36 protein-coding genes and 1 pseudogene are annotated in these 47,147 nt (G+C 38.4%); 26 read left to right on the top strand and 11 right to left on the bottom strand.

Annotation, left to right across the window (positions count from 1 at the left end; all coding sequences use genetic code 11):
* The first annotated feature begins 102 nt into the window (after window positions 1–102).
* The 13 genes and pseudogenes from P20652_RS11390 to P20652_RS20830 all read left to right on the top strand — a co-directional run bounded on the left by P20652_RS11390 (window position 103) and on the right by P20652_RS20830 (window position 13,922).
* Window positions 103–1,572 (top strand): NarK family nitrate/nitrite MFS transporter, encoded by a 1,470-nt coding sequence (locus P20652_RS11390; protein WP_033017334.1) that lies wholly within the window; start codon window positions 103–105, stop codon window positions 1,570–1,572.
* Window positions 1,573–1,585: 13 nt separating this feature from the next.
* The gene (locus P20652_RS11395; protein ID WP_008167827.1) at window positions 1,586–3,328 is read left to right on the top strand and encodes a bifunctional protein-serine/threonine kinase/phosphatase; all 1,743 of its coding nucleotides are present in this window, start codon (window positions 1,586–1,588) and stop codon (window positions 3,326–3,328) included.
* Between the two features lie 9 nt (window positions 3,329–3,337).
* A complete protein-coding gene (locus P20652_RS11400; RefSeq protein WP_008167825.1) occupies window positions 3,338–4,531 on the top strand; it encodes an alginate export family protein in 1,194 nt (397 codons plus the stop codon).
* Between the two features lie 227 nt (window positions 4,532–4,758).
* The gene (locus P20652_RS11405) at window positions 4,759–6,282 is read left to right on the top strand and encodes an FAD-dependent oxidoreductase (protein ID WP_008167823.1); all 1,524 of its coding nucleotides are present in this window, start codon (window positions 4,759–4,761) and stop codon (window positions 6,280–6,282) included.
* A gap of 26 nt (window positions 6,283–6,308) precedes the next feature.
* Window positions 6,309–9,005 carry a nitrate reductase gene (locus P20652_RS11410; protein ID WP_008167821.1) on the top strand — a complete coding sequence of 899 codons (2,697 nt, stop codon included), beginning with the start codon at window positions 6,309–6,311 and terminating at the stop codon, window positions 9,003–9,005.
* 16 nt (window positions 9,006–9,021) lie between these two features.
* Complete coding sequence (gene moaA, locus P20652_RS11415; RefSeq protein WP_008167820.1) at window positions 9,022–9,993, top strand: GTP 3',8-cyclase MoaA; 972 nt, start codon at window positions 9,022–9,024, stop codon at window positions 9,991–9,993.
* Between the two features lies 1 nt (window position 9,994).
* Window positions 9,995–10,707: pseudogene (locus tag P20652_RS11420) on the top strand (molybdenum cofactor guanylyltransferase).
* Window positions 10,704–11,243, top strand: coding sequence for a molybdenum cofactor biosynthesis protein B (gene moaB / locus P20652_RS11425; RefSeq protein ID WP_008167816.1), 540 nt, complete (start codon window positions 10,704–10,706; stop codon window positions 11,241–11,243). Before P20652_RS11420 ends, moaB begins: the two are co-directional and overlap by 4 nt.
* Before the next feature lies 1 nt (window position 11,244).
* The gene (gene moaC / locus P20652_RS11430; RefSeq protein WP_008167814.1) at window positions 11,245–11,715 is read left to right on the top strand and encodes a cyclic pyranopterin monophosphate synthase MoaC; all 471 of its coding nucleotides are present in this window, start codon (window positions 11,245–11,247) and stop codon (window positions 11,713–11,715) included.
* Window positions 11,693–11,992: a MoaD/ThiS family protein gene (locus P20652_RS11435; RefSeq protein WP_008167813.1), complete on the top strand. Its 300-nt coding sequence runs from the start codon at window positions 11,693–11,695 to the stop codon at window positions 11,990–11,992. Before moaC ends, P20652_RS11435 begins: the two co-directional genes overlap by 23 nt.
* Window positions 11,992–12,450 (top strand): molybdopterin synthase catalytic subunit MoaE, encoded by a 459-nt coding sequence (gene moaE, locus P20652_RS11440; RefSeq protein WP_008167810.1) that lies wholly within the window; start codon window positions 11,992–11,994, stop codon window positions 12,448–12,450. The genes P20652_RS11435 and moaE overlap by 1 nt, the downstream gene beginning before the upstream one ends.
* A 151-nt stretch (window positions 12,451–12,601) precedes the next feature.
* Complete coding sequence (locus tag P20652_RS20835) at window positions 12,602–12,991, top strand: hypothetical protein (RefSeq protein WP_008167808.1); 390 nt, start codon at window positions 12,602–12,604, stop codon at window positions 12,989–12,991.
* A 79-nt stretch (window positions 12,992–13,070) separates the two neighbouring features.
* On the top strand, window positions 13,071–13,922 hold the full coding sequence (locus P20652_RS20830) for a hypothetical protein (protein ID WP_008167806.1): 852 nt from the start codon (window positions 13,071–13,073) through the stop codon (window positions 13,920–13,922).
* A 145-nt stretch (window positions 13,923–14,067) separates the two neighbouring features.
* Here P20652_RS20830 and P20652_RS11445 read toward each other — a convergent pair whose 3' ends face one another.
* Both P20652_RS11445 and P20652_RS11450 read right to left on the bottom strand, forming a co-directional pair.
* Window positions 14,068–15,237, bottom strand: coding sequence for a putative zinc-binding metallopeptidase (locus tag P20652_RS11445; RefSeq protein WP_008167804.1), 1,170 nt, complete (start codon window positions 15,235–15,237; stop codon window positions 14,068–14,070).
* A 70-nt stretch (window positions 15,238–15,307) separates the two neighbouring features.
* Window positions 15,308–16,075 carry an SHOCT domain-containing protein gene (locus P20652_RS11450; protein ID WP_008167803.1) on the bottom strand — a complete coding sequence of 256 codons (768 nt, stop codon included), beginning with the start codon at window positions 16,073–16,075 and terminating at the stop codon, window positions 15,308–15,310.
* A gap of 1,018 nt (window positions 16,076–17,093) precedes the next feature.
* On the opposite strand from P20652_RS11450, the gene P20652_RS11455 reads away from it, so the two are divergent.
* From P20652_RS11455 to P20652_RS20825, 9 genes are all read left to right on the top strand, one after another.
* Window positions 17,094–20,405 (top strand): DUF2126 domain-containing protein, encoded by a 3,312-nt coding sequence (locus P20652_RS11455; protein WP_083832853.1) that lies wholly within the window; start codon window positions 17,094–17,096, stop codon window positions 20,403–20,405.
* A 114-nt stretch (window positions 20,406–20,519) separates the two neighbouring features.
* A complete protein-coding gene (locus P20652_RS11460; RefSeq protein ID WP_008167800.1) occupies window positions 20,520–23,039 on the top strand; it encodes a circularly permuted type 2 ATP-grasp protein in 2,520 nt (839 codons plus the stop codon).
* Window positions 23,036–23,914 (top strand): transglutaminase family protein, encoded by an 879-nt coding sequence (locus P20652_RS11465; protein ID WP_008167798.1) that lies wholly within the window; start codon window positions 23,036–23,038, stop codon window positions 23,912–23,914. The genes P20652_RS11460 and P20652_RS11465 overlap by 4 nt, the downstream gene beginning before the upstream one ends.
* A 46-nt stretch (window positions 23,915–23,960) precedes the next feature.
* Window positions 23,961–25,415: a circularly permuted type 2 ATP-grasp protein gene (locus P20652_RS11470; RefSeq protein WP_008167795.1), complete on the top strand. Its 1,455-nt coding sequence runs from the start codon at window positions 23,961–23,963 to the stop codon at window positions 25,413–25,415.
* A gap of 1 nt (window position 25,416) precedes the next feature.
* Window positions 25,417–26,349, top strand: coding sequence for an alpha-E domain-containing protein (locus tag P20652_RS11475; RefSeq protein WP_008167794.1), 933 nt, complete (start codon window positions 25,417–25,419; stop codon window positions 26,347–26,349).
* A 293-nt stretch (window positions 26,350–26,642) separates the two neighbouring features.
* Entirely contained in the window at window positions 26,643–27,296 is a 654-nt protein-coding gene (locus P20652_RS11480; protein ID WP_008167792.1) for an MOSC domain-containing protein, read from the top strand.
* A 658-nt stretch (window positions 27,297–27,954) separates the two neighbouring features.
* Complete coding sequence (locus tag P20652_RS11485; RefSeq protein WP_008167788.1) at window positions 27,955–29,409, top strand: ATP-binding protein; 1,455 nt, start codon at window positions 27,955–27,957, stop codon at window positions 29,407–29,409.
* On the top strand, window positions 29,406–29,537 hold the full coding sequence (locus tag P20652_RS21325; RefSeq protein WP_008167786.1) for a hypothetical protein: 132 nt from the start codon (window positions 29,406–29,408) through the stop codon (window positions 29,535–29,537). The genes P20652_RS11485 and P20652_RS21325 overlap by 4 nt, the downstream gene beginning before the upstream one ends.
* An 80-nt stretch (window positions 29,538–29,617) precedes the next feature.
* Window positions 29,618–29,854, top strand: a complete 237-nt coding sequence (locus P20652_RS20825) for a hypothetical protein (protein WP_237707107.1) — start codon at window positions 29,618–29,620, stop codon at window positions 29,852–29,854.
* Window positions 29,855–30,030: 176 nt separating this feature from the next.
* Here the strand turns inward: P20652_RS20825 and P20652_RS11490 are convergent, their stop codons facing one another.
* Both P20652_RS11490 and P20652_RS11495 read right to left on the bottom strand, forming a co-directional pair.
* Window positions 30,031–31,749 (bottom strand): GGDEF domain-containing response regulator, encoded by a 1,719-nt coding sequence (locus P20652_RS11490; protein ID WP_008167781.1) that lies wholly within the window; start codon window positions 31,747–31,749, stop codon window positions 30,031–30,033.
* Between the two features lie 131 nt (window positions 31,750–31,880).
* Window positions 31,881–33,401, bottom strand: coding sequence for an ATP-binding protein (locus tag P20652_RS11495; protein ID WP_008167779.1), 1,521 nt, complete (start codon window positions 33,399–33,401; stop codon window positions 31,881–31,883).
* 613 nt (window positions 33,402–34,014) lie between these two features.
* On the opposite strand from P20652_RS11495, the gene katG reads away from it, so the two are divergent.
* Entirely contained in the window at window positions 34,015–36,168 is a 2,154-nt protein-coding gene (katG, locus tag P20652_RS11500; RefSeq protein ID WP_008167778.1) for a catalase/peroxidase HPI, read from the top strand.
* A 291-nt stretch (window positions 36,169–36,459) separates the two neighbouring features.
* Here katG and P20652_RS11505 read toward each other — a convergent pair whose 3' ends face one another.
* The 4 genes from P20652_RS11505 to nirB form a co-directional block, all read right to left on the bottom strand.
* Window positions 36,460–37,722: a nitrate- and nitrite sensing domain-containing protein gene (locus P20652_RS11505; protein ID WP_008167776.1), complete on the bottom strand. Its 1,263-nt coding sequence runs from the start codon at window positions 37,720–37,722 to the stop codon at window positions 36,460–36,462.
* Window positions 37,723–37,984: 262 nt separating this feature from the next.
* The gene (cobA, locus tag P20652_RS11510) at window positions 37,985–38,848 is read right to left on the bottom strand and encodes a uroporphyrinogen-III C-methyltransferase (RefSeq protein WP_008167774.1); all 864 of its coding nucleotides are present in this window, start codon (window positions 38,846–38,848) and stop codon (window positions 37,985–37,987) included.
* 9 nt (window positions 38,849–38,857) lie between these two features.
* A complete protein-coding gene (gene nirD / locus P20652_RS11515) occupies window positions 38,858–39,211 on the bottom strand; it encodes a nitrite reductase small subunit NirD (RefSeq protein WP_008167772.1) in 354 nt (117 codons plus the stop codon).
* Entirely contained in the window at window positions 39,198–41,771 is a 2,574-nt protein-coding gene (gene nirB, locus P20652_RS11520) for a nitrite reductase large subunit NirB (protein ID WP_008167769.1), read from the bottom strand. The genes nirD and nirB overlap by 14 nt, the downstream gene beginning before the upstream one ends.
* 396 nt (window positions 41,772–42,167) lie before the next feature.
* On the opposite strand from nirB, the gene P20652_RS20820 reads away from it, so the two are divergent.
* A complete protein-coding gene (locus tag P20652_RS20820) occupies window positions 42,168–42,935 on the top strand; it encodes a hypothetical protein (protein ID WP_008167767.1) in 768 nt (255 codons plus the stop codon).
* Window positions 42,922–44,307: a 2Fe-2S iron-sulfur cluster-binding protein gene (locus P20652_RS20815; protein ID WP_008167766.1), complete on the top strand. Its 1,386-nt coding sequence runs from the start codon at window positions 42,922–42,924 to the stop codon at window positions 44,305–44,307. The genes P20652_RS20820 and P20652_RS20815 overlap by 14 nt, the downstream gene beginning before the upstream one ends.
* 86 nt (window positions 44,308–44,393) lie before the next feature.
* On the opposite strand, the gene P20652_RS11525 is transcribed toward P20652_RS20815, so the two are convergent.
* From P20652_RS11525 to P20652_RS11535, 3 genes are all read right to left on the bottom strand, one after another.
* The gene (locus P20652_RS11525) at window positions 44,394–44,801 is read right to left on the bottom strand and encodes a type II toxin-antitoxin system death-on-curing family toxin (RefSeq protein ID WP_008167765.1); all 408 of its coding nucleotides are present in this window, start codon (window positions 44,799–44,801) and stop codon (window positions 44,394–44,396) included.
* Window positions 44,801–44,971 (bottom strand): hypothetical protein, encoded by a 171-nt coding sequence (locus P20652_RS11530; protein ID WP_007375222.1) that lies wholly within the window; start codon window positions 44,969–44,971, stop codon window positions 44,801–44,803. Before P20652_RS11530 ends, P20652_RS11525 begins: the two co-directional genes overlap by 1 nt.
* A gap of 533 nt (window positions 44,972–45,504) precedes the next feature.
* Window positions 45,505–46,128: a glutathione S-transferase gene (locus tag P20652_RS11535; protein WP_008167764.1), complete on the bottom strand. Its 624-nt coding sequence runs from the start codon at window positions 46,126–46,128 to the stop codon at window positions 45,505–45,507.
* Between the two features lie 116 nt (window positions 46,129–46,244).
* On the opposite strand from P20652_RS11535, the gene P20652_RS17860 reads away from it, so the two are divergent.
* On the top strand, window positions 46,245–47,147 hold a 903-nt coding region (locus P20652_RS17860; protein WP_050548200.1), incomplete at its 3' end, for a LysR family transcriptional regulator.

Raw genomic sequence — 47,147 nt, 5'->3', positions numbered from 1 at the left:
GCTATATTGAGTTAACTAAAATTTAACAAAAAACAGGCTACTACTCATATAAAAGGGTGGGGCTTTTAATAAAACAATAATGCGTTTACGAGGAAAATAAACATGCAACCGAGTTCTGGGTTTAATCTAATATCGTTTAGTGGAAAAATGAAAATATTACATCTGAGTTGGATGGTGTTTTTTGTGTCATTTTTTGTATGGTTTAATCATGCTCCATTATTAGGTGCTATAGCGGGTTCGCTTGGGATCACCATGGCACAAGTTAAAACATTACTAATTTTAAATGTAGCGTTAACTATTCCAGCGCGTGTCGTGGTGGGTATGCTAACCGATAAATTTGGTCCCCGTATTGTTTATGCAGCACTACTTATTAGCTGTAGTATTCCATGTTTTATGTTTGCTATGGCAACTACATTTGAGCAAGCTGCAATAGCGCGTTTTGCTTTAGGCTTTATTGGTGCTGGCTTTGTTGTGGGCATTCGTATGGTGAGTGAATGGTTTCCTGCTAATGAGTTGGGTATAGCCGAAGGTATTTATGGTGGCTGGGGTAACTTTGGTTCAGCAGCTGCGGCTATGTTACTGCCTATTATTGCACTTATGTTTGGTGGCGAAGATGGTTGGCGTTACGCAGTAGGTTTAACCGGTGTATTAAGCGTTATATTTGGTGTTATTTGGTATATCAATGTAACTGACACACCAAAAGGCGGTACATACTTTAAACCTAAAAAAGTAGGCGCAATGGAAGTAACAAGCAAAGGTGACTTTGTACTACTGCTTATTATGAAAATTCCAATGTACGGTGCATTAGCATTACTTACTTGGAAGCTTTCGCCAACCGGTGCTAACTTAATTTCTGCTAATTTTGTACTTGCCGTGTATGCTTTTTTAATTCTACTTTATGTTTACGAAGTATATAAAACCTATGACGTAAATGGTCATATTTTTAAAGAGCCTGTCCCTGAGTCGCACCGTTATGAGTTTAAGCAAGTGGCTGTTTTAAATATTTTATATTTTACAACCTTTGGTTCTGAGCTTGCGGTTGTTTCTATGTTACCGCTGTTTTTTATGGATGTATTTGCGCTTGATATGGTGTATGCGGGTATTTTAGCCTCTGCTTATGCGTTTATGAACTTGGCATCTCGCCCAGGTGGCGGTTGGATTTCAGATAAATTAGGTCGTCGTATAACACTTATTGTGCTTACTACAGGTCTTGCTGTTGGTTATTTTGTAATGGGCTTAGTTGATGCATCGTGGCCTTTATGGCTTGCAGTGGTTGCGGCTATGGCGTGTTCGTTTTTTGTGCAAGCCGGTGAAGGCGCTGTATTTGCTGCAGTACCGCTAATTAAACGTCGTTTAACTGGGCAGATTGCAGGTATGACAGGGGCTTACGGTAATGTTGGTGCGGTCGTTTACTTAACAGCGTTATCGCTTGTTGATTATCAAACTTTCTTTTTCATAATTGCGGGCAGTGCAATACTTGGTTTAGGCGCACTGTTTTTTATGAGAGAACCTGATGGGCATATTACCGAAGTAAATGAAGATGGCACCGTTGAACTTATTTCAGTGACGTAAGGCATTATTTACCATGTTTGATGAAACACGCAAAGCGAGCGCCGTAAATAATGAACTTAATGTTTCATTTGGCGGGCACAGCGCTAAAGGGTTAAAAGCAGAAAACCAAGATGCGTTTGCTGCCCTTAACACCAAAGCGCAAGAAAAAGAGTCTAAAGGCGTTATTGCCTGCTTAGCCGATGGGTGTTCATCAGCAAAAAATGCTAAACAAGCGTCTCAGATTTCGGTTACTCATTTTATTAATGAGTATTTAAATACCCCCGAAAGTTGGGCAGTTAAAAAGTCAGTGTCGAAGGTGCTTGCGAGTTTAAACCAGTGGTTGTATTCGCAATCGGTTAATTACAATCACCTTGGTCAGCGCCAAGCTGATTGGATGACCACGTTTACAGCACTTATTTTAAAGTCGGCAACGGGGTATATATTTCACTTAGGTGATACGCGTATTACCCGCCTGCGAGGCAGCAAAATAGAGGCGATAACACGGGATCACAAAGTAAACGATACGCTAACGCGTGCATTAGGGGCACAACTTCATCAAGAAATAGATGTATACGAAGTTGACCTAAAAGCAGACGATATTTACATATTAACCTGCGATGGCGTACACGATGTGCTCCCAAGTAGTGATATAGCTAAATTAATTAACGAGCACACTAATTTAGAAAATGCAGCTAAAGCAATTACCGAGCTTGCATTAGCACGAGGCAGTGACGACAACGTAAGTTGTTTACTGGTAAAAGTAGAAAATATTGCTGAGCAAAAGTTAGATGAGCTTTATCATTCGCTAACACGACGCAAAATTCCACCCGCGCTTAATGTTGGGCAAAAAATTGATGACTACACGGTTATTCGTAAATTGCATGCCAGTAGTCGCTCGCATATTTATTTAGTGCAACAAGCGCCCGATATACCACCCGTGGTTTTAAAAGCACCTTCGGTTAATTTTGAGGACGATGTGCACTACCTTCAAGGCTTTATAAGAGAAGGTTGGGTGGGGCAACGCATAAACCACCTTAATGTGATGAAAGTACTGAGTACGCAATCGCAAAGCCGTTTTTTATATCATATTTGTGAGTATATGGATGGGCAAACACTGAGTGATTGGAAGCACGACGTGCCGCACCCAGAAATAACCCAAGTACGCAGTATTATTGAACAAATAGTACACGCACTAAGGGCGTTTCAGCGCTTGGATATGGTACATCGCGATTTAAAACTCGATAACGTAATGATAGATGCGCACGGAAAAGTAACGCTAATAGATTACGGCACGGTAAGCGTTGCGTCTATGGATGAGTCGGTTAAGCAAATTGCGGACGATTGCCCACAAGGCACTGCCGACTACACTGCACCTGAGACGCTCATTACTATGCACGCTGATTTTAAAAGTGATTTGTTTTCACTGGGCGTTATTGCTTATGAGTTATTGTGCTCAAAACTACCTTATAAGCCACTGCCACTTAACCACGTAGCGCCAAAAGATTACAGCCATTGGCACTACACAAGTATTCGTAAGTACAGAGCCGATATTCCGTTTTGGTTAGATCAAGCCCTTATGAAGGCGCTTGCCCCTAAACCTGAACTCAGATACCAAGCTTTTTCTGAGTTTATAAACGATATCAATAAACCTAATCCTTATTTAGAAAGTACCGCTAATAAAAGTTCAATAATGAAACGCGATCCAGTTATGGTATGGAAATGTATTTCGCTGTGTTTATTTATTGCTTTGGTATGTGTATTAATAATTAAAACTTAGAGAACCAAAATGCTTAACTATAAGAACAACTTACCTATTATTTTTATACTGGGTTGCTTCACTGCGCCTTCAATAAGCTTTGCCGCGCAAACTGATCTTGATTTTAGACTGCGTTTTGAAAGCGTTGATCAAGAAAATGCCTTAAAAGATGCAAGCGGCTTAACGCTTAGAACCCGCTTAACGCATCAAACAGATGAGGTTAATGGTTTTTCAGCCCTTATTGAGGTAGAAGATACTCGCAGCCTATTAGGCGTAGATGATTACAACAATACGGTGGGGAAAAATACTAATTACTCTGTTATTGCAGACCCAGAAAACACTGAGATTGACCAAGGATTTGTTAAATATGCCCGCGATGGTTTATCGCTAAAAGTAGGGCGCCAAGTAATTGCGCTTGATGGACAGCGTTTTGTTGGGCATGTAGGTTGGCGCCAAGACAGACAAACCTTTGATGCAGCAACCATTAATTACGCATTTAATAACATAGATTTGCAATACAGTTATTTAAACAAGCGTAACCGCATATTTGCTGATGATAAAGATATTAAGTCGTCCGATCATCTAATCAATGCAAGCTTTAAAACAGACTACGGTAAAGTGGTTTTATACAGCTACTTATTAAGTAACGATGCTATAAAAGACGACAGCTTAGACACTTATGGCGTCTCTTTTAACGGTAATAAAACTCTAAACGACATAAAATTTTATTACAAAGCGGAGTATGCAACGCAGTCTGCCTCAACAAGCCTGAGTGATTTTGATGCCGATTACTATGCACTTGAAGGTGCAGTAGATTTAAAAGGGTTGGGTACTAATACAGTAACTTTAAAAGTTGGCATAGAGTCACTTGGCTCTGACAATGGCGATTACGGATTTGCAACACCGCTTGCTACGTTGCATAAATTTAATGGTTGGGCAGATACGTTTTTAAATACACCCACACAAGGCTTGGACGACACCTACATAAGCTTAAACGGTAAAGCGTTTGACGGAAAATGGCTGGTGGCTTATCACAGTTTTGATGCTAATGAGCAATCAAATGGGGTTGACGATTTAGGTACTGAACTAAACGTACAATACGTTAAACCTATTAATAAACAATACGCAGTGGGTGTTAAATATGCTGATTACTCGGCGGGCGATACTGCTGCTAATAAAGTCGATACTCAAAAATTATGGGTATGGATGAGCGCTAAATTTTAACCCTCTCTATCTTCTAATATTCACTTGTAATTTATAGCGACACACGATGGTGCAATTGCACCATCTTGTGGGGCTTTATGCTTTTTACCTACGCACCAATGTAGGCAACTTGCTGATTTTAAATGTTTATATATTTGGCTTACATATTGCTATAACAACCCTATAACAAATTATTCGATTTCAATTTTAGTCAATTACTAAAATAGGTATCACTTTAAGGTGGGTAAATGCTAAGCAAGCAGCGTGTTGTAGTGGTAGGAAACGGAATGGTGGGACATCATTTTGTGCAGCAGCTAGTTTCTCAAAATCAAGCTAATGAGCAATTTGAAATTACGGTATTGAGCGGTGAAGACCGTTTAGCGTATGACCGCGTACAACTATCCTCTTTTTTTAAAGGTAAAACCGCAGACGACCTCGCACTTACATGCAATAAAACTTATGACGATTGGCAAGTACGCTTTCATACTCATTCTAAAGTGATTGATATAAATCGTGATACGCAAACTGTAACGACCGCGAAAGGGGAGTTGTTTGAATACGACAAGCTTGTGCTTGCTACAGGTTCATTCCCATTTGTACCTCCTATACCGGGTAAAGATCGCGAGCATTGCCTTGTTTATCGCACCATTAACGATTTACACGCAATAAAAAACTCAGCCCACGGCAGCAAAGTAGGCGTGGTAATTGGTGGCGGTTTACTGGGGCTTGAAGCTGCAAACGCATTAAAGCAACTGGGTTTACATACTCACGTAATAGAATTTGCACCGCAACTTATGGGCGTACAAGTTGATGCGGGTGGTGGTCGGCTACTAAAAAATAAAATTACGGATTTAGGCGTTACTGTACATATATCGGTAGCAACCGAGGAAATAGTAGAGGGTGAGAACTGCCGTTACAAAATGTGTTTTAAAGGTGGTAAAACCCTTGAAACCGACATGATTGTATTTTCGGCGGGGATTCGCCCTTATGATAATTTAGCCCGCGAGTTTAATTTAGAGTTAGGCGAGCGCGGCGGTATTGTAATTAATAACCACTGCCAAACGAGCGATGAAAACATATACGCGATTGGCGAATGTGCACTGTGGAATAATTTTATTTTTGGCTTAGTGGCACCTGGTTACGCCATGGCTAAAATAGCAGTTGGGCATATTTTACAAGATACGCAGCAAGGTATTTTGCAAAGTACCGGCTTAGACAATAAAGCCGATGAATTTAGCGGTGCCGATATGAGCACCAAGCTTAAATTAATGGGTGTTGAAGTGGGCTCTATTGGCGATGCGCATGCAAGAAGCGAAGGCGCAATAAGCTATTATTTTGAAGACCAAGCCAATGGCATTTATAAAAAAGTAGTCACTAATTCACAAAGTAATAAACTGATTGGCGCGGTACTTGTTGGCGATACCAGCGATTACGACAATTTGCTGCAATATCACTTAAACGACATTGAACTTACCACTGCCCCTGAAGCGCTCATTATGCCCCTTGCTGGCGACATAGCAGAGCTAAGCGCCGACGACTTGCCTGATGACGCCATTATTTGCGCTTGTCATAAAGTAACTAAACACACCATTGAACAATCAGTCGCCAAAGGCTGCATAGATTTGGCAAGTGTGCAACAAAGCACCAAAGCCAGTACAGGTTGTGGAGGGTGTGAAAAGCTCGTTCAAAACGTAATAAACAGCGCGCTCGCTAAAGCAAGTAACACTATTAGCGTAGTTACTCTTAATGAGCCTGTAAAACAGCCCGCATAAATTAAAGCACACTAAAAGAGAGCAGTATGACAACCACAAACACGTCACCAACTTTAAATAAAACCAGTTTAAAACAAACAACATGTGCTTACTGTGGTGTAGGGTGTGGTGTTGATATTTCACTTTTTAATAATGTGCCAACCAAACTTGAAGGCATGCGAGAGCACCCCGCAAACTTTGGTCGTTTATGTGTAAAAGGCACCCATTTACTCGACACGACAGGCAGTGATAATCGCTTAACGTCGCCCCTTATTAATAATCAAGCTGTTACGTGGGATGAAGCCACCGACCATGTTGCCAATAAATTTAACGACATAATACAAAAGTACGGACCCGATGCGGTGGCTTTTTATGTGTCGGGGCAGTTACTCACTGAAGATTACTACATCGCGAATAAGTTAATGAAAGGCTACATAGGCTCTGGCAATATTGATACAAATTCGCGCCTGTGTATGTCATCGGCTGTGGTAGGTTATAAACGTGCTTTTGGTGAAGACGTAGTGCCGTGTACCTACGAGGATTTAGAGCAAACTGAGCTGCTTATTTTAATTGGCTCTAATGCAGCATGGACTCATCCGGTTTTGTATCAGCGAATGGAGCGTGCAAAGCAGCTTAACCCAAATATGAAAGTGGTGGTTATTGACCCTCGAAAAACCGACACCGCTGAGCTTGCCGACACATTTTTAAATATAAAACCAGGCAGTGACGCCGCACTTTATAACGGCTTACTTAATTATTTAAATGAGCATAACCACCTCGATACGCAATTTATTGCTCAGCACACAAACGGCTTTGAAAGTGCACTGCAAGAGGCACAAAAGTGGAGCTGTGAGGCAGTTAGCGACTTTTGCGATATAGCAATTGAGCAAGTTACTGAGTTTTACGCGCTATTTGCTAACAGCCCAAGTGCGATTAGCTTTTATTCAATGGGTATAAATCAGTCAAGCTCGGGTGTAGATAAATGCAACGCCATTATTAATGCGCATTTAGCCTCAGGTAAATTACTTAAGCCAGGCAGTGGTCCGTTTTCGATTACTGGGCAACCCAATGCGATGGGCGGGCGCGAAGTCGGTGGCTTGGCTAATCAGTTAGCGGCGCATTTAGATATTGAAAACGAAGCGCACCAATCACTTGTACAGCGCTTTTGGCTCTCGCCAACTATTGCTAAAAAAGCAGGCAGCAATGCTATTGATATGTTTGATGAAATAGCCGCAGGCAAAATAAAGGCCGTGTGGGTAATGGCAACAAACCCAATGGTAAGTTTGCCTAATAACGCCGCTATTAAAAAGGCATTAGAGACCTGCGAGCTGGTGGTTGTATCTGACTGTATTGCAAAAAGTGATACGTTAAAATTTGCCGATGTTGCTTTTCCATCAACCGGATGGGGTGAAAAAAACGGCACAGTAACTAACTCAGAGCGCAGAATATCAAGGCAGCGCCCTTTAGTAGCGCCTTATTCAGGAGCTAAAAACGATTGGCAAATTATGTGCGAAGTTGCTAAAAAAATGGGCTTTGAAGGGTTTGATTTTACAGATCCCAGTGGCATTTTTGAAGAATGGGCACAATTAACCGACTTTGAAAATAATGACAGTCGATTATTAAACCTCTCTGGTTTAGTTGGGCTCACAAAAAGCCAGTACGATAACTTAAAACCCATTATGTGGCCGGTTGTTAAAAACCAGCCTTATAAAAATGGTCAGGTTTTTACAAATAACCAATTTAGCACTGCGGATAAAAAAGCGCGCTTTATACCCATAACACCGCAATTACCGGTGCAAAAAACATCAAGCGATTATCCGTTTGTAATGAACTCAGGACGTATACGCGACCAATGGCATACCATGAGCCGCACCGGTAAAAGCACTGCGCTTTCATCGCATATTACACGGCCGTACATTGAAATTAATCCGCTTGATGCAAGTAAATTGGAAATTAAACAAAACGATTTAATAAGTGCGATTGCCCAAACAGGGCAGGTTACCGCGCATGCAAAAGTAACCGATTCGGTGCGAAAAGGTGAATGCTTTATGCCGATTCATTGGAACAAGCAATTTGCGTCATCAGCAACAGTAAGTAGGTTGTATCAATCGGTAGTTGACCCTCTATCTGGTCAGGCTGAGTGCAAACACGGCGCTGTTAATATAGTTAAAGCACCCTTTGTGCAATATATGCAGCTGTTTGCTAAAAACGAACTTGTTATAAACAGTGATTTTTGGCTCAAAGTTAATGCAAGTAATTGCTTTAATTACCAATTGGCGCTTAATAAGCCACAAAGTGATTTACTGTATTACTGCCAAACCTTAACTGGTTTACAAGGGCAGTGGTCGGCTATGAGTACTGCAAAAGCCATGCATGTGCAGTGTATTCAAAACGATCAGTTAGCGTTTGTTGCTGTTATTTCTAACGAGCAAAAAGAAATATCACTTGAGTGGATAAACCATTTATTTGCAGAGCCATTACTGAGTTTTACACAGTTACAGTCACTGCTTTATGCAACCCCTGATGAAGAATTTACCCAAGGCATGCAAGTGTGTAGCTGCTTTAAAGTAAGAGAGCAGCCAATTATAAACGCCATCAAAAGCGGTGCAAACACAGTTGAGCAATTGGGGTCTGAACTTAAATGTGGAACCAACTGTGGTTCGTGTAAAACGCAATTAAGCCAATTAATTAAGCAACATGCTACGCAAAAAGCGAACAGTATTAATGTTGCGGTTGAAATGTAAACAAACAAGGAAGCATATGCTTAATGATCAATTTGGTCGGCAGTTTAACTATTTGCGCCTCTCAATAACCGATGTATGTAATTTTAGTTGTAGTTATTGTTTACCAAACGGCTATCAGTGCGATACGCCGCGTAATTTTTTAAATAAAAACGAAATTAGCACGCTTGTAAATGCGTTTGCAGAACTAGGTACTAAAAAAGTGCGTATTACAGGTGGCGAACCATGCTTACGAAACGACGTCACCGATATAATAAAACTCTGTAAAAACACCCCAGGCATAGAAAAAGTAGCCATTACTACCAACGGATTTAATTTATTAAATAAAATTGATGAATTTACAGAAGCAGGGCTTGATGCGCTCAATGTCAGTATTGATAGTTTAAATCCGAGTATGTTTAAGCTAATAACAGGGCACGACAAACTTAACCTTATTTTAAAAGGGATTGAACGCGCGGTAGATCTGGGCATAAAAGATATAAAAATAAATGCAGTGCTTGCCAAGCAGTTTAATAAAAACCAATTGAAGGATTTTTTAGCGTGGGTAAAACACCACAAAGTTACGGTGCGCTTCATAGAATTAATGGAAACAGGTAATGGCGCCACCTTTTTTGAACAAAACCACTTAAGTGGGCAAACGATTAAAGCCCAGCTTTTAGCTCAAGGCTGGTTACAGGTCGTTAGGGGGAAATTAAATGGACCCGCTGAGGAGTTTTTTCATCCTGATTACGATGGTCGTATTGGTTTAATAATGCCGTACAGCAAAGATTTTTGTAAAAGCTGTAATCGCTTGAGGGTATCGGCGCTGGGTAAATTGCACTTATGCTTATTTGCCGAGCAAGGTATAGATTTACGCGAGCTACTCAACGAGGACGATACTGCAGCGACCGTAAAGGCAATTCGAGCTGCTATGGGCAATAAAGAAATAAGCCATGAGCTAGATAAACGCTTAACAGGTGCGACAACTCACTTAGCTATGTTAGGTGGTTAATATGGGAGTTGATGTGAATACTCATATAAAAGCTAATATAAAAGTTAAGCGAGATTTTACAGGCGTTGTGCTTGCTGGTGGTAAGTCATCAAGAATGGGCACAGACAAAGCCGATTTAGTTTTAAAAATAAAACGCTATTGCAAAACGCATGTGATTTATTAAAAGACGCAGGCGCTAAAAACATACTAATAAGTCGCAATGTTACAAATCCAGTTAAATCATCGAGCCATTATTCACCGCGCCATTATCCGTTAGAAAAGTACGTTAAAGATATATACCCAAATAATGGCCCTCTTAGCGGGATTTACTCCACATTAATAGCCACCGAGCACGATTTACTTATTACTGCGGTGGATATGCCTCTACTTACTAGCAGTTTGCTAAGTACAATTGTGCTGGCTTCTCAGTCAAATAACGTACAAATTGCGAGCAATCAATTAAATCAGTCACAAATACATGCTTGGCACTTTGAAAATGAACCGCTACCGCTGTATATTCGTAATACACACAGTGTTAAAAATCACTTAAAGCAAATACTCACAAACGCAAACAGTCATAAATCAATAAAACAGTTTACCCAAAGTATTGGTGTGCAAACGCTTTTATGTAATAAAGCGCACGCACTTATAAACACCAATACACCGGCGCAATTTAAAGCTGTAAATGAGCATTTTGACCAAAAAAGCATTAACCAATTAAGAAGAACATTATGAGCCACACAACAGAGTCACAAGTAGCCTTAAATATTGCCGTACTTACAGTAAGTGATACCCGCGATGCGATTACCGATACTTCTGGTCATTATTTAATTAAAGCACTCACTGAGGCTGGTCATCACTTAGCCGATAAAGAAATTGTAAAAGATGATGTTTACCAAATGCGCGCCATTGCATCGCAGTGGATAGCCGACGACACCATTCACGCTATTTTAGTGACTGGTGGTACAGGATTTACCGAACGCGACTCAACACCAGAGGCATTTGCACCGCTGTTTGATAAAAGCGTAGACGGTTTTGGTGAGCTATTTAGACATATTTCGTACGGTGAAATAGGTAACTCAACGATTCAATCTCGAGCATTGGCAGGGCTTGCTAACAACACGGTTATTTTTTGTATGCCGGGCTCTACTGGCGCATGTAAAACAGCATGGACAGGCATTATAAAAGATCAGTTAGACTCAATGCACAAACCGTGTAACTTTGTACCGCACATTACCATTGGTAAAAAGTGTGAATCGCGTGAGCAATAATATGTTAAGCCACGTTGACGAAAACGGCCAAGCTAATATGGTTGATGTATCGCTCAAAGACGTAACCTTGCGCGATGCCTCAGCTGAAGCATTTATTAGCATGAGTAAGCTTGCCTTTGAACAAGTAATACTAAATCAAAACAAAAAGGGCGATGTGTTAGGTGTTGCCCGTATAGCAGGTATTCAAGGCGCTAAAAAGTGCGCTGATTTAATCCCGCTTTGCCATCCGCTTGCACTGAGTAAAGTTGCTGTTGATTTTGAGCTTGATGAAGCAAACAGCCAAATTAAAATAACCAGCTATTGCAAACTTGCCGGTAAAACTGGCGTAGAAATGGAAGCGCTAATGGCGGTATCTGTGGCTAGCCTTACTTTGTTTGATATGTGCAAAGCAGCCGACCCACTAATGGAAATTAGCGGCATGCGTGTTACTCAAAAAGCAGGGGGCAAAAATGGTAGTTGGCAGCGCGATTAATCCAAACGATGTTTTATCTAGCACCGGAAAAGTAGAGCTACTGTTTTTTGGGCAACTGAAAGAGCGGTTAAAGTGCAGTAAGTTAAGCCTTGAAATTACGCAGCCGCTTAGTATTTCAGAACTTAAGTTAAAGTTAGTCAGCCAATATCCACATTGGCAACCGTGGCTGGAGGAGCGTGAGCTACTTGCAGCGCTTAACCAAACTATGTCATCAAGCGATGAAATAGTAAAAGCAGGGGATGAGCTTGCCTTTTTCCCGCCGGTTACAGGTGGCTAATGAGTATACATATTCAAGTACAAACCGATGATTTTAATGTAGGTGACGAGCACAATACGCTTTGTAGTAATAACAAAAGCGATGGCGCTGTTGTCACCTTCACAGGTTTGGTAAGAGAGTTCAGCAGTGGCGATAACGTTATTGCACTTGAGCTTGAACACTACCCTGGTATGACCGAGCAACTCCTTCAATCTATTGCAGAGCAAGCACAAACTCGCTGGCAACTGGCGCGAATATGCATTATTCACCGCGTTGGTTATTTAGCGCTTGGCGAGCAAATTGTATTTGTTGGCGTAACGTCGCGCCATCGCCAAGCCGCATTTGAAGGCGCACAATTTATAATGGATTATTTAAAAAACCACGCCACGTTTTGGAAAAAAGAGCACTTTAAAGACTCATCAAACTGGGTTGAGTTTAAACAAAGTGACAAACAAGCGCTGGGTAAATGGGAAAAGTGATACAAATATTTAATTATTTACGTTCAGTAAAGGCTTTACAGCTCGATAATAAATAACTTATGTAACTCTTAGTTTGCGTGTGAAGTCTGCGTTTTTCGTGTTATAAATCAGCAATATTAGATTGTTAGCTCGACCCAAGTCTGGAAGACATATGCGCACATCAAAAATGTTATATTTTACAATATTATTACTTGTTCTACTTTCAGCTTTTCTTGCTGTATGGGTATATGATTTAAAAGAAGGTAAAGACTTACTAAGCTTTACCATATCAACAGTAAGCTTTTGTATAGCCGTATTAGCTTTATTTATTACTGTTAGAACATATACATCAATTGATAGTGTAAATAATATTAGCAAAATGGAAGGTAACATTTTAGATAATGAAAATTACGTAACCTCACTTCCAGAGTTAATTAATCAGTTTAAATCCCAAGATGAAAATACACTAGAGAAAGAAATTTTTGACTCTATTGAGCATAAACTAAAAAAAGAGTCAAGAAACCGCCGTTCTTTTTGCCGATACCCTGCAATATATAATTGACCTAATTGTTTTATTTCCAGCTGTTTTTAATGCATCAGAAACTAACAAAGTACTTTATAAAAAGCGTATGGATACAATTTTGTCAGAAGTTGATAGGCGCTGTGAAATATTGCACTCGGTGAGTAAAGGTAATTCAATTCAAATAACGGAAACAATAAAGCTATTTAAAGCTGTTGTGTCTTATCAAAGTTTTGTGGCTGATGATAATTTTAATATTCATGCAGACTTACTTCATGTCAGAGGTCCAATTCTTCGTAATCCAGTGACAAAAACCATTTACCATAATTACCTAGGTTTGTATTACAACAAAAAAGGCATGCATTTATTACGAGAGTCGCTAAATATGAACTCTGTAGATATTTTGTCGATTGATGGTTTAGAGCTGGCTCAAAAAAATATTAATACTATAGAGCCATCAATACTTGAAGAAGTAAGTATGTATCTTAAATCTGCCGCTGAGCAGTTTGATAAAGCACTTAAAGTATCTAGCGAAGATGTTATGTGGCCTGGTTTTATTAATTACAACAAAGCACGTACGGTATATTTTTTAGCTTTACTATCAAATAGCGAACTTAATTGGTTAGATATTCTCGACGAAGCAATAGAGTCTCGCAGCAGGTTAAATCGACTAATTGACGAAATTTTGATGATAGACAGATCAAAACCAGACGATATAGTCAGTACACATTTAAGAGAGTTTTTTCTGTATCAAGAAGAGTTAGCACGTACAGTAAAATTGAACATCTTACTGTCCGATAATTTAACCAGACAAAATAATGCGCCTATTTTATATAAAGGGATTAATATCTCTGATATATCAAACGAAAAACTAACTGACTTATTTGTATCAATACAAAAGTTTTCTACAGTTAGTATTTATCAAGAAAAAATTATAAGTCGACTTAAGAATAACCTCGCTGTGACAAGCTAATAAAGCTTTAGCGAGAAAGTAGGGGGGATATACTATTTTTACGGCTTTTTTCTCATCATAAAAAAGCCACTTACCTATGCATGAAAAGTCATAGCAAGAATAAATAGCTCTTTATTAAAATGTTTTTTGGACTGAGCTTACTTTATTACACTTTTCCAATGCTCAAATCAGGCATTAAATTTAGCCTGTTATGAATAGCATGATGGATGAAAGATAACTTAGTTCGCACCGCTTGAGTTAGAACGAACGGGTAGGCATCGGCAAGTCCCATGCTGCGGTTTAGCGAATTTAGAATGATCGAAAATTCCATCCAAGTATCTAAAATAGTGTCTATTGGCGTTTGCGCATAAAAATAATAAGAATTTTGGGGTAAACGCAGTTCGTCTGCATCATCTAGCTCAAATTCGTTACCCGTTGTTGAGCCCGTAATTGAGAAGTTTTTAGCTGTTTCTAGTGTGTCGATAATATGCATGTAATGCGCCCATGTTTCGGCCCAATCTTCATAGGGGTGCATTGTTGCGTATTCGCTAATAAAGGTATCATGCCAGTTAGCGGGGGCACCTTGTTTATAGTGAGTATCGAGCGCTTGCTGATAATCTAATTCGTCATCACCAAAATATTGTTTACATAAGGCATGCTTTTTTGGTGAATTTGCTATGAGTATATCAAAGTAATAATGTCCAAGTTCATGACGAAAATGACCAAGCAGAGTTCGGTAGCGCTCACCCATTGCTATTTTAGCTTGAGAACGTGCTACGTCATCAGCTTCTGCGAGGTTGATAGTGATATGCCCGCAATCGTGTCCTGTAAATACAACGTCTTGACCTATTATAGGGCTTACAAAATGATCGCTTACATTTCGATCTGCTATAAAATCAAAACTTAATCCGCTCTCTGGTTCTTGAATTGTTGTGTTTAAAGGCAATGATAATGACTTTAATGTATATAACGCACGACGTTTTGCTGTTTCCATTTTTTTCCACAATGGAATATGCCCATCAACACTCAAATCGGGTACGGTTTCATTAAAGCGACATGAAAAACACAGCACCTCGTTTTTATCTTCTACAGGTACAAATGTATCTAAATTAACCATGCCATTACACACATGGTACTGAGCATTATTGTCACATTTTTTATAAAAAACGTCTGGTTTTTCTGACTTGTAAAACAGCCCTGATTGTTCATCGATTTCATACGGTTCAACGTGGTCAAAGTCGTCATCTATACCCACGGTTTTGCCACAAGCCAAACAATGGCTACTTTCAAAAAATAAAATAAGCTGATCTGTGCAATTACATTTAAATGTTTTCATATGTTACCGAATAAAAATTGAGACTGTGATAAATCGCTATCAATTTGTTTTAACTATTTAAGGGTGTGGATTAAATCCTTTTTAATAGTTCAGACTTTTTAATATTAAATTCATCATCACTAAGCGCATTTGAGTCACGTAGTTGCGCTAGTTTTTCTATAATTTGAAGCGTTTCGTTTACTGAATATTGCTCTATTGTATTATTTACAGGTGCTTTGACTTGATTAGGTGCTAATGGTGTTATATTCGGCTCCATTACGTGCGCAACAAAGTCTTTTTGAGGCGCTGGTGGCATTTGTCCTGAAATTAATGGCAAGGTGTTGACATTAATTGTTCCCCACTGGCTGCTAAAAGTAAGAGAGGTACTATCACCTTGCTGTTGACTTACACCACCAATATTGTGATCCAGCGTGTCGTATACGCTTACTTGCCCATTTAATTCAACGGCTAAACGATTAGGAAATATAGCGTAACGAATATTATTTTGTGCACCACTGCTAAACGGACTGCCTAAATCACCAGGCCACCATTGATTACTCCCAGGGGTACCGGCGGGAATAACCGGAAATATTTGGTTATTACTCAATATATTAGCAAGCTCGTTGCATAGGTTATCAACTGTTGACTTAAGACCGTAGTTAAACATGTCGCCGACCATTGTCATTCCGCCGCGCATCCACTGGCCAGAACCACCAAGCTCTGGGCAATTAAACTGTGCCATTGAGCAACCGCCGTTATTAACGCTAACTAACATGTGAATTACTGCATCGTGACTGAGGTTATAACGAGATGCTATACCATTAATTAAGTTTTCACCGACATCTGTTAGCTTTTGCATAAGAAAATATCCTAATAGGTAGATTGGGTTGATTTAAAAAATCTGAAATACGCTAGGGCATGTTGATTTTTGGGATTGAAATTTGTTCAATCTAGGGTCGATTTAATCGCGGCGCGAGGTTTGTAACCTAGTGGGCTAAGTAAAAACCGAGCAACAAAGAGTCAATCGTCCCTAGAAAGAACCCAGGGGCAGCGCATGTTTGGCATTTATGCTGCGTTATCGCCTATGTATGGGGAACAACCACACATCATAGACTCTGCCTTGCTTAAATACCAAACACACTGCTGCAAATTCAACCACCAAAGATCAACACGCCCTAGTGCTGCATTACCTTTAGCTTTGATGATAATGAAAAATTAACAGGTTAGTGAGATGTGCTGGTCTTTCAAATTGGACGTGTTCTGCTTTATCTGAAATTAAAACACACCACTGTAAAACTAATCCTTAAAGCAAGCATCTATGTATTAAAAGTTGCTTGTTTTATCTCATCGAGATTGTTAGTTTTACTGTAACGTAAGCGGTTAAAAATCGACCCAGTATAGCATCTTTACTTACTTTAATAGCAGCTTTATTGTGAACTATTTTTTATTGTTAGATGACTATTTTCCATTGTTTGGTAGGCTCAGCTTTAAATATAATACTTTTAATTATGCCTGTTTAGCGTTATAAGTAGGACTTTAAATATTTTTAAAATAATATTTAATTTCAATATTTTAAATTAATTTATTTTAATTGTAGGTGATATTTTAGCACTGTTTTGGTGCATTTATTGCACTATAAAAATCTAAAGGTGATCATTTAAATCACACTAAATTAATATTTAATAAATTGATGTGCTTTTCTATTAGTTAGCGCAAAACCGTTATGCATAGCGTTGCTTTGTACTGGGGACGCCAAAAGGGCTTACAGCACTACTTTTCAAATTTACAGGTACAAACATTGCAACAAAGTCAAATTAGATAAAGTAATATTTTTAGCGTTACATTGTGGCTATACATTATTAAAGGGGAATTAATAGATGACAATTACAGTTGGAATTTCGCACCATACTCAGTATAAATACGATAGGTCAGTTAATATGGGGCCGCATATATTCCGATTACGTCCCGCGCCACATAGTCGTACAAAAATTAAAAGCTATTCTTTAAAAATAGTCCCAGAAGATCATTATATAAATTGGCAACAAGACCCATTTGGTAATTACCAGGCAAGGGTGGTATTTAATAAGCCAACCACCGAATTTAGTTTTACGGTCGATTTAGTTGCAGAATTGACGGTTATTAACCCCTTTGATTTCTTTTTAGAGGATTACGCTGAAAACTTTCCATTTGTTTACGATGCTATTTCAAAGTCAGAACTCACTCCTTATTTAAAAAAACGCAAAGCCAGTCCAAAATTTAAAGAATTAATTGAATCTTTAAATCCTAAAGAACCGCTCAGAAGCGTTGATTTTTTAGTAGCGGTTAATCAAGCTATTTATGAGTTAGTGGGTTATGGCATTCGTTTAGAGCCAGGCGTACAAACGGCAAACGAAACAATAAGTAAAAAAACAGGTTCGTGTCGTGATTCTGCTTGGTTGTTAGTACAACTGTTTCGTCATTTGGGATTAGCATCTCGATTTGTATCGGGCTACTTAGTACAGTTAACTTCGGATCAAAAATCATTAGATGGTCCAAGTGGTCCAGAAGAAGACTTTACCGATTTACATGCATGGACCGAAGTGTACATTCCGGGTGCTGGCTGGATAGGGCTTGATCCTACATCGGGTTTATTTGCTGGTGAAGGTCATATTCCATTGGCATGTACGCCAGAGCCAAGCTCGGCGGCGCCAGTAACAGGCGGTATAGATGACTGTAAATCTGAGTTTAGCTTTTATAATAAAGTAACGCGTGTACACGAAGACCCTCGTGTAACTAAGCCCTATTCTGAGGCGCAATGGACGGCAATTAATCGCTTAGGCCAGCATGTCGATAATGTTTACAACGAAGAAAACATACATTTAACCATGGGTGGCGAGCCTACGTTTATTTCTATTGACGATATGGAACATCCTCAGTGGAATACGGATGCCGATGGTAAAGAAAAAAGAATATTAGCTCAAAATTTATTTGTAGAAATGAATAAAGTATATACAAAAGGCGGCTTTACTCACTACGGGCAGGGGAAATGGTATCCAGGAGAGCCGCTGCCACGCTGGCAATATGCGTGTTATTGGCGCAAAGACGGTGAGCCTTTATGGCACGATGCAGCGTTATTGGCGGATCCTAATAAAGATTATAAATTTGATCATACTGATACTAAAAAGTTTGCCGATAAACTATGTGATTCTCTCGGTCTTGAAACCGAGGCATTAACTACGGCTTATGAAGATATTTTGTATCACATGTGGCAAGAAGCCTCATTACCAACCGAGATAAAACCTGATCAACCAGAGCTTCTCCATGCAATGAGTCGAAAAGGCTTTTTAGCAAAAATGGATAAAGGTATAGAAAAGCCTGTTGGGTATGTACTGCCTCTAAAATGGAACGATAGTAAAAACTGCTGGCAGTCGTGTACGTGGGAATTTAAACGAGGCAATTGTTTCTTATTACCGGGCGAATCACCAATGGGGTATCGCTTGCCCTTAGATAGCCTTGAATGGAGCGGTAATATTATTGACCGTGACCCATTTGATATTCCAGAAAACTTTACCAAAGCTAAAAAGCTTAAAAAGGGGTTCATTGGTAAAGAAATGGTTAAAACGGCACTAGTAATGGAAGTAAGAGAGGGGCGTTTATATATATTTATGCCGCCTACAAGTCATTTTGAACATTACATGGGTTTAATAAATAGTATAGAGGGTGTGGCTAAAGAACTTAAAATGCCGCTTGTTATCGAGGGATATAGCCCTCCTAAAGATAGCCGCGTAGAAAAATACGCAGTGACTCCCGATCCTGGTGTTATAGAGGTTAATATTCATCCTTCTACATCGTGGGATCAATTAGTAGATCGTACTAATACGTTATACGACCTTGCAAAACAATGCCGATTAGGTACCGATAAGTTTATGGCAGATGGTCGCCATACGGGTACTGGTGGTGGTAACCATGTAACGCTTGGTGGCGAAACACCTGAGCAAAGCCCATTTTTACGTAGACCCGATATTTTAAGAAGTTTTATTACGTATTGGCAGCATCACCCAGGTTTGTCTTATCTGTTTTCAGGATTATTTATTGGTCCTACAAGCCAAGCACCGCGAGTGGATGAGGCCCGCGATGAGGTTTTATACGAACTTGAAATTGCCTTTTCGCATATGCCTGAAGGTGAGGTGCCTGAGCCTTGGTTAGTTGACAGGTTACTGCGTAATCTATTGGTTGATTTAACGGGTAACACGCACAGAGCAGAATTTTGTATCGATAAGCTATATTCACCTGATTCAGCCACAGGTCGCTTAGGTATTGTTGAATTTAGGGGCTTTGAAATGCCACCGCATTCACAAATGAGTTTAGTGCAAATGCTATTGTTACGAACTTTACTTGCTTGGTTTTGGAAAAAACCTTACCACAAACCATTAATACGTTGGGGCACAGAGTTACACGATAAGTTTTTATTACCACAATATGTTGAAAATGATTTAGCTGAAGTAAGTCGCGATTTACAACAAGCTGGTTTTCAATTTCAGTTAAGCTGGTTAAATCCATTTTTTGAATTTAGATTTCCGGTATGTGGTACGCGTGAGCTTGATAACGTAACACTTGAGCTTAGAACCGCGATTGAGCCTTGGCATGTACTTGGTGAAGAAGCGAGTGCATCGGGTACAGCACGCTACGTAGATTCGTCATTAGAAAGAGTGCAAATAAAAGTGCAAGGTACAATGAGCGACCGCTATATTATAAGTTGTAATGGCAGAAGAGTGCCGCTTAAACCCGTAAAAGGTAAAGCAAAAGACGAAATGGTAGCAGGTATACGCTACCGAGCTTGGCAACCACCAACAGCGCTTCACCCAACAATTGGCGTGCATGCACCATTGGTATTTGATTTAATTGATACTTGGGAAGGGCGCTCTGTAGGCGGCTTTGTATATCATGTGAGTCATGCTGGTGGACGTAATCCAGAAACGCTACCGGTTAATGCATTTGAAGCCGAAGGGCGGAGAGTTGCTAGATTTTGGGAGCACGGGCATACCCCATCTTTACTTGCATCAGCAGAACCAAGTTGGAGTCCATCGGCGGTTACGCACAGTTTTAAATCGGCGCAAAGCGCAAGTGAATACGTGGTACCTGATGAGGAAAGTAGTAATACTGATTATCCAAATACATTAGATTTACGCAGGCAGCCTAACTTTAAATAATAATTGATAGTTGTGTCATTCCACTTTGAAATTATTTAAAGTGGAATAACAAAATACTTTTTTAAAACGTGATTATGATTTCGGCTATTTACTATAAATTGGAGCACTTTCAGCTTGTATATTAACAATAACGCGATGCCGGAATTGCCTGAGTGGTTGTCTTTATACCTTGATAAATCACACGGACATGATGAACTGGCTAACCACAGTGGTTTGCATCCAGATCATTGGGATACTTTATTTAAGCGTTTAGCCAGTCTAACAGCAGAAGACGTAAGTAGCCGCGCTACAGAAATTAGCCAATTACTACAAAATGGTAATATTAAAAATGAAAACAACAAGCAGTGGCATTTCGATCCCTTGCCATTTATGTTGTCAAAGTCCGATTGGACTTTACTTGAAGATGGGATTAAGCAAAGAACCCTTTTATTAAATAAAATACAGCAAGATATTTACGGTGATCAAACTCTATTAGTCAACGGTCATATTCCTGCAAATCAGCTTTTTCAAGACCCTAATTATTTGCGAGAAGGTTTTAGTTTACCTAGTAACGAATTAACACTTTTTTTTACAGCATTAGATGTTTACCGCACGCCAACAGGCGAATTTAAAGTATTAAGCGATCATTGCCAGTGCCCTTTAGGCCTCGGGCTATTAATTAAAAGCCGTATTATTGCAAGGCGTGTAATGGCTGAAGAATTTGCAGAATGTAATGTTCAGCAAATTAAAGAATTTTTAAACCTATTCCAAGAGGGTATTAACGAATATACCCACTATATGGATGACCCACGTATTGTAATTTTAACCCAAGGGATTGATGATCCTAATTACAACGAACATGCATTTTTATCTACTTACTTTGGCTATACATTAGTACAAAGCGCCGACTTAACCGTGCGCGGTGGTGATGTTTGTTTAAAATCGTTGCAAGGATTGGGTAAGATTAATGTGATTTTGCGCTGGGTGTCTGATCGCAGTATTGATTCACTAGAACAAACCGAATATTCACTTCATGGTATACCGGGTTTATTACAATCAGTGCGTCAGGGCTCGGTTAAGGTTTTAAATCCATTTGGTAGTGGCGTATTGTCGTCACCTTCAATTAAGTGCAATTTAGAAAAATTATCGCAGCACATATTAAAACAACCATTATTGCTAGGCGAACCTAATTACTACAGCGTTAAAGAAGCTCAGAGTGTTGATTGGAGTAACCTTGAACTTTTATCCACGATAAACCCTAAAGTTAAGTTAGATGGTGTTTTGGATGAACAAGAAATAAAATCGCTTATTAGTAAACAGCCCGAAAACTACTTTTTTCAAGAAAAACCAGTGTTTAGCAGCGCCCCATTTTGGCATGACGGGCAGTTGATTTCTAAACCAGTGGTGTTTAGATGTTATGCCATAACAACAGAAAATGGCGTTGAAGTCCTCCCATCAGCATTGTGCTTTTCGAATGAAAAAAGTAACGATCCGAGTATATCGGGTTGGATCAAGGATACATGGATAAATACAGCCGATAGTGTTGATTTAGGCGATCATAACCCGCCTGTTCCGATTAGAAAAAGAATGGATGTAACGCTACTCGAAGGGGTTATTTCGAGCCGTACGGCTGAGCACCTTTTTTGGTTAGGTCGATACTTAGAACGCTGCGAAAACACGATACGTATTTTGCGTATTTTTATAGACAAGTACACCGAGTTTTCTGTTTACCCAGATTCAATACGAAAAAGTATAGTTGCACGGCTTTCTAATGCCATTAGGTCGCAATATATTGTTTATCCCTATATAGAACCTGATTTAAAACTAGATGGGATTGATGTAAATCTATCTAAAGAAACCGCCTTTCAACTGCTTGCAGACGAGCAATGCGCTGGCAGTATTATTAATACTTTAAAGTACATTACTAATGCGTCGGTGCAAATACAAGAGTTACTGTCTCATGATAGCCGCCGAATAATTGATGATATTAATGAGCAAATTAAAGTATTTAAAAATGTAAATATTAATATTCCAACGCGTGCAATGCAAAGCAGCCTTGATAGAGTTATAGGCTCGATTATGGCTTTTAACGGTTCTATTACCGACTGCATGCCAAACAGTAATGGCTGGTTTTTATTAGAGATGGGCAGAAGGGTAGAGCGTAGCCTGCAAATTACGTCACTGAGTGCGTCTTTATTAACACAAGAGTTAGATGAGCCAGAAGAGCTTGGTTTACTCGAAGCAGTCCTTAGCTGTCAAGTGAGTTTGGTTACACATAAGCGCCGCTACAGAATGTATCAAACTATTGGTACTGGGCTTGAGTTACTGCTTTTAGATGCAGAATACCCACGTTCTTTATTATTTCAGTTAGAACAAATTAATCAGTTATGTAAGCATTTACCCACAAAACGTAGGCAAGGTGTAATTGCTGCACATGAAAAAGCAATACTGCTATCTCAAACAAGCTGTTATGTAACTGAAAAAGATTACTTACAAAAAAGTGAAGACGGAAAACGTAACCAGTTAATTGAGTTTAATCATAATACGCGTATGAACCTAGATACATTTTGTGATGTACTATTACTACAGTATTTTTCTCATACCCAAACGGCAAATAAATTGAACTGGACTAATATTGAGCAAGCTCAATCGTGAAATATAAAATAAAACATTCAACTACTTATAACTATTTTGACTTTGTTAGTTTGTGTCTAAACCAAGCCCGATTAACGCCAAAAACGAATCGTGCTCAAATATGCCATAGCAGCCGCATAGAAATTGAGCCAACGCCCAATTACATACAAACATTTACCGATTATTTTAATAATCAGGTAACAGCATTTGAGATAGCGATACAGCACAAAAAACTCAAAGTAACGATGATCAGTGAAGTAGAGTTATTAGTAGGTGCTAATAGCAATCTACACAATATTGATATGCCATGGCAAAAAGTACGCGATTTATTAGTTGCCCCACATACAGTTGAGCTATTAAAAACCTCTGAGTTTGTACTACCTTCGCAGCTTATTCCGATAGATAAAGGGATTAAGGAATATGCGTTAGTTTCGTTTGAATCGCACAAAAATATAATAGCAGCGTGTAAAGATTTAATGGCACGAATTTTTCATGAATTTCATTACGACCCTGGTTTTACTACGATCAGCACGCCTTTGAGTGTTGTTTTTGCACAAAAAAGGGGCGTTTGCCAAGACTTTGCACACTTTGCGCTAGCATGTTTACGTAGCGTAGGATTAGCAGGAAGGTACGTAAGTGGATACATTGAAACGATGCCTCCTGAAGGCGAAGAGAAACTAGAAGGTGCAGATGCAACGCATGCCTGGTTTGCGGTGTTTGTTCCAAATTTAGGGTGGGTTGATTTTGATCCCACAAATAATGTGTTACCCCAAGATCAGCATATTACTTTAGCTGTAGGGCGAGATTTTTCAGATGTGACCCCTTTAAAAGGAGTGGTGTTTGGCGGCGGCAGTCAACTGCTTGATGTAGCGGTTGACATGATTCGATTAGAATGAGCGGTTTAATAACATCATATTTATGATGGATAAGGTGAAAAAGTGTATGAAGATTGATTGGAAAACGTACCAAACAAAAGGTTTCTTTGATGAATTAATTGACGCACAAGGAAATGTTAGATCGCATGGTAAACAATTAGCCCAATTTTTTGCTAATTTATCAGGTGAAGAATTAGTTAAAGCCAGAGCTGTTGCCGACTTGGCAATTAAAGAAATGGGTATTACCTTCACAGTTTATAACGAAGGTAACATGATCGATAGAGCATGGCCGTTTGATATTATTCCACGTACCATTGGAAAAAAAGAATGGCAAAGCGTAGAAATTGGTTTAAAGCAACGTGTTGAAGCACTAAATCTATTTATAGACGATTTATACCATGACCAAAAAATAATAAAAGATGGTGTTTTTCCTAAAGGTTTACTCGAAAAATCTGTTAATTTTCGTCAGCAATGTGTAGGTATAAACCCGCCAAATAAAATTTGGGCGCATATTTGTGGATCGGATTTAGTGCGTGATGGAAGCGGTACTATGTATGTGCTTGAAGATAATTTGCGTGTACCTTCTGGGGTGTCATACATGCTTGAAAACCGTTCTGTAATGAAACGTGTTTTTCCTGAGTTATTTGAGCAAGTATCTATTTTACCGGTTGATGATTATCCCTCTCAATTATTTGATATGTTGGCTGCAATGTCTCCGCGTCCACAAGATAAACCCGAGGTAGTGGTACTTACACCTGGTGTATTTAATTCAGCTTATTTTGAGCATTGCTACCTTGCACAGGAAATGGGTTGTGAGTTGGTAGAAGGGCGTGATTTAGTTGTTGAGAAAGACGACTGTGTATACATGAGAACAATTACAGGTCTGCAACGGGTTGATGTTATTTATCGTCGTATTGATGATTTGTTTTTAGATCCCGAAGCATTTTTACCTGATTCTCAACTTGGTGTGCCTGGCTTAATGCGTGCTTGGTCTAAAGGTAATGTTGCTTTGGTTAATGCACCGGGTGCAGGCGTGGCTGATGACAAAGTAGTTTATGCTTATGTGCCTGAGATGATTAAGTATTACTTAGGTGAAGAAGCTAAACTGGCCAACGTTCCAACGTTTAAATGTTTGGATCCTAAAGAGTGTGACCATGTTATTAAAAATATCGATAAACTAGTGGTAAAACCTGCCAATGAATCAGGTGGGTATGGATTATTAATTGGTCCTAAATCGACTAAAAAAGAGCAAGAAGCGTGCATTGCACAAATTAAAGCGGATCCACGCAATTGGGTAGCACAACCTACATTAGACTTATCAACAGTACCAACATTTGATGGCAATAAACCGGATGGACGACATACCGACTTAAGGCCTTTTATTTTATCGTCTGGTAAGGATACACAAGTAACCACCGGTGGATTAACACGTGTTGCTATGGTTAAAGGCTCTTTGGTAGTTAATTCATCACAAGGTGGTGGCAGTAAAGATACTTGGATTGTTGACGAAGAGGCTAAATAATATGTTATCAAGAGTAGGCGAAACTTTATACTGGGTATCTCGTTATATTGAACGTGCGGAAAATGTTGCTCGTTTAATCAACGTTAATAATTTATTGATGATGGACTTACCAAAAGGTGTATGTACTGGCTGGGAACCATTAATTGATATTATAGGTGTGCGTAAAGACTATTTAGAGAATCATACTGATTTTTCGGAACAAAAAGCATTAAGGTATTTGTTAGTAGGCAGTGATAATTATTCGTCAATTTTAAACTCTATTACTTCTGCCAGAGAAAGTGCACGAACAATTCGTGATGTAATACCGCGAGATGTATGGGAAGAAATAAACTCTCTTTATTATTATGTAAAAGACAATCAAAAAGAAGGGTTAACTAAGCGCGGTCGTTTTGATTACTTAAAAAAGATCATTGACTCTGCTCATCAAATATTTGGTGCCTTAGATGCGACTATCAATCATGATAAAGGCTATGTTTTTATACGTTTTGGCTCAATTATAGAACGCGCTGATATGACCTCAAGGATATTAGATATTCGCTCGGCAACGCTTATTACCAGCGAAGAGGAAGCGAAACCATTTGATAATATACAGTGGATTAGTTTACTGCGTTCGTTAAGTGCATATCAAATGTATCGCCAAGAAATGGGTGTACGAGTTCAGCGCTCAGATGTAATAGAATTTGTGATGCACAGTAAAGTTTTCCCACGATCTATTTTATTTTGCATGAATGAACTCAAAGCATTAATTTTACCTCTCCCTAATTCAGCTGAAATAATTAAATCCATTGACTATGCGATTACTGAACTAGAAGATAAAAATGTACGTGTACTTAAAAATGGTTTATTGCATGACTTTATTGACGAAATACAAATTAATTTAGCCGGTATACATAACGGATTAGCCGAGACATATTTTTTAAAGCGAGCTGAATAATTAAACGTTTTATAATGGCTACTTAACGAAAAGTAGCCATTTTTTATCTTTTTCAAATTTAAATCTGTATAGCTTAAGCCCTTATTGAGAGATTTACTAACATAGTGAACCATAATAATATTTGAATTTATTTCTCTATTGTTAGCGCTAAAATAGCGGCTTGAGATATATTTACCATCCAGGTTTTAAGCTAAATAGAAAGCAAAAAATTACAATATTCACTGTTTTATAATGGCGTTATGCATTTGACTGTAGGTGTCCATTTATTCGTTTTTTGTACATTTGGTATTTAAATGAAAATAATCTCAACTAATATCTCTACAATTAAAACTGTTATTTATAATGACAAAGAAGTGAGAACGGGAATTTTTAAAATTCCAACGATTGAGCGAGTCATTATTGAAGAGCTAAACGTGGTTGGCGATGAGCAAGCCGATTTAGTTAACCATGGAGGGGTCGATAAAGCGGTGTATGCTTTTTCGCACAACCATTACGACTACTGGAAGCAAACCCTTGGAAACGAAAATTTAGCCAGTGGCATATTTGGAGAAAATTTTACGGTTTCTAATCTTGATGAGGCGAAAATACACATTGGCGATCATGTTCGCATAGGTACTGCATTACTTGAAGTAAGCCAGCCCCGTGTACCTTGTTTTAAACTTGCTATTGCCCTTAATAATAAAAATAGCCTCAAACTCTTTACGCAGAATTATTGTACTGGTGTTTATTTTAGAGTACTTGAGCGAGGTGTTGCGCAAACAGGAGATAACGTTGTTATTGAAAAGAAAGCTGCGCACAACATCTCAGTTAAAAAACTTTTTCAGGCTTACTTTGATAAAAAGTATTTTGGCTATGAAAATGTACTACTAGAAGCGTTAGAAGTACCTGAGCTTGCTTTAGAATGGCAAGAAAAAATTCAAAAAAAATTGTCTATTAAAACCAAATAATACATTTATACGGTTAAGATAGCTTAGGGCCTGTTGATTTTTTTGGATTGAAATTTGTTCAATCTAGGGGCAGTTTAATCGCGGTGCGAGGTGTTTAACCCAGTGAGCTTAGTAACTGCACCTGCGTTACCCTACTGGCTTACATCCATAAAAATAAGTAAAAGCTGAGCAAACTTCCGCGTCCTGCTTACGCGCTTTAACTACATTTATGCAGGCAACAAAGACTCAATCTACCCCAGGAAGTACCCAAAGGGCAGACCATGTTTGACATTTATGCTGCGTTATCGCCTATTTATGGAAAATTACCACACTTCATAGACTTTGCCTTGGCTAAATGCCAAACAGTATGCTGGAAATTCAATCATCAAAGATAAACACGCCCTAGAGGTTTATGCCCAATCAGCTTGGTCATAAAGATACACCTTTTACAAAGCAATCGTTGTTATTAAAGCTGCTTAGTTACAAAATTGATACTTGGATTTAGATTTTACCGCGCTTTATGATATAAATTATTTTCGAATATTTAAAAACACATCATATTCGCTTCAATACAGTCGCAAAACTAATATTATCTGCTATAACTAATGGTATAAATACTATAGTTAATATAGTGTTATAGGTAAAATAAATAGCGACTTGCTTTAAATAGGCTTCATATATGAATATCTCCAAAAAGCTGATGCTTATTGTATTGCTCACCACAGTTGAAGTGAGCATTACCGTTTATTCTGCTTTCGAAATAGCCAAAGGGGCTAAGTTTCATCACCTTAATTTTCTTCATTTGAAGTACGTAAATCAGTTAGCTAAATCAGTCAAAAACATCAAAAATGACCATCCCATTGATATAAATACCATTAAGTCGGATATAATGTTAGTTAGGAAGCAACCGCTTGATTGTGTTAATGAAATTAACTTTTTTAACCATGCTATTATGAAAGCTATTAACACAGACCATGCCTTAACGATTTGTAAAAGTGATATCGAAATTGCCGATAAAGCTTTATTATCGCTCGATCAATACAAAAAAAGTGAACTCAGTAGGGAGGCTTTTCTGTTAAATTTGAATGCTTCACTTGATGGTTTTAATGCAAATTCAGAAATGTTTGAGGAACCAATTAGAAAAACAGTATCGTTTATACTAATGACGTTAATTCCACTAGTGTTAATTATATCCCTTTTTAATATTATTTTTATCAGCTACTTATCTCGAACTATTTCTAGTTCTATTCGTAATTTGACACGGCTTTTATTAAGTAAACCCGAAAATAATATTAATTTAGATGACGAACTTGAGAAAAAAACAACGGGTGAATTAAAAGCACTCGTTATCGCAGCTAGGCAGCGGGTTAAAAATGATATTTTAAATATAGAAAACAGTATTGAACTTAAAGAAATTATAAACAGCCAAACAGCTTCCCTGCAGCAAGCAAATGATGAACTTGCTCAATTTGCTTATCGAGCTTCTCATGATCTGAAATCACCACTTTCTGGGGCTAAATCCCTTGCGCATTTTGTTATTGAAGATATAAAAGCCGGAGACACTGAAGAGGCAAGCCAAAATGCACTGGTTATTTATCAACAAATGGAAAAGTTAGAATCACTTGTTGTTGATATTTTATTATTAGCAAAAGCTGAGATTGGCAATGAAGATAGAGATGTAATTGACTTTAATCAGTTAATTATTGATATGAAAGAGCGACTGTCTTGGCTCATGAAAGATAATCCTTGTATGCTCGATACAACAATTAACCTATCAGTACCTATAAGGTCTGAAAAAGCGCGTTTTGCTCAAATTATCGAAAACTTAATATCAAACGGGTTGAAGTATTACGACAGAAATAAAGACAAATCTTATGTTCGCTGTGATATTTTTAATGAACAAGAGACTTTTTTTATTATTGTTACAGATAACGGAATGGGAATACCACAAAAGCATCAAAGTGAAGTGTTTGATATGTTTAAGCGATTTCATGCACAGATAAGTACGGGTTCTGGTTTAGGGATGGCCCTGGTTAAAAAACATATTGAGTATTTAAACGGTGAAATATCACTGCAAAGCTCTGATGAAGGTACAACGTTTAAAATATCAATACCAATGGATAAGCTAACATGACAAAAATTAAACCTCCTATATTAATTGTCGATGACAATGAAGTTGACCGTTACATTTTAAAAAGATTAATTAAAGAAGCTAAATTAGAGCTTACAATTTTTGAAAAAAAGATGGTCAGGAAGGATTAGAATTTCTAGAAAATTATGAAGCTAACAGAAAAGAGCACCCTGATGGATTTCCGCCAATACTCATATTTTTAGACATCAATATGCCAAGAGTTAACGGGATTCAGTTTTTAGACGCGTTTTCTAAACTCAGAAAAATGATAGAGATAAGCTCGTGTGTGGTTATGATGTTTAGCTCATCTGAACGAGAGGAAGAAAAAAAGGTTATTATGTCACACGATTTTGTTAAGGGTTACCTTGTAAAAGGAAGCTTTCAGGCAGCGGAATTAAAAGAAAAAGTATTGGCTGTCATCGGTCAGCATATGGACAAACACAGCTGATTTGTATTCGTTTTAAGTTTCAACCCGGTAGGGCGTATTTCGATTTGGGACCTTTAGTTTGAGTATACGGCTGAAACTAAAGGTTTGTAGCTTAAAGTTATATAGGTTTGCTGGGGTAATTCCCCCGAAAAATAATATAAACTGCAATTTTACAAAGGCTCAAAATAACCTATTTATTAAAGGCTTATTTTTTTACTATAGTCATCAAGTAGGAAATTAATTTCGTTTGCAGGCATGGGCTTTGAAAATAGAAAACCTTGCATATAGTCTATATTTAATTCTTTACATAGCTGATGCTGGGTTTCAGTTTCGATTCCTTCAGCTACTATAGAAAAATCTAGTTTTTTCAGCATTAAAGATAAGCTCTCGATTATTTTTAATCGCTTACTATTTTCTCCACCTAACGATTGCATGCTTTTGTCTAATTTTACTATATCAATAGGGTAGGAAATAAGATGAGATATAGATGAGTAGCCCATACCAAAGTCGTCCAAAGCAATTCTAAACCCCTTGTTAGATAAAGAAGTTAATATTTCAATTACTTCTTTACTGTTTTCCATCAAAGCTGTTTCTGTTATTTCAAGAATAATACTACTGGTTTTTAAGTTGTATTTTTCGACTGTCTTTAATAGATGCGTTTGTAAAACCTCTTTTTGCAACTGTATGGGTGATATGTTGATCGATAGAGTTAATGGTGTTTGATAGTTTTTTTGCCACAAAGATAACTGCTTTATAGCGCTCGTAATTATCCATTTCCCAAGGGGCGCTATTAAACGGCACTCTTCAGCAATAGGAATAAACTCATCAGGGGTATAATTAACGGTTGTATCTGGCCAACGGATCAGGGCTTCGACACCTGTCATTATTTGTGTTTTTGAGCAGTAAACTGGTTGATAAAATAGCCTAAAGTTTTTTTCTTCTATGTGCTCTTTTATACTATTTTGAATATCTACTCGGCGACTAAATTCATATTGATATTGCTCTTTATAAAAACTGATTCTACTTTTACCACTTTGCTTTGAGCGATACATTGCAATGTCAGCACATTTTAGCAGTTCATGTGATTCAGTGGCATCATTTGGGTATAAGGCACTTCCAATACTAACACTGCAATTTAAAGTTCTACCTTCATGTAAAAAGGGCTTAGAAACTTCAGCTAATATTCTATTTGCTATCATACCTATTTGATTAATATTGCAAATACCACCTATTATAACTGCAAATTCATCGCCACCTAACCGTGCAAATCCTTCATTTTGTCTTAGGCAGCTATTAATTCTTTTTACTGTTTGTATTAAAATTTCATCGCCGACAGTATGCCCAAGCGTATCATTAATATTTTTGAAGTTATCTAAATCTAAAGCAAGTAACGCCACGCAGTTTTTAGCGCGTTTATTGTTAGCTATCATCACTTTTAGAATTTCTTCAAAATGATATCGATTAGATAAACCAGTAAGCTGATCTCTCTCAGCCATATGCTTTACAGCTAGATAACTGTTGTGCGTATGTTGTTCGGCCTCAAAACGTTTTTTTGCATATATAAGTGCCTTACTTAAACTTTTTATTGTTATTTCACCTTTAGGTAAAAAGTCTTGAGCCCCGGCTTCTATACACTCAATAGCCAAATCTGTATTCTCTGAGGAGCTAATCATGATAATTGCGGTGTTACCGAGTTTAGGCTTTGCACGCATTTCAATTAGCATTTCAATGCCATCTTTTTTAGGCATATTATAATCGAGTAGTATTATATCAAAGTGCTTGTTTTCAATGGCTTTTAAGCCCTCGGATACGCACGTTACCTCAGTAATATCATGATGATGAGAGCCATCTGAAATAAGCATTTTTTTAATTAATTTACGGTCAACTAAGTCATCATCAACAATTAAAATATACATAAGTTCCTTTCAACAATAGTCTTGTGATAATAACCATTTATAAGTGATAGTTTTATCAAATAGTTTAAATACGTAAATCCAGTTAAAGTGACAAAAAATAGAGTAGCCGAATAAGAAAAATAACTATATACCTAAATTTTCGGCCAATAAAGAGTAAATGTACTGCCAAGCATTCCATCGGAGGTTACTTCAATTTTGCCACCATAATTAGTGATTATTTTTTTCGCTACGCAAAGCCCAATACCACTGCCTTCGACATCATCACGAGATTGCAAAGTTTGAAATAATTTAAAAATGAGTGAAAAATATTTAGGATCTATACCCGGACCATTATCTGTTATTTCAATAATATAATAGTGATCACTGGGAAGAAGAGAAATATTTATAACACGATGCTCTTTATTATTATGTTTTATTGCATTACAAATAATATGTTGAAAAACTATCTTAAAAGGAAGCGTAGGTAAATTCAACAATGTGTTATTAGCATTTATAACAGCGGTGACCGTTTCAGGAATCTCTAAAATTTCTGCAATATCGCGGTAAGTTTTTTCTAAAGACAGGTTTGAAACAGTTGAGTCACAGCTGTTTATTTTTGAGTAGCTTAATAAATCTTGTAATAATACCTGCATTCTATTCGTGCGATTAATGACTAATTGAAAGTTTTCTAGATGTTCTTTAGGAAGTAAATGTTTACAATCATCAGAGATCCACTCTAATAAACGCTTGATTGCATTCAATGGAGACTTTAGGTCGTGTGAAGCAATACTTGTAAACTCATCTAGTTCACTATTCGCTTTTTGCAGTTTAATAATTAGATTTTCTTTTTCAGTTATGTCTCTACAGACGCCTAAAATATAGCGTTTTCCAAAATCATCTTCAAAACGCTGCTTTATTGTTTCTACAATAATGTGTGAACCATTAGGGAAATGTAAGTTTTCTACTATTTTACTAATGCCACAATCTAACGCAATTTGGTCTTGGGCTAAAAATATTTTAGCTTCTTCATCGTCGTAATTTTCAAGCGTAGTAAAGCCGATTATTTTGTTTTGCATTTTTTTAGGGTAAACACTTTTAAATGCATCATTTATATATATAAATTTAAAGTCTTCATCTTTTATAAAAATAAAATCTCTATTTAGTTTTGAGATAGTTGAATGAAATGCTAAATCTTTTGCTTGTTCAAATAGAGTATTTCGTTGCGCTAATTGAGTAACAATGTTTTTTTGTAATGTATTTAATATTTTTGTTTCTTTTTTAGTTAATAAAGAATTGCTCTTTCGCTCAAACACTAACCAGCCAAATTTAAGGTTTGATGGTAAAAAAATAGGTAACACCACCTTAAACGTTTTTAAATTTGCATTTAATGAATCACCTGAAGTACCTAATGATTCACTTTCAATAACAATTTCAGTGAGTATGTCACTTAGCAAGTCATCTTTGGTAAGCGTTATTTCTGAACCGTGTTGGCATAATTCAACTGGTTTTTGAGGCGTTTGCATAACAATAGAGGAGGCTCTAGCATCAAAAATATTTAATACCAGCTCTGTTATGTTGTTTAAGTTTGTTCGAATATCCTTATCGAAAAAAGCATCCATTGTTTTTACATTTTTTAATGATATGTCCCCGACATAACTTTCTTCATTATGCATTAATAACCCTTTAATATTAACGGCCCAAGCTTTTATAACGGTAGCTAGTGTAACAATCTATTAACTTAGTGTAGTCGATTTTTTTAATATGTTTAAATTATTTATTTATATAAATTAGTATCTAAATTAAGGTCTTACTCTATTTTAGGTAATGTATTTGAGTCATAGTTTTAGTTATTGCAAACATGTTTGAGGTATTTAATTGTATGCCCACAGGTTTATCTAAATGCTTGTGTTTGTTTAGTTACAACGAGATTTTTCCAACTAATTTATTAATAATAGCTAGATGAGGCAGATGTTTTGAGAGCATTTCTCTGAAGATTAATAGCTGTAACGTGTGGTCAATAAAGTAGGGGGGTATTTAATGAACACTAACCTATTTATTCGAATCTTTCTTGGTATATTAACTTTTCTGGTGTGCTATAAATAAATCACAGCATTCTTATATGCTTTTTTAGGTGTTTGACTAAAATTAGTGATAGGTAAAACCTATCTACATGTTAGGAATAAACAGTTTCATTTATAGCAAGTAATAAGTAATAGTGTTGTTAAAGACACATCGTACTTGATGTGAACAATAAATTATTTCATTCTAAAGTAGGAAAAATTATCTATGTCTAATAGTAAGTGTCCAGTAATGCATGGCGGCGCTACATCAACTGATGCAAATAAGGTTTGGTGGCCAAAAGCGCTAAATCTAGACATTCTTCATCAATATGATACAAAAACAAATCCATTAGAAGAAGATTTTGATTATCGTGAAGCTGTAAAATCGCTTGACGTTGAAGCGCTAAAAAAAGATATGCTGGCATTAATGACAGACAGCCAGCCTTGGTGGCCAGCTGACTGGGGTCACTATGGTGGACTAATGATTCGCATGACTTGGCATTCAGCAGGTACTTACCGCATTTCAGATGGTCGTGGTGGCGCAGCATCGGGTAGCCAACGTTTTGCCCCTTTAAACTCTTGGCCTGATAATGCAAACCTTGATAAAGCACGCCGCTTACTTTGGCCAATCAAGAAAAAATATGGCAATAAACTCAGCTGGGCAGATTTAATCGCGTATGCCGGTACTATGGCTTATGAGTCAATGGGCTTACAAACATTTGGTTTTGCTTTTGGTCGAGAAGACATTTGGCACCCAGAAAAAGATATCTACTGGGGTTCAGAAAGAGAATGGCTAGCACCAAGTGGCAGTGAAGGGTCTCGCTATTCTGGCGAGCGTGACTTAGAAAATCCGTTAGCTGCAGTAATGATGGGCCTTATTTACGTTAATCCAGAGGGCGTAGACGGCAAATCAGATCCACAAAAAACAGCCAATGATATACGCGTTACTTTTGAACGTATGGCAATGAACGACGAAGAAACCGTTGCTTTAACCGCCGGTGGACATACTGTAGGTAAAGCCCATGGTAATGGTGACGTTTCGCAAATTGAGGCAGACCCTGAAGGTGGTGAATTAGAAGATCAAGGTTTTGGTTGGTTAAATAAAACTAAACGAGGCATTGGCCGAGACACGGTAACAAGCGGTATAGAGGGGGCGTGGACCTCTAACCCTACAAAATGGGATAATGGTTTCTTTGATCTGTTACTTAATTATGATTGGGAATTGAAAAAAAGCCCAGCGGGTGCAACACAATGGGAGCCAATCAATCTCCCAGAAGATAAAAAGCCAGTTGACGTTGAAGATTTAACAACACGACACAGCCCAATGATGACTGATGCCGACATGGCAATGAAAGTAGATCCTGCGTACCGTAAAATTTCAGAGAAATTTGCGCAAGACCAAGACTACTTTTCAGAAGTATTTGCACGTGCATGGTTTAAATTGACTCACCGTGATTTAGGCCCAAAAACACGCTACATTGGTCCAGATGTACCTAAAGAAGAGCTAATTTGGCAAGATCCTATACCAGCTGGGAACACAAGTTACGATGTTGATGCCGTTAAAGCTAAAATTGCAGCAACTGATTTAACACTAAGTGAGCTTGTTACTACCGCATGGGATAGTGCAAGAACTTACCGTGGTTCGGATAAACGTGGTGGCGCAAATGGCGCTCGTATTCGTCTTGCACCTCAAAAAGATTGGGAAGGTAATGAGCCTGTGCGTTTAGCTAAAGTACTAACAATTCTTGAAGCTATCGCTAATGAGACCGGTGCAAGCATTGCAGATGTAATTGTTTTAGCTGGTAATGTGGGTATTGAAAAATCGGCTGAAGCAGCAGGTTTTAAAGTAACAGTGCCGTTCTTGGCTGGTCGTGGTGATGCAACAGCAGAGATGACTGATAATGAGTCATTTGCAGTACTTGAACCTGTTCATGATGGTTTCCGTAACTGGCAAAAGCAGCACTACACAGTAACACCAGAAGAAATGTTACTTGACCGTACTCAATTGATGGGTTTAACAGCGCCAGAAATGACAGTACTTATTGGCGGTATGCGTGTTATTGGTACTAACTACGCTGGGACTAAACATGGCGTATTTACAGATAACGAGGGCGCATTAACTAACGACTTTTTTGTTAACTTAACTGATATGAGCAACTCATGGGTGCCAACTGGTCGTAACTCTTATGAGATTCAAGATACAGCGACAAAGGCGGTTAAGTGGACTGCGACAAGAGCTGACTTGGTATTTGGTTCTAACTCAATACTTCGTTCGTACGCTGAAGTTTATGCACAAGACGATAACAAAGAAAAATTTGTTAAAGACTTTGTTGCTGCATGGGCAAAAGTTATGAATGCAGATCGCTTCGACCTAGTTTAATTAAATTAGACCTTCATGGTGTTAAGTATTACAGCATGGAGATGTTTGATAAAACGTTGTTTATATAAAACATAAATCCAGATGCGTATCACGCATCTGGATTTATTGTTTAGGCAATATTATTTTAAAAATTGAAGATAGTAACTGTAATTTAATCATTAAAATTACATGTACTCATCATCTCATACAGTAATTTTGAGCATTAACTGCGTTTAATTTACTAAATTATCTTACCCAAAGCTCAGGTTGAATACTATTTATCAACTCAACCTAACTCGATCTTTACTTTAATTAATCATTTAATGCCACAATTTCTTTTGCAACGCTGTACAAGGTTTTATGCGTATTCATAGCTTGTTTTTGCAGCTGTTTATGGGCTTGTTCTTCACTTATTTTTAGCTGTTCAATAAGTAGGTATTTTGCTTGGTGAATAATTTTTTGCTCACTAATTACCTTTTTAGCATCAATTAGGGCTTGGTTAATTAGTTTAATATGCTGGCTTTGATCAATGATTAAATCGTACATACTTTTATTACTGTTAAGCTTATCAACAGCGACATTGGGTTGTATTTCGGGATCAGGTTGTTTAATCGCTAATTGACCCACGATAGGTGCGATTTGTTGTTCGTTTATGGTATTAAGCACTTTTTTATTGGTATTTAAATTACGTTGGGCACAAGCTATTTGCATTGCAGCTGTATCAATTAAGTTATCAGCAATGTTTTGCTCTATTTTATGCATTATATCAATGCGAGTAGTCGTTACCTCATACCATACCTCGCTAAGTTGTGAGAGCGGTTGAGCGTTCTCATCATCAAGCTTTTGCAATAAACTTCTAAGTTGTTCTACCTGATTATTAACCTGATGCGTTGTTAGCGTGGCATAACACTTTAATAAATGTTCATCAGCGTATTCATAAAAAAAGTCAAAACTATGGTTTTGTTCTTGCACAAAATGTGCAAGTTGTTGCTTTTGTTCTATTGTAAATTTACTTGCAGCAAAGGCCTGTGCACCGCATGCGCGCTCTTGTCCTGCGTATTCTTTACCTTGCATAAAATTAAAAAATGCCACCAGTAACCGTGTTACTTTAGGATCACTTGCACCATCTGCAGCCTCTAAAATAATATTAAGCAAATTTGTTATTAGTTGTGTAAATGATTGCGTGGCATGCACGGCGCTAATATTTTGTTGTGCTATTTGATTGCGCAATAATGGTAATGCATCAAGAGATTGTAAGCTATGCGCAATTAAATTAAATAATCGAGTATGACCGGTATCAGCATTATCATTGATGTAAGTTTGTTTGAGTGAATCATAAAATGCGGTTTGCGCATCGTAACTTATGTGAATTTGCTGCTGGAGTTGTGTTTTAAATCGTTCTCGGTTTGAGGCTAAAAATATATTACTCATTGCGCGCTCTTTTTGTAACTGATGTACAAAGTCGCCTAATCTAGTAAGCGAGGCACAACTGTTTTGCAATTGCTTTAGCGCGTGTATTTCTTGATACTTAGCCGCTAATAAAAACTGTTTTGTGAGAGGATTGCTTGTCGCCATTGATAGTATTCCACACTTTTTTGTTTTTAAAGTGCAACCACTGTTCCAATCATTAATAAATTTCATGATTGAATTTAAAATCAATATAAAACAATAGCTTGAATTTTAAGCTTGGTACCTCATCATGTTTATATAACTAAAATTTCAGTTGTTTTTAACTTTTTTGGTGCATTAAATTGCAATGTTGCACCTAGATTAAAAACAAAAAAGCGCCTACTCCTGGGGAGGTAGTAAGCGCGAAAAGTGCATTATTCATTTTGTATCATGCGTTAACATTTACACTGTTTAGTAACTCTGGGCTGATAGCCATTTTATGATTTATTACTTCGCCAATCATAATTAGGGTAGGACCTTGAAGGTTGTTTTTAGCATGCTCATTTACTACCTGTTCAAGCGTACTGGTAATTACTTTTTGCTTAGTGGTAGTGGCATTCTCTATTAGTGCAATGGGTGTATTACTTGGCCAGCCCACTGATTGCAAACCGCTGCTTAGCGCTTGTAAGCGCGAAAGCCCCATATAAACCACTAAAGTGGGGTTGTTGTTTCCAGGCATAAACGCGTAATTTTGCCAATGAGGTTGCTTGTTAGGATCGGCAAACTGCGCCGTTAAAAACGTAACGCTGCGTGCTACATCGCGTGCAGTGAGCGGAATACCCGTATAAGCGGACGTAGCACAAGCCGTTGTGACACCCGGCACAATAGCAAAATTAATATTATGCTTAGTAAGCGCATCGGCTTCTTCGTTAATACGTGCAAATATACTCGGATCGCCTCCTTTTAAACGCACTACGTTTAAGCCTTGTTGCGCGTATTTAACCAGTAGTTCGCATATGTTAGCTTGGGTCATCGAATGCTTACCCGCACGTTTACCTACAAATACACGCTGCGCTTTTTTAGGTAGCGTTTTTAATAAATCATCGCTTACTAACCAATCGTATAAAACAACATCGGCTGTATTAATTAGTCGCTGCGCTTTTACCGTAATTAGCTCTGCGTCTCCTGGGCCCGCACCAATTATATAAACATTGCCGCTTTTAGCACTGCGATCATTTGAGCTTGTTAGCTTAGCAACAAGCTTATTTAGCCACGCGTTTTCAATACCCGAAAAATAAGACAATACACTCATACTATTCCCCTAAGCTACAGCTGTTGTAACTTTTGGTTCAGCGCTTATAAATACACTGCCGTCTTCAATTTTTGCATTAAAAACCGGTAAGTGTATTGCTTCTGCTTCTAAACATTCGCCTGTTTCTAGGCAAAAGTGTTGCTTATATAAAGGCGATGCGACAACTAATTTATTGTCGATTGAGCCAATAATGCCACGCGATAATACATTGGCTTTGCCAATAGGGTCGTAGTTGCTAATGGCAAACACAGCCGTTGGGTTTTGCGGAATATAAAAAATAGCCACTTGCTGATTATTAACTAATGCGCATACGCCGCTATTAGCTACTAGGTTGTCGATTGTTCCAATATTATGCCAAGACATCAGCTTGCTCCTCTTTAACTTCCATTACTGGAATACGGTTTTGTGTATTACGTTGCTCACGTTTTTCGGCTTCTGTAGCTGGGCGAATTTGGTTACGTTCTTGCACAAACAAAATGTTGTCGTCGGTTTCGGGGCTATTAACAAACTGGCGGAATCGTTTGGCTGCATCTGGGCTTTCTATCGCTTTTTTCCACTCACACGCATAGGTTTGTGTAATTAATTCCATTTGCGCTTCTAGCTCGTCGCAAATGCCTAAGCTGTCATCAATGACTACGCTTTTAAGGTAGTCTAAACCGCCTTCAAGGTTTTCCATCCATACCGACGTACGCTGTAATTTGTCAGCCGTTTTGATGTAAAACATAATTACGCGGTCAATGTATTTAATCAGTGTTGGCGTGTCTAAATCGGTTGCAAATAAATCAGCATGGCGAGGGCGCATACCGCCATTACCACACACATATAAGTTCCAGCCGTTTTCGGTGGCTATAATGCCAATATCTTTACTTTGTGCTTCGGCGCATTCGCGAGTACAACCCGATACCGCCATTTTAAATTTATGCGGTGCACGTAACCCTTTGTAGCGATTTTCTATTTCTATTGCGTGTCCAACGCTGTCTTGCACACCATAACGACACCACGTACTACCCACACACGATTTAACGGTTCTAAGAGACTTACCATAGGCATGTCCTGTTTCAAATCCGGCTTCGATAAGTCGCTCCCAAATAACAGGAAGCTCTTCTAAGCGTGCACCAAATAAATCAATACGCTGACCGCCAGTGACTTTACAGTACAGGTTAAAGTCTTTGGCTACTTGTCCAATTACAATGAGTTTGTCGGGCGTTATTTCGCCGCCAGCAATACGCGGTACTACAGAGTACGAACCATCTTTTTGCATATTTGCGAGGTACGTATCGTTTGTGTCTTGCAAGCCAACATGGGCGGGCTCTAAAATAAAGTCGTTCCACGTTGAGGCTAAAATAGAGCCAATGGCAGGTTTACATATTTCACAGCCATGACCGCTGCCGTGTTTTGTTAGTAAATCATCAAATGTTTTAATGCTTTCTACTTTTACCATGTGCAGTAGTTCTTGGCGTGAATACGCAAAGTGCTCACATACATGGTTGTTTACTTCAACACCACGACTCGCTAATTCGTTATCAACAACTGATTTTAGTAACGCGGCACAACCACCACAGCCGCTTGCTGCTTTAGTGCATGATTTTACCGAGGCTAAATCGCATGAGCCGCCATCAATTTCACCTATAATGTCGCCTTTACTCACATTGTGACACGAACAAATAGTGGCGGTGTCGGGTAGGGCACTGCCCGATAACGACGGCGCGCCGCCGCTATCTGGTAAAATTAAACACTCAGGGTTTTCTGGTAAATCCATGTCGTTAAGCATGTACTGCAATAAAGTATCGTAGTCGCTGGTATCGCCAACTAGTACAGCGCCCAGTAATTTATCGCCTTTTTCACTTAGTATGATTTTTTTATAACAGCCACGAATAGCGTCTTGGTATATAAGCTCTTTACAGTTGGGCGTTTTTGCGTGAGCGTCGCCAATTGATCCTACCTCTACGCCTAACAGCTTAAGTTTTGTGCTCATATCAGCACCTAAAAACTCAAGCTCGCCGCCACTTAATTGGCTCGCTGCAACGCGCGCCATGTTGTAACCCGGTGCAACTAAACCAAATAGTTTTTTGTCCCACAAAGCACATTCGCCGATGGCTAAAATATCCGGATCTGATGTTTGGCATTGGTTATTAATAATAATACCGCCGCGCTCACCGAGCTCTAAATCAGCAATTTTGCCAAGCTGATCGTACGGGCGAATACCAGCAGAGAACAAAATCAGATCTGTTTCTAAAAATGACTCGTCCGAAAAATTTAATCTAAAGCGACTCGTTTCGCCTTTTACTATTTCGCTGGTTGCTTTTGATGTGTGTACTGTTACGCCGAGTTTTTCTATTTTATTTTTTAGTAGCGTACCGCCTTGTCCATCAAGCTGAACTGCCATAAGCTGCGGTGCAAATTCAACTACGTGGGTATCAAGTCCTAGTTGCTTAATGGCGTTTGCAGCTTCAAGCCCTAACAAACCACCACCAATAACAACACCGCTTTTACTTACAGCGGCACTGGCTTTTATTTGTTCTAAATCTTCTAATGTGCGATACACCAAACAATGGGGTTGGTCGTTACCTTTTATAGGCGGCACAAACGGGAACGACCCTGTCGCGAGTACAAGTTTGTCGTACGGGTATTGCTCACCCGTTAGCGTAGTGACTATTTTTGCAGCTCTATCAATGCCTTCAACCCACTGGCTGGTATGTACATTAATATTAAGCTGTTTATAGTTGTCGTGAGTGGTAAGTGCTAAATCGGCAGCGGTTTTGCCATCAAATACACTTGATAAGTACACGCGATCGTATGCAAGATTTGCTTCTCCGCAAAGTACTGTAATGTCTGCGTTGGCATCGCTTTGGCGCATTTGCTCAACAAAGTGGTGTCCGACCATACCATTACCAATAATGAGTATTTTTTGCGAGGTTTGCATAGGGCATTCCTTAAAGTGACGGTTTAAATACAATTAACAAAAAAGCCCGCCACAAATATGCATAATGCATAACTGTATGCGGGCTTCTTTGCCGATGGTTGCTAATCGCTTTTGTGCTAACAACCTAAATTTTTGCCGTAAGTAAAATGGGCTTGTTAATAGAACATTTGCAAAAACACAGCCAGTTTTTTTAAGTTATTGTTTAAATAGTATTTAATGTGTTTTTAGAGTGAGGATAAAACCTATTTTGTAATATGTTGGTGCGCACCGGGCACTAAGAGGGTGCAAGTATTGTCATTGTTTTGTGCATTATCAGTCAATAAAACGCCCATTATCATTCATTGTGTATTGAGTTAAATTTAACCCATAAAATACGCACATAAATTTACGGGCAAAATGGTAAACACAAACTCAATAGATGCTTCACCTTTTCATGAAGGCGAGCTGGCAATACAAGACAAACTCGGTAAACGAGAAATAATGGCAACGTTTGGCAAACGTGCCGTGCGCTCATTTATGCCAAAGCAGCATCAAGCCTTTTTTGAGCAGTTACCATTTGTGGTTGCAGGCAGTGTTGATGAAAACGCCGATGTGTGGGTATCTATTGTTTCAGGGCAGCCTGGCTTTTTAAGCTCACCCACACCCACGTCGTTATTAATGACCCACGCGGTTGATAAAAACGACCCCTTACATGGCACGTTAAATATTGCCGGCTCGCCAATTGGTTTATTAGGCATTGAGCTAAATACGCGTAGGCGTAACCGTTTAAATGTGCGCGTAGGTGAGGCAATTAGTAATAATAAAGTGAGTTTTAGTGTTGATCAATCCTTTGGAAATTGCCCGCAGTATATTCAAACGCGCGACTTAACGTTTAATAGAGATCCTTTAGTTAAAAGTAATGCGGTACAAAAAGTTGAATTTAATACACTTGATAACGCAGCCAGTACGTTAATTGACACCACCGATACATTTTTTGTTTCGAGCTTTATAACGGCAAAAAACAATCCAAAAATTGAAGGGGTTGATGTTTCTCACCGTGGTGGGTTGCCGGGTTTTGTAAAGCGAGAAGGCAATACATTAACGATTCCTGATTACGCAGGTAACAATTTTTTAATACCTTGGGTAACTTTTATTAAACCCAAAAGCAGGTTTGTTATTTCCTGATTTTGACACGGGTAATGTATTAATGCTTACCGGCAGTGTTGAAATTTTATGGGACGGGCACCCAGAGCTTGAAGGCTTTATTGGCGCAGACCGAGGCTGGAAATTTAACCTCACTAAAGGAATGTGGCTTAAAAACTTACTCCCGTTTAGTGCTAAATTTGATGCTTATTCCCCTAATACTAAAATGACGGGCACGTGGCTTGAGGCTGATAAAAACAAACAAGCCAAAAAACTAAAACATACTTGGCAGCCTTTAAAAGTAACCAAAATAATTAAAGAAAGTAATGTAATTACCTCCTTTTATTTAGAAGGGCATAACAATACAACCTTGTTACCGTTTAAAGCTGGGCAGCATTTAACTGTGCAAATACCAAGTAAAAGTCGTAGCAATAGTAATAGCAATAACAGTAATAGCAAACCTGTTATTAGAACCTACACCGTGTCATCGAGCCCGCATGAACTATTTTATCGGTTATCGATTAAAAAAGAGCTAAATGGCGAGGTGTCTAACTACTTTCATAATAACGTAAAAGTAGGTGACGTTATTTTAGCTAAATACCCACAAGGGCAATTTTTTATTGACTCAACCAATACTAAACCAGCGGTACTCATTGGTGGCGGAATAGGTATTACACCTATGATCTCAATGGCTAAACATATTGCCAATGAAGGGTTAAGAACCCGTTATACTCGCCCGTTGCATATTTTTCACAGTGCTAAAAATAAACAGCAGCGTGCGTTTTATAACGAGCTAAAAACACTTGCAGACACGAGTGGCGGCGCAATTGATTACTACTCACTTTTATCTCAGCCTGAGCTTGATGAAAAGCAAGGCGGTGGCTCTAATTTAAAAGATGAGAGCTTTGATTTAAAAGGGCGCATAAATGCGGATGTGTTTAGGTACTATTCACCACTTGATGATTACGAGTTCTTTTTATGCGGACCTGATGCGTTTATGCAACACGTATATAACGAACTGTTATTGCTCGGTGTGCAGGACAAAAACATATTTGCTGAAGCATTTGGGCCCTCCATTATTAAGCCCCAAGTGCTTAACACAAACGAAGCACCTAATAAAAGCAAAGAGATTAGCACTGAGGAAGCCGACAACACCGTGATTAAATTCAGTAAATCGGGCTTTGAACAACGCTGGAATAAAGGCGATAACACTATACTTAATGTAGCCGAATCCCATGGTTTAGAACCTGAATTTGGCTGTCGAAACGGCAGCTGCGGCAGTTGCGCCGTAAAAATAAACGCAGGCGCCGTAGTGTATCGCAATAACGTAAGCTACCCAGTAGAGACAGGGCAGGCGCTAATTTGCTGCGCCGTACCTGCTAAAGGCGTGGAGATACTTGATTTAGAGCTGTAGGTTAAAATTGCACTTGAGGTGTAAAAATTCGCGAAGCTCAAAATGGAATTAATACTGTTTTAGGTAATGACTATTTAGCTATCCGATTATGTATTTTTATTGGTAGGGTTTTCTTGAAAATACTGTGCATACAATACATCAGCAAAATCATTTTCACTAATTTCACCGATAACTAAATCTTTTACAGCATCAGCTATTAAATCGTTATCGCTAGTTAATTCGTATTCATTCAATGACAAATACTCTAGACCAACAACTAGCCCTGTTCGTTTATTTGCGTCAGGTAATGCATGAGCTATAGCTATACTTGCTGTATATTTAGCTGCTATTTCAAATACATCATCCAATCCATCGTAGATAATTGCATTATCTATTCGCCCTAAAGCACCCTGTAATTTAGGAATGTCGACAGCACCTTTCATACCGGGTTCACTTTCTAAAATAAAAGCATTAATTTCAACAACCCTTTCAAATGGAAAGCAAATTATTTCCATTACATATGAGCCAATTTAGTAAATGTTTTTCTGTGTGTTCTTATAGCTAGTTTAGCTTCAGATTTTACAATTTGCTTACCTGATTCCCCAGATAAATCTAAAATTTTAGTTGCTTTAATCTTAGGTCTAGCAACTGCTGAAACGCCGTAAGCTTCTACTTTTTTATTCATCACAATCACCTTTTGATAACGTATTAAGTTGAGTATACATCTATATTATGAAAGAGAACATGGCAAGGTTGTAGAATAACTCTAACAGCGAAAATTAATTAAAAAATGAGCTTATGAAATAATCTCTAAGTTTTTAAACGTGTAAATAGTACATTTGAAACTTATAAAAAAAGCACGATGACTTCTATTAAAACATTAGTAAGCTTTTATCACTGGGCAAGTAAACTTACTTTTGTTTCAGGCATTGTGATACCGCCATACATTTCGCGAAGCTCTGAGTGCTCTCCCATATTTATTCCTACCGCGAAATTTTAGATATCTTCTAACTGCTCTATCAGAAAGAATTCCCCTTATTTTCACATGAAATTTCTCACAGTATTATTCGCATAGATTTGTATCAAATAATTGAATTAATAGTTGTCTGCCAGTCAAAATATCAGCCTATTCACTTACACTAAATTTCAGATTTAATTTCAACAAACACAAAAAAGAGGCTTAATAGCCTCTTTTAAAACAGTATTAAAAACTTAAAACTAAGCGAGTAAACCTGCTTTTGTTTCAGGCATTGCTATAAAGCCGTCAAGTTTACGAACGTTGTTTAACCATCTTAAAATATTTGGGTATTGCTCAAGCGATACGCCGCCCTCTGGTGCGTGTGCTATGTACGAAAAGTTGGCAATGTCGGCAATAGTAGGCTGTGTGCCTACTAAGTACTCGCGATTTTGTAAGTACGCATCCATTGTTTTAAATAATGTGTGGGCAATGTTTATCGCGTTTTGATGATCAAGCTCTGCGCCAAATACCGTAACTAAACGCGCCGAACACGGACCTGAAGCCACAAGTCCTGCAGCAACGCTCAACCAGCGCTGAATGTGTGCTTGAACAGTAATATCTTCAGGGTACCAGGTTCTGTTAGCATCAAATTTTTGTGCTAAGTACACTAAAATAGCGTTTGAATCGTTAATAATGTCGTCGTTGTTTTTAAGTACCGGTACTTGTCCAAAAATATTCATTTTTAGAAAGTCAGCGTGCTTTTGCGCGCCGTCTTGCAGTGCAACATCAACCATATTTACATCAAGCTTTAAAAGCGATGTAAATAGCTCTGCACGATGAGAATGACCAGATAAAGTAAAACGGTATAGCGTTAGGTTGCTCATGGGTTGTCCTGTTTTTAATTTTGAATAGTGATTTTTAATAACGCTATTCTTTCACTATTATCAGTTTTGAAAAACCAAGCTAGTAAGGAATAAATGTCAATGCTATATTGACAATCATGGATACTATTATTGGCATTAAAACAATCATCGCGGTTGTTGAAACAGGCTCTTTTACAGCCGCAGGCGACAGACTAGGGCTTTCAAAGGCGCTGGTTAGTAAATATGTGGGCATTGTAGAGCAAGACTTAGGGGTTAGATTATTTAACCGCTCCACGCGTAGAATTTCGATTACCGAAGCGGGGCAAAGTTATTACGCAAGCGTAGTGCCGGTAATTGAAAGCTATAGCGAAATGCTCGATAACTTATCGGGTCAAACAGCCCTTGCCAGCGGCAAGCTTCGGGTGAGTGCACCGGTGTCGTTTGGCGAATCAAACCTTGCGCCGTTAATGCCTGAATTACTGAGCCGATACCCTGATTTAAGTATTGATTTAGTGCTTTCAGACAAAACAATTGATTTGCTTGAAGAGGGGGTTGATTTAGCAATTAGAATTGGCAGTGTGTCTGACTCTAATTTAATTGCGAGGCAAATTACCAGTTACCCCTTAATTTTATGTGCATCAGTCGATTATATTCAGCGTTTTGGTGCACCAGCGAATGTTGACGAGCTTGAACAACACGCCACGGTGATTGATAGCAACTTTAAAATAGGTCGCCATTGGCCTCTAGTTTCACCTAGTGGCGAGGCATTAACGGCAAGCGTGAATTCGCGTGTTTCGGTTAATAATCCGCAAGCTGTAAAAGAGGTGGTTGTAGCGGGTGGCGGTATTGGCTTAATCCCTGAAATAGTGGTGAGAGATGATATTGCATCGGGCAAGCTTGTACAGGTTATGCAAGGTTATAAAACCTTTGAGTTTGGTTTATTTGCTATTTATCCGCATAGAAAGTTTGTGGCTCAAAAGGTTACGTCGTTTATTCAGTTTTTATTTGAAAAGTTTGAAGCTAAGCCAAAAACAAAAAAG

Source organism: Pseudoalteromonas sp. BSi20652 (genome assembly GCF_000239855.1).
Lineage (GTDB): Bacteria > Pseudomonadota > Gammaproteobacteria > Enterobacterales > Alteromonadaceae > Pseudoalteromonas.
The sequence above is the reverse complement of the archived record's forward strand: the minus strand, read 5'-3'. Positions and strand labels throughout refer to the sequence as shown.

Coding starts and splice junctions, on each gene's coding strand:
- P20652_RS11490 (WP_008167781.1), bottom strand. CDS start 31,749: ATGTATATTTTAATTGTTGATGATGACTTAGTTGACCGTAAATTAATT.
- P20652_RS11535 (WP_008167764.1), bottom strand. CDS start 46,128: ATGAGCAACCTAACGCTATACCGTTTTACTTTATCTGGTCATTCTCAT.
- nirD (WP_008167772.1), bottom strand. CDS start 39,211: ATGTCTTGGCATAATATTGGAACAATCGACAACCTAGTAGCTAATAGC.
- P20652_RS11475 (WP_008167794.1), top strand. CDS start 25,417: ATGTTATCAAGAGTAGGCGAAACTTTATACTGGGTATCTCGTTATATT.
- P20652_RS11525 (WP_008167765.1), bottom strand. CDS start 44,801: ATGGAAATAATTTGCTTTCCATTTGAAAGGGTTGTTGAAATTAATGCT.
- P20652_RS20825 (WP_237707107.1), top strand. CDS start 29,618: ATGCCAAGAGTTAACGGGATTCAGTTTTTAGACGCGTTTTCTAAACTC.
- P20652_RS11390 (WP_033017334.1), top strand. CDS start 103: ATGCAACCGAGTTCTGGGTTTAATCTAATATCGTTTAGTGGAAAAATG.
- P20652_RS11450 (WP_008167803.1), bottom strand. CDS start 16,075: ATGCAAAAGCTAACAGATGTCGGTGAAAACTTAATTAATGGTATAGCA.
- moaA (WP_008167820.1), top strand. CDS start 9,022: ATGCTTAATGATCAATTTGGTCGGCAGTTTAACTATTTGCGCCTCTCA.
- P20652_RS21325 (WP_008167786.1), top strand. CDS start 29,406: ATGACAAAAATTAAACCTCCTATATTAATTGTCGATGACAATGAAGTT.
- P20652_RS20820 (WP_008167767.1), top strand. CDS start 42,168: ATGGTAAACACAAACTCAATAGATGCTTCACCTTTTCATGAAGGCGAG.
- P20652_RS11485 (WP_008167788.1), top strand. CDS start 27,955: ATGAATATCTCCAAAAAGCTGATGCTTATTGTATTGCTCACCACAGTT.
- P20652_RS11505 (WP_008167776.1), bottom strand. CDS start 37,722: ATGGCGACAAGCAATCCTCTCACAAAACAGTTTTTATTAGCGGCTAAG.
- P20652_RS11405 (WP_008167823.1), top strand. CDS start 4,759: ATGCTAAGCAAGCAGCGTGTTGTAGTGGTAGGAAACGGAATGGTGGGA.
- P20652_RS11410 (WP_008167821.1), top strand. CDS start 6,309: ATGACAACCACAAACACGTCACCAACTTTAAATAAAACCAGTTTAAAA.
- moaB (WP_008167816.1), top strand. CDS start 10,704: ATGAGCCACACAACAGAGTCACAAGTAGCCTTAAATATTGCCGTACTT.
- P20652_RS11445 (WP_008167804.1), bottom strand. CDS start 15,237: ATGAAAACATTTAAATGTAATTGCACAGATCAGCTTATTTTATTTTTT.
- P20652_RS11470 (WP_008167795.1), top strand. CDS start 23,961: ATGAAGATTGATTGGAAAACGTACCAAACAAAAGGTTTCTTTGATGAA.
- moaE (WP_008167810.1), top strand. CDS start 11,992: ATGAGTATACATATTCAAGTACAAACCGATGATTTTAATGTAGGTGAC.
- P20652_RS11495 (WP_008167779.1), bottom strand. CDS start 33,401: ATGCATAATGAAGAAAGTTATGTCGGGGACATATCATTAAAAAATGTA.
- cobA (WP_008167774.1), bottom strand. CDS start 38,848: ATGAGTGTATTGTCTTATTTTTCGGGTATTGAAAACGCGTGGCTAAAT.
- moaC (WP_008167814.1), top strand. CDS start 11,245: ATGTTAAGCCACGTTGACGAAAACGGCCAAGCTAATATGGTTGATGTA.
- P20652_RS11435 (WP_008167813.1), top strand. CDS start 11,693: ATGGTAGTTGGCAGCGCGATTAATCCAAACGATGTTTTATCTAGCACC.
- P20652_RS20835 (WP_008167808.1), top strand. CDS start 12,602: ATGCGCACATCAAAAATGTTATATTTTACAATATTATTACTTGTTCTA.
- P20652_RS11400 (WP_008167825.1), top strand. CDS start 3,338: ATGCTTAACTATAAGAACAACTTACCTATTATTTTTATACTGGGTTGC.
- P20652_RS11530 (WP_007375222.1), bottom strand. CDS start 44,971: ATGAATAAAAAAGTAGAAGCTTACGGCGTTTCAGCAGTTGCTAGACCT.
- katG (WP_008167778.1), top strand. CDS start 34,015: ATGTCTAATAGTAAGTGTCCAGTAATGCATGGCGGCGCTACATCAACT.
- nirB (WP_008167769.1), bottom strand. CDS start 41,771: ATGCAAACCTCGCAAAAAATACTCATTATTGGTAATGGTATGGTCGGA.
- P20652_RS11395 (WP_008167827.1), top strand. CDS start 1,586: ATGTTTGATGAAACACGCAAAGCGAGCGCCGTAAATAATGAACTTAAT.
- P20652_RS11455 (WP_083832853.1), top strand. CDS start 17,094: ATGACAATTACAGTTGGAATTTCGCACCATACTCAGTATAAATACGAT.
- P20652_RS11480 (WP_008167792.1), top strand. CDS start 26,643: ATGAAAATAATCTCAACTAATATCTCTACAATTAAAACTGTTATTTAT.